At 74.4% G+C, this 57,671-nt stretch carries 37 protein-coding genes (2 of these 37 cut by a window edge); 18 read left to right on the plus strand and 19 right to left on the minus strand.

Going from position 1 to position 57,671, the window contains the following annotated elements:
* The 10 genes from AB0M93_RS03200 to AB0M93_RS03245 form a co-directional block, all read right to left on the minus strand.
* Nucleotides 1–1,723 carry the 5' portion of an AAA family ATPase gene (locus AB0M93_RS03200; protein WP_364267832.1) on the minus strand. Its footprint begins 1,214 nt before the window's first position, so only the first 1,723 of its 2,937 coding nucleotides appear in the window; the start codon lies at nucleotides 1,721–1,723; the stop codon falls past the left edge of the window.
* A 111-nt stretch (nucleotides 1,724–1,834) separates the two neighbouring features.
* On the minus strand, nucleotides 1,835–2,053 hold the full coding sequence (locus AB0M93_RS03205; protein WP_364267834.1) for a hypothetical protein: 219 nt from the start codon (nucleotides 2,051–2,053) through the stop codon (nucleotides 1,835–1,837).
* Nucleotides 2,054–2,085: 32 nt separating this feature from the next.
* Nucleotides 2,086–4,947 (minus strand): type 2 lanthipeptide synthetase LanM family protein, encoded by a 2,862-nt coding sequence (locus AB0M93_RS03210; RefSeq protein ID WP_364267836.1) that lies wholly within the window; start codon nucleotides 4,945–4,947, stop codon nucleotides 2,086–2,088.
* 273 nt (nucleotides 4,948–5,220) lie between these two features.
* Nucleotides 5,221–5,922, minus strand: a complete 702-nt coding sequence (locus AB0M93_RS03215; protein ID WP_364267838.1) for a 4'-phosphopantetheinyl transferase superfamily protein — start codon at nucleotides 5,920–5,922, stop codon at nucleotides 5,221–5,223.
* The gene (locus tag AB0M93_RS03220) at nucleotides 5,919–9,083 is read right to left on the minus strand and encodes a S41 family peptidase (protein ID WP_364267840.1); all 3,165 of its coding nucleotides are present in this window, start codon (nucleotides 9,081–9,083) and stop codon (nucleotides 5,919–5,921) included. Before AB0M93_RS03220 ends, AB0M93_RS03215 begins: the two co-directional genes overlap by 4 nt.
* On the minus strand, nucleotides 9,080–9,661 hold the full coding sequence (locus AB0M93_RS03225) for a GNAT family N-acetyltransferase (RefSeq protein WP_364267842.1): 582 nt from the start codon (nucleotides 9,659–9,661) through the stop codon (nucleotides 9,080–9,082). The genes AB0M93_RS03220 and AB0M93_RS03225 overlap by 4 nt, the downstream gene beginning before the upstream one ends.
* Nucleotides 9,649–10,086, minus strand: a complete 438-nt coding sequence (locus AB0M93_RS03230) for a hypothetical protein (protein WP_364267844.1) — start codon at nucleotides 10,084–10,086, stop codon at nucleotides 9,649–9,651. The genes AB0M93_RS03225 and AB0M93_RS03230 overlap by 13 nt, the downstream gene beginning before the upstream one ends.
* Nucleotides 10,079–10,534 carry a hypothetical protein gene (locus tag AB0M93_RS03235; protein ID WP_364267846.1) on the minus strand — a complete coding sequence of 152 codons (456 nt, stop codon included), beginning with the start codon at nucleotides 10,532–10,534 and terminating at the stop codon, nucleotides 10,079–10,081. The genes AB0M93_RS03230 and AB0M93_RS03235 overlap by 8 nt, the downstream gene beginning before the upstream one ends.
* On the minus strand, nucleotides 10,531–11,061 hold the full coding sequence (locus AB0M93_RS03240) for a hypothetical protein (RefSeq protein ID WP_364267848.1): 531 nt from the start codon (nucleotides 11,059–11,061) through the stop codon (nucleotides 10,531–10,533). The genes AB0M93_RS03235 and AB0M93_RS03240 overlap by 4 nt, the downstream gene beginning before the upstream one ends.
* A gap of 261 nt (nucleotides 11,062–11,322) precedes the next feature.
* Nucleotides 11,323–11,448, minus strand: coding sequence for a hypothetical protein (locus tag AB0M93_RS03245; protein WP_310969766.1), 126 nt, complete (start codon nucleotides 11,446–11,448; stop codon nucleotides 11,323–11,325).
* Between the two features lie 232 nt (nucleotides 11,449–11,680).
* On the opposite strand from AB0M93_RS03245, the gene AB0M93_RS03250 reads away from it, so the two are divergent.
* From AB0M93_RS03250 to acpS, 11 genes are all read left to right on the plus strand, one after another.
* The gene (locus AB0M93_RS03250; protein WP_364267850.1) at nucleotides 11,681–13,258 is read left to right on the plus strand and encodes a condensation domain-containing protein; all 1,578 of its coding nucleotides are present in this window, start codon (nucleotides 11,681–11,683) and stop codon (nucleotides 13,256–13,258) included.
* Between the two features lie 19 nt (nucleotides 13,259–13,277).
* Nucleotides 13,278–14,237, plus strand: a complete 960-nt coding sequence (locus tag AB0M93_RS03255; RefSeq protein WP_364267852.1) for a ketoacyl-ACP synthase III family protein — start codon at nucleotides 13,278–13,280, stop codon at nucleotides 14,235–14,237.
* Nucleotides 14,234–15,577, plus strand: a complete 1,344-nt coding sequence (locus AB0M93_RS03260) for an ATP-grasp domain-containing protein (protein WP_364267853.1) — start codon at nucleotides 14,234–14,236, stop codon at nucleotides 15,575–15,577. Before AB0M93_RS03255 ends, AB0M93_RS03260 begins: the two co-directional genes overlap by 4 nt.
* Nucleotides 15,574–16,872: a type III PLP-dependent enzyme gene (locus AB0M93_RS03265; RefSeq protein ID WP_364267855.1), complete on the plus strand. Its 1,299-nt coding sequence runs from the start codon at nucleotides 15,574–15,576 to the stop codon at nucleotides 16,870–16,872. Before AB0M93_RS03260 ends, AB0M93_RS03265 begins: the two co-directional genes overlap by 4 nt.
* On the plus strand, nucleotides 16,869–17,135 hold the full coding sequence (locus AB0M93_RS03270) for an acyl carrier protein (protein ID WP_003100549.1): 267 nt from the start codon (nucleotides 16,869–16,871) through the stop codon (nucleotides 17,133–17,135). The genes AB0M93_RS03265 and AB0M93_RS03270 overlap by 4 nt, the downstream gene beginning before the upstream one ends.
* A gap of 3 nt (nucleotides 17,136–17,138) precedes the next feature.
* Complete coding sequence (locus AB0M93_RS03275) at nucleotides 17,139–18,002, plus strand: hypothetical protein (RefSeq protein WP_364267857.1); 864 nt, start codon at nucleotides 17,139–17,141, stop codon at nucleotides 18,000–18,002.
* Nucleotides 18,003–18,108: 106 nt separating this feature from the next.
* Nucleotides 18,109–19,056 carry a 3-oxoacyl-[acyl-carrier-protein] synthase III C-terminal domain-containing protein gene (locus tag AB0M93_RS03280; RefSeq protein ID WP_364267859.1) on the plus strand — a complete coding sequence of 316 codons (948 nt, stop codon included), beginning with the start codon at nucleotides 18,109–18,111 and terminating at the stop codon, nucleotides 19,054–19,056.
* Nucleotides 19,053–19,661 carry an acyl-CoA dehydrogenase family protein gene (locus tag AB0M93_RS03285; protein ID WP_364267861.1) on the plus strand — a complete coding sequence of 203 codons (609 nt, stop codon included), beginning with the start codon at nucleotides 19,053–19,055 and terminating at the stop codon, nucleotides 19,659–19,661. The genes AB0M93_RS03280 and AB0M93_RS03285 overlap by 4 nt, the downstream gene beginning before the upstream one ends.
* Nucleotides 19,658–20,797 (plus strand): acyl-CoA dehydrogenase, encoded by a 1,140-nt coding sequence (locus AB0M93_RS03290; protein WP_364267863.1) that lies wholly within the window; start codon nucleotides 19,658–19,660, stop codon nucleotides 20,795–20,797. The genes AB0M93_RS03285 and AB0M93_RS03290 overlap by 4 nt, the downstream gene beginning before the upstream one ends.
* Entirely contained in the window at nucleotides 20,790–21,542 is a 753-nt protein-coding gene (locus tag AB0M93_RS03295) for a hypothetical protein (RefSeq protein WP_364267865.1), read from the plus strand. Before AB0M93_RS03290 ends, AB0M93_RS03295 begins: the two co-directional genes overlap by 8 nt.
* The gene (gene acpS / locus AB0M93_RS03300; protein ID WP_364267867.1) at nucleotides 21,539–22,198 is read left to right on the plus strand and encodes a holo-ACP synthase; all 660 of its coding nucleotides are present in this window, start codon (nucleotides 21,539–21,541) and stop codon (nucleotides 22,196–22,198) included. The genes AB0M93_RS03295 and acpS overlap by 4 nt, the downstream gene beginning before the upstream one ends.
* A 57-nt stretch (nucleotides 22,199–22,255) precedes the next feature.
* On the opposite strand, the gene AB0M93_RS03305 is transcribed toward acpS, so the two are convergent.
* On the minus strand, nucleotides 22,256–23,242 hold the full coding sequence (locus AB0M93_RS03305; protein ID WP_364267869.1) for a helix-turn-helix transcriptional regulator: 987 nt from the start codon (nucleotides 23,240–23,242) through the stop codon (nucleotides 22,256–22,258).
* Nucleotides 23,243–23,482: 240 nt separating this feature from the next.
* Between AB0M93_RS03305 and AB0M93_RS03310 the strand changes: the two genes are divergently transcribed.
* From AB0M93_RS03310 to AB0M93_RS03330, 5 genes are all read left to right on the plus strand, one after another.
* On the plus strand, nucleotides 23,483–23,749 hold the full coding sequence (locus tag AB0M93_RS03310) for a phosphopantetheine-binding protein (RefSeq protein WP_364267871.1): 267 nt from the start codon (nucleotides 23,483–23,485) through the stop codon (nucleotides 23,747–23,749).
* Nucleotides 23,742–25,289, plus strand: coding sequence for an acyl-CoA ligase (AMP-forming), exosortase A system-associated (locus AB0M93_RS03315; protein ID WP_364267873.1), 1,548 nt, complete (start codon nucleotides 23,742–23,744; stop codon nucleotides 25,287–25,289). The genes AB0M93_RS03310 and AB0M93_RS03315 overlap by 8 nt, the downstream gene beginning before the upstream one ends.
* 88 nt (nucleotides 25,290–25,377) lie before the next feature.
* Nucleotides 25,378–26,217 (plus strand): ABC transporter ATP-binding protein, encoded by an 840-nt coding sequence (locus tag AB0M93_RS03320; RefSeq protein ID WP_364267875.1) that lies wholly within the window; start codon nucleotides 25,378–25,380, stop codon nucleotides 26,215–26,217.
* The gene (locus AB0M93_RS03325; RefSeq protein ID WP_285991033.1) at nucleotides 26,201–26,962 is read left to right on the plus strand and encodes an ABC transporter permease; all 762 of its coding nucleotides are present in this window, start codon (nucleotides 26,201–26,203) and stop codon (nucleotides 26,960–26,962) included. The genes AB0M93_RS03320 and AB0M93_RS03325 overlap by 17 nt, the downstream gene beginning before the upstream one ends.
* A gap of 20 nt (nucleotides 26,963–26,982) precedes the next feature.
* On the plus strand, nucleotides 26,983–29,979 hold the full coding sequence (locus tag AB0M93_RS03330) for a beta-ketoacyl synthase N-terminal-like domain-containing protein (RefSeq protein WP_364267877.1): 2,997 nt from the start codon (nucleotides 26,983–26,985) through the stop codon (nucleotides 29,977–29,979).
* Between the two features lie 261 nt (nucleotides 29,980–30,240).
* Here the strand turns inward: AB0M93_RS03330 and AB0M93_RS03335 are convergent, their stop codons facing one another.
* From AB0M93_RS03335 to AB0M93_RS03370, 8 genes are read right to left on the minus strand one after another with little or no spacing between them, the layout of a single operon-like run.
* On the minus strand, nucleotides 30,241–30,987 hold the full coding sequence (locus tag AB0M93_RS03335) for an alpha/beta fold hydrolase (protein WP_364267879.1): 747 nt from the start codon (nucleotides 30,985–30,987) through the stop codon (nucleotides 30,241–30,243).
* Nucleotides 30,984–32,051 (minus strand): HAD-IIIC family phosphatase, encoded by a 1,068-nt coding sequence (locus AB0M93_RS03340; RefSeq protein WP_364267881.1) that lies wholly within the window; start codon nucleotides 32,049–32,051, stop codon nucleotides 30,984–30,986. The genes AB0M93_RS03335 and AB0M93_RS03340 overlap by 4 nt, the downstream gene beginning before the upstream one ends.
* Nucleotides 32,048–33,187 (minus strand): acyl-CoA dehydrogenase family protein, encoded by a 1,140-nt coding sequence (locus tag AB0M93_RS03345; protein WP_364267883.1) that lies wholly within the window; start codon nucleotides 33,185–33,187, stop codon nucleotides 32,048–32,050. Before AB0M93_RS03345 ends, AB0M93_RS03340 begins: the two co-directional genes overlap by 4 nt.
* 3 nt (nucleotides 33,188–33,190) lie before the next feature.
* Nucleotides 33,191–33,442, minus strand: a complete 252-nt coding sequence (locus tag AB0M93_RS03350) for an acyl carrier protein (protein WP_043787964.1) — start codon at nucleotides 33,440–33,442, stop codon at nucleotides 33,191–33,193.
* Between the two features lie 29 nt (nucleotides 33,443–33,471).
* Entirely contained in the window at nucleotides 33,472–34,314 is an 843-nt protein-coding gene (locus tag AB0M93_RS03355; protein ID WP_364267885.1) for a 3-hydroxyacyl-CoA dehydrogenase NAD-binding domain-containing protein, read from the minus strand.
* A 34-nt stretch (nucleotides 34,315–34,348) separates the two neighbouring features.
* Nucleotides 34,349–43,264 carry an SDR family NAD(P)-dependent oxidoreductase gene (locus AB0M93_RS03360; protein WP_364267887.1) on the minus strand — a complete coding sequence of 2,972 codons (8,916 nt, stop codon included), beginning with the start codon at nucleotides 43,262–43,264 and terminating at the stop codon, nucleotides 34,349–34,351.
* Nucleotides 43,265–43,272: 8 nt separating this feature from the next.
* On the minus strand, nucleotides 43,273–47,724 hold the full coding sequence (locus AB0M93_RS03365) for an SDR family NAD(P)-dependent oxidoreductase (protein ID WP_364267889.1): 4,452 nt from the start codon (nucleotides 47,722–47,724) through the stop codon (nucleotides 43,273–43,275).
* Between the two features lie 28 nt (nucleotides 47,725–47,752).
* Nucleotides 47,753–55,621, minus strand: coding sequence for a type I polyketide synthase (locus AB0M93_RS03370; protein ID WP_364267891.1), 7,869 nt, complete (start codon nucleotides 55,619–55,621; stop codon nucleotides 47,753–47,755).
* A 474-nt stretch (nucleotides 55,622–56,095) separates the two neighbouring features.
* Between AB0M93_RS03370 and AB0M93_RS03375 the strand changes: the two genes are divergently transcribed.
* Both AB0M93_RS03375 and AB0M93_RS03380 read left to right on the plus strand, forming a co-directional pair.
* Complete coding sequence (locus AB0M93_RS03375; RefSeq protein WP_364267893.1) at nucleotides 56,096–57,325, plus strand: pyridoxal-dependent decarboxylase, exosortase A system-associated; 1,230 nt, start codon at nucleotides 56,096–56,098, stop codon at nucleotides 57,323–57,325.
* Nucleotides 57,326–57,375: 50 nt separating this feature from the next.
* On the plus strand, nucleotides 57,376–57,671 hold the start of the coding sequence (locus AB0M93_RS03380) for a BTAD domain-containing putative transcriptional regulator (protein WP_364267895.1). 2,170 nt of this gene lie beyond the right edge of the window; the window shows 296 of its 2,466 coding nt (coding positions 1–296); the start codon lies at nucleotides 57,376–57,378; its stop codon lies off the right edge, out of view.

The following is a 57,671-nucleotide window of genomic DNA, read 5'->3' on the forward strand; positions in this document are numbered from 1 at the left end:
GGCAGGCCGTCGACGGCGAGCCGATCCGCTCGGCCCCGGCGACCGCGCGGCGGGCCAGTTCTTCGCTGCGGCGCACCCGGTCGGGAGCCGGGCCCGACATCGACAGGTACGCGTCCACCGCGTCGACCGCGACGGTCTCTTCGTCCAGTTCCCCTTCGGGGAGCAGGGCCCGGGCCGCGGCGACCTGCTCGAAACCCTCCGCCCACCGGCCGGCGACCTGCGCCGCCCACGCCAGCCGCACGTGGACGCGGATCTGGCGGGCCCGGTCCCGGCCGTCGGCCGGCCGCAGCGAGCCGGCCACCTTCACCGCGCGGTCGAACTGCCCCGCCTCGGCCAGCGCGAACAGCAGCAGCTCCAGCAGGTCCCGGTACCGCCCGGACTGTTCGCCGCCGCGGGCCGCGTCGTCGCCGAGCAGGTTCACCGCGTGTTCCAGCACGGCGATCGCCGATCCCGGTGCGCCCTCGGCCAGCGCGCGGCGGGCGGCCTCGCGGTAGAGGTCGGCGGCGGCCCAGCGATCACCGGCACCCAGCCGCAGCGACGCGGCGAGGCTGCACAGCTCGCCCGGCAGGTCGGGGTGCAGCTCCACCACGGCGTCGGCCGCCTTCGCCGACAGCGCCACGCGTTCGGCCGGGTTGAGCAGGGTCAGCAGGGCTTCGGCGGTGAGCGGGTGGCGGAAGGCGTACCAGTCTTCGCCGCGCTCGTCGGCGATCAGCAGCTGCGCGGCCACGGCGGACTGCAGATGCCCGAAAAGGCTGTGGTCGTCCAGTTCGCTCACCCGCTGCACCACCGAGAGCGGGAACCGGCGGCCGAGCACCGCGGCGATGGCGAGCAGCTGCTTGCCGCGTTCGCCGAGGCGGTCGGCGCGGCGGGTGATGATCGTGACGAGCGTCGAAGGCACCGCGCCGCGGCTGTGGCCGGTGAACCGCCAGCCCGCCGCGCCGTTCACCAGCTCGCCCGCGGCCACCATGCTGTGCAGCAGTTCCTCGACGACCAGCGGGTTGCCCGCGCTGTCGGCGAAGAGCCGTTCGGCCACTTCGGCCGACACCTGGCCGGGCTCGGCGCCGAGCGACGACGCCACCACTTCCCGCACCTCGGCCGGGCCGAGGCTGTCCAGCGGCAGGAGGAAACCCTCACCGCGCCGGGCGGCGGCGTGGGCCGCCTCCAGCGCGGGCGAGGGGTCGGCGCGCAACGTGGCCAGCAGGACCACGGGCTGCGTGCGGATGTTGGCGCCGAGGTACTCCACCACGGCGAGGGTTTCCACGTCGGCGTCCTGGAGGTCGTCGACGACGAAGAGGCAGCCGCGGCCCGCCCCGGCCAGCCCGGTGAGCCGCAGCGTCGCCTCGGCGAGCACGACCAGGGAGGAGTCGCCCGCGGTGTCCGCGCCGGCGGCCCAGTCCGGGATCAGCCTGCCCAGCACCGACCGGTACGGCCCGAGTTGTTCGACCAGCTCGTGGCCGCCGGTGCGGGCGAGGGACAGCAGGGCCTCGGTGAGGGCCCGGAACGGCACGGCGGGCCCGGTGGTGCTGCCGCGTCCCCGCAGCACCACCAGCCCCGCGTCGAGGGCGCGACCCACCGCCTCGGCGGCGAGCCGGGTTTTGCCGATGCCGGGTTCCCCGGTGACGAACACGGCCGATCCGGAGGAGCGGCGAGCGTCGTGCAACACCCGCTCGATCTCGTCGATCTCCGTTCCGCGGCCGACGAGAGCGGGGGCACGGGTGCGCATGCGCCAACCTTAGAGACCGGTGTCACGAAATCGGTGGTCTTCCGGTGGAGATTCCACTGTTCGGACCTCAAGATTTCGCATCTTGTCACGCTTCGTGCCGTGGCGAGCACGTCACGCGTGCGTGTGGTTGCTCACCACGGTGCTGATGTCCATCGTGACCACCGCGGCACTGGCGACACCGAGGGTCAAGCCGGCGAGAATCCCCGCCCGGACACCGACCTTCGTTCTGGGGGCGGATTCCGCGCCCGGCGTGGTGTCGCCGAGCGGGCTGTCCACCTCGGAGCCGGCGGTGGTCGGGTCGAATTCGCCGGCGTTGGTGTCGTTGCGCATCTTCACTCCCAGGATGAGGTGTTTCGAGGCAATTACTGGTGACGTCCCGACGGCTCCAGCAGCAGAACCGACGGAACCTGTTCGGCGAAACCGACCCGCAACAACCCGAAACCGATACCCCCGGTTCCGGTCAGCAGGCCGGGGCTCGCTACTCCGTGCGGAGTACCGCATTGGAGCCCGTGACCTTCCACCGCGCCCACGAGGCGCGAAGTCGCCCTCCGCAACGCGGAGACCGACGGTTCGTGTCCCTGCCCGGCCAGTACCACGAGGGTTTCCAGGGTGCCGAGCTCGCCGTGGCAGAGGGACTGGTCGGCGGACGGCGGCCGGGCGGCCACCGCGGCCGAGAAACTGTCCGCCGCCTGCGTGGCGGGGCCGGGCGGCGGCCCGGCCTGCCCGCGTGCGGCGGCCGCGGCGAGGACCCGGCCGGCCACGCCCGAGCACCAGCCCAGGTCGCCGGACACCGCGTCCACCGCGGTCCGGCCGCCCCGGCCGAGTGCCCAGTCGACACCCGCCGCGCCCCACAGGAAACCGGGGGCGGCGGGGCGCGGGGCACCGGCGAGGCGCCGGGAGAGCGTGGCGGCCAGCTCGGCCGCTTCGGGCAGCCCGCTTTCCGCGTGCACGGCGTGCATCGCGGCGAGCGCGCCCGCGGTGCCTTCGCCGACGCCGGCGGGCGCGGCCGCGTCGGCGGCGGCGGTCGCGGCGATCGCGGCGGGCAGGCAGGCGGCGAGGGCGCTGTCCCCGAGCAGCGACGCCAGGCGGGCGAGCGCGTAACAGATGCCGCCCAGGCCGAAGAAGCCGCCGGACCCGACTTCGCGCGCCAGCTCGGGGTGTTCGGCGAGGACCTCGACGAGCATCGGCAGCGTCCGCACGGCCTTGGCGGCCAGCTCCGAGTACCGGGCGGTGCCGGTCAGCCGGCCCAGCTGGGCCAGGAACAGCGCTGTGCCGCAGTAGCCCTCGGCGAGCCCGGCGCCCATCGGCAGCACCAGCCAGTGCCGGCCGTCCAGCAGTTCCAGGCCGACCCAGTTGGCCCGGCCGTCGTCGTGGGCGGCACGGGCGACGAGGTCGTCGCCGATCGCCGACGCCAGCGCCAGCAGGTGCTGGCTGTCGGGCACCACGGCGGCGACCGCGCCGGGCAGCGGCGCGCCCGCGCGGTGGCGGACCTCCGGGCGGCGGGTGGCGAGCGTGGCCTCCACGAACCACTCCTGCTCGCGCAGGTCCTCCGCGCACAGCTGCGCGATCTTCGCGCGGGCCTGGTCGAGGCCGCTGGCGGCGAGCAGGCCGGGCAGCACCTCGCCGGTGCCGGTGGTGACGTCGACCGACCCCGCGGCGGTGGTGAACACCGGCACGTCGCCGGCGCACAGCTCGGTGATCTCGTGGGACACGAGCGTGGGCAGGTGGGCCTTCCCGTGGTCCTCGGCGAGCGAGGCGAACGCCGCGGGGCGGGCGGCGCCCGCGGTCAGGTGTGCCGGGTGCGTCGCGGCGGTCAGCAGCGTCACGTACACCTGCGTCGGGCGCATGACCAGGCGGATCTCCTCGCCGGCGAACGCGTCCAGCACGCCGCCGAGCAGCTCGGCGCGGCGGTCCACCAGGGACTCGTAGGCGGCGCGGAACCCACTAAGCAGGCTCTGCCGGTACATCCCGGCGTCGACCTCGGCCCCGGCGAGCACCGGGCGGTTCGCGCCGCCGGCGTAGGGTAGCGGCCCGTGGGCCAGGCGCATGTCGTCGGTCCCGGCGCCGGCCCAGTGCGGCACCTCCACCGGGCTCGGCTCCCCGTTGCCGCCGCCGAACGCCGAGACGTCGAGAGCGCCGTGCTCGCCGAGCATCAGCGTGGGCAGCAGGGCGGTGCGGGCGACCGAGCGCCGCAGGGCGGCGGCCGCCGGGTCGGGCCCGTTGCGGGTCAGCGCCGTGAACGCGGGGTGGAACAGCGTCTCGACGTCCACCAGCATCGGCTGGTCGCCGGCGGCGATGAGGTTCTCGCAGTGCATGTCGGTGGCGTCGAGCGCGTAGAGCAGGGCCAGCAGCGCGCCCTGGCGGCGGTAGAACAGCTCGACACCGGCCTGGTCGGCGCACGGCCGTGCGGGCACGTACTCGGCCCAGCCGTAGCCGTCGCGGGCCAGCACGCCCAGCGGGCGCGGCGCCAGCCCCGGCCGCACCTGCGCGAACCAGCGCAGCAGGTCGCCCCAGCGGGCGAGCAGGCCGAGCGGCCGCGGCTTGTAGACGAGCCGCCGCCCGTCGGCGAAGCCGAGCACGGCCACCGCGCGGCCACCGGAGTGCACATCGCCCGCACCCAGCGTCAGCTCGCTCAGCTCGGCCGTGCTGCCCGCCAGCAGGCCGGCGCGCAGCTGCGCGTGGTCCGCGGCGAACCGCGTGAGCAGCTCGGCGACGGCGTCGGCGGTGCGCAGGCAGGTCTGGGCGAGCAGCCGGGCCAGCAGCGGGTGCCGGGTCAGCACGCCGGTGAGGTGATCGCGGCTGCCGAGCAGGCGCAGGAAGTCGACAAACCGATCCCGCCCGGTGGCGCCGCGCAGCAGGCCGGCCTTCTTCGCCGAGTGCAGCTCCAGCACGAAGGTCCGGGCGGCGAGGGCCGTGAGCTGCCCGCAGAGCCAGGTCTCGACACCCGGCCACACCGGCTCGGCGGCGGCCACCCGGCTCACCAGCAGGCTGCGGGTGGCGGCGAGGAACGGGAGCACGGCGTGGCGGAAGACGCGGTCCCCGTCGGCGCCGACGGGCGCGGGCCAGTCCCCTTCGGCGGGCAGGGCGGCCAGGACGTCGTCGGTGAGCAGCGCCCAGCCGGGCCGGTCGCCGCTCTCGCCCGCCTCACCGGGGAGGCGAGCGGCGGTCCACCAGGCCGATGCCTCGCGGGGGGCCTGCTCGGGACGTTCCACTGTCTGGCTCACGCCGATGAGACTCGCATCCTGGGAGATGCGCGTACATGGGTACTCGCTACCCAGATTGGGGGCCTCTGCTCCGAGTGGCGGACGAGAGTACCCACGCCGACCCGGGGTCAAACCCGTCGTGCGGACTTCCGCGGGCCGAAGTTCCAGCAGGTCACGGGACCGGACTCCGCGCCCGGTCACCGCGGGCCCGCAGCCGGCGGAATGGCCGGTGCCCGGGGGAATGCGGCCGATCGGGTACGCCCGGCCGGGTGAGGGGGCCCCGCAAGCCGCCGGTCATGGCCGGCCCGCCGGCACCGGCGCCTCGAGGTCGGCGAGGGTGCGCCACCGGACCGTGCGCACCGGCACAGTCGTGGCGAGCGCCGCGACGTGCCCGCCCGGCACGGCCAGCGAGCGCAGGTGCACCGGCTCGCGCGGCCAGCCCGGGACGTCCGATCGGGCCAGCGGCCCTCGCACGTCCACCCGCGCCGGGGCGGCGGCCAGGCCCAGGCCGGCCAGCTTCATCGCCGCCTCCTTCCGCGTCCACGCCGTCAGCAACCGGGCGGCGTGCTCCGCCGGGTCCGCCGCCGCGAACTCACGGTGCTCCTCGGCCGACAGGACCACCCCGGCCAGTCCGCCCGGGTCGGCCGCCGCAGCCGGGTCTTCGATGTCAGCGCCGATGACGCCCGTCTCTACCGCCGCGAGCAGCAGCCAGTGCCCGGTGTGGGACACCGAATACGCCGGGGCGCCCGCTGCCCGCGGCCGGCCGTGGGCGGGGTCGCCGCAGTGCCCGCACGACCGGTCGATCACCACCTCCGCCGGTGGGACACCGGCCGCACGAGCGGCCCAAAGCCGTTGCAGCGCACGGGAAGCCGTGAACACGTCCCTCGCCGCGGGCGCCAGCCGGGCGAGGCGGCCGCGTTCCTCCCCGGTCAGCAGCCCGAGCCACTCCGGCCGCGGGCGGACCGGCAGCAGCCAGCCGTCGACGCCGCCGGTCATGGTGCCTGCGGCAGCAGCAGGGCCGCCCGGGGCGCGGGTTCGCCGGTGTCCTCGCCCAGTTCGGCCAGCAGGTGCGCGACGGCCGCCGCGAGCTGGTCGTCCTCGCCCGGCAGCAGCCGGTCCGGGGCGGGCACCACCGCGAGGTCGGGCTCGACGCCGTGGTTCTCCAGCGAGCCGCCCGCGTCGCCGAACCGGTAGCGGAACTCGGGCTGCGTCGTGACCGTGCCGTCCACCAGCCGGTGCCGGGGCCAGGTCGCGATCACCCCGCCCCAGCTGCGCCGGCCGATCAGCGGGCCGAGCCCGAGCGCGCGGAAGACGTGGGCGAAGATCTCGCCGTCGGAGCCGGTGTGCTCGTTGAGCAGCGTCGCCATCGGGCCGCGCGGCGACTCCGTGGGATAGGGCGCCATCCCGCTCCACCGGCCGTGCTCGGTGCCGGTGCGGCGCCGGGCCAGCCTGTCGAGCAGCAGCGGCGAGACGTGGCCGCCGGTGTTGAACCGGACGTCCACGATCAGGCCGTCGCGATCGAGTTCGGTGAGGAACCCGCGGACGAAGTCGGCGTACCCGGCGCGCGTCATGTCGGGCACGTGCAGGTAGCCCAGCCGCTCGCCCGACACCGCCCGCACGTACGCGCGGTTGCCCTCGGCCCAGTCCAGGTACCGCGCCCGCGCCTCGCTCGCGCACGCCCGCACGACCACGCGGTGTTCGGCCGCGCCGCGCCGCACGGTCAGCTCCACCTCGCGGTCGGCCTGGCCGACCAGCAGCTCGCCGGGACCCGCCGGGCCGACCCGCCGTCCGTTGACCGCGATCACGGCGTCGCCCGCGCGGATGTCCGCACCCAGCCGCGCGCACGGCGAGCCGGCCTTCGGGTTCCACGGGTCCCCGTGCAGGATCCGCGCGATCCGCCAGTGCGAGCCGTCGGCCGGGGTGTCCCAGTCGACGCCGAGGAAACCCTGCGCCTCGTCCGGCCCGGCGCGGTACTCGCCGCCGCGCTCGAACGCGTGCGAGGTGCCGAGTTCGCCGTGCAGCTCCCAGATCAGGTCCGACAGCTCGGCGCGGCACGACACCAGCTCCGCGAGCGGCGCGTACCGGTCGTAGACGGCGTCCCAGTCGAGACCGGACATCCGCGCGTCCCAATAGCCTTCGCGCTGCAGCCGCCACGCCTCGCGGAACATCTGCCGCCACTCCGCGGACGGGTCGAACGGCACCTTGACGCGCCCGAGGTCGACCCAGCCGGTGGCCGGGCCCGGTTCCTCGCCGTCGGGCGGGTCGGCGGCGGCGTCGGCCCGCAGCACCCGCAACCGGCTGTCGGTGCGGTGCAGCACGACGTCGCCCCGCACGTCCAGTTCGTCGACCGCGCCGAGGCAGTCCGCGGTGACCCGGCCGGAGGCCAGGTCCACCAGGGACACCGTGCCCTCGGCGCCGGAACCCGGGTGCGCCGGATCGGGCGCGGCGAGCGGCACCGACAGCAGCAGTACCCGGCCGGGCAGCGCCGCGATGTCGCTGTAGCGGCCTTCGGGCACCGGGAACGCCGCCACCCGCCGGGAAATCCCGTCGAGGTCGATCTCCACCCGGCCGTCGCCGCGGGTGGCGGGCAGCGCCTGCCCGGGCACGGCGACCCGCGCCTCGAACGGCGACGGGTCGCCCGCCCGCAGCGTGACCAGGTACGGCCGCGAGCCGAAGGGGAACCCGACGTCGAACTGCACCTGGTCCAGCTCGGGCGTGAGATCGCGCTGGCCGAGGAAGTACAGGTACCGGCCGGACGGGTCGAACGCCGGGCGCGCGTCCCGCACCACCGGCTCGGTGATCCGGTGGGTCCGCCCGGACGCGGTGTCGGCGACCTTGATCGACGACGTCCGCGGCGACTCCGGGAACGTGTAGGCCAGCCAGCGGCCGTCCGGCGACCACGCGAGGTCCTCGATGCGCTCGTGCCGGCTCGCGTCGAGCAGCCGCGGCCGGGGAAGGACGTCGGCGGTGTCCACCACCCACACGCGCTGGCGGCTGGTCGCGAAGGCGACGAGCCCGGACGCGGGGGAGGCGGTCAGCTCCGTGATGTGGCCGACGCCGCCGGCGACGAGCACCGGGGCGTCCTCGCCGCCCTCGGCGTCCATCAGCACGATCCGCTCGTCCGGGCTCTCGTCGGCGGCCACGGCGACGAGCTGCCGGCCGCCGGCCAGCCAGCGCAGCAGCCGGTAGCGCACGCCGTCGGCGCTGCCGTGCCCGCGGACCGGGCCGGACCAGTGCGCGAAGGTGAACGCCTTGCCGCGGGCGGTCACCGCGAGCCGGGTGCCGTCGGGGGACAGGCGCGCGCCGTCGAGGTACTCGCCCGCGGGGGCGAACCGGCGGCCGCGCTGCGGGGCCGCACCGCCCAGGTCGACCTCCACCGGCCGCGCGCCGAGCTCGTCGAGCAGGTGCAGCCGCGCGCCCGCGGTGTAGACCAGCCGGGTGCCGTCGGTGGTGAGCCCGCGCGCGTAGTGGTCGTGGTGGTCGGTGTGGCGGCGCAGGTCGGTGCCGTCGGGCCGGCACGAGTAGACGTTGCCGATGCCCTCGTGGTCGCTGATGAAGTGCACCCGGCCACCGGCCCAGCAGGGGTCGGCGACGTTGCCGGGCAGCGCGACGAGCCGCGTGAACGGCCCGCCCTCGTTCTCGCCGAACCACAGCTCGCCGGTACCGCCGCCCCGGTAGCGCTTCCACCGCGCGGGATCCGCGGTGTTGCGGCCGACGACCACCCCGCCGTCCCCGAAGGCGATCGTGTCGGCCGGGCCGAGCCGCAGCGGCCGCGCGGGACCGCCGGCCGGTGGCACCGAGAACAGGCGCGCGCCGAAACCGGACGGCTGTTCGGCGTCGGTCGCGTACAGCACCTCGCCGGTGTGCGGGTGCCAGCCGACGGTGAGGCAGCGGCCCGCCTGGTGCGTCAGCCGGCGGGGACGGCCGCCCTCGGCCGGCATGACGTACACCTCGGCCGGGCCGTCGTCGGTGCCGACGAACGCGATTTCCGTGCCGTCCGGGGAAATCCGCGGCCGCCGGGCCTCGCCGGCGCCCGCGGTCAGGCGGTGGGCCCGCCCGCCCTCGGCGGGCACCGACCACAGGTCGTCCTCGCAGGCGAAGTAGATGGTGGCGCCGGAGATCGCGGGCGTCCGCAGGTACCCGGCCCGCCCGGTCACGACCGGGCCTCGATGCGCTCGCGGATCCGCTCGGCCAGCTCGCGGCGGCGGTCCTCGGCGGAGGCCTGGTGCGCCCGGATGTCCTCGTCGGACAGTGTCCAGTAGCACGCCGTCCGCCATTCGCCGACGGTGTAGGAGTCCCGTTCGCACCGGACCTGGTGCTGGGCTTCGAGGGCCTCGGCGGAGAGGAACATGGTGTTGTGCGTGTAGACCTGGTTGACGATCACGCGCATGTTGAGCTCGTCACGCAGGTACTTGTGCACGGCGTAGACGGCGAACGCGCCGAGCCCGCGGTCGCGCGGCAGCACGCCGAAGGACAGCTCGCAGCACTGCGCGCGCCAGTCGATCGAGGTGATCCACGCGAACCCCACCACGCGGTCGTGCGGGCCGCACACGGTGAAGATCCGCTTGGTGCGGTGCTCCTCGGTGATGGTGCGGAGCTGGCGCGCCTGCAGGCCGTCGTCGTCCGAGCCGACGGCGAAGTCGGTGAGGTTCGCGGCGAACCGCGCCTCGCGCAGCAGTTCCGTGCGCAGCGGGACGTCCTCCTCGGTGAAGTGCCGGACGGTCACGATCGGCATGGCTCCTCCTTCACCAGGACCAGCACGTCGTGGAAGGCGTGGCCGGCGTAGCGGTGGGCGGGCAGCACGCCGGTGCGGGCGAACCCGGCCCCGAGGAAGGCGGCGGCGCCTTCTCCGGGGACCAGCGCGACGAACGACGTCCGCCGCTGGTAGGTGGTGAGGTGCCCGAGCAGCGCGCGCACCGGCTCGGGGCCGGCCGACGTGCTCGACACGTACGCCTGCCGCGGCTGCGCCCGGTTCGGCACGCAGCCGACGAGCGCACCGCCCGCGGCGTACACCTGGGCTTCGCGGCGGACGAGCTCGCGCACCAGCAGGGCGTCGTTCTGGGTCACCGGGTCGGTGCCGAGGAACCCGCGCGCGGCCTCGCCCGCGCGGCGCAGTCCCCGCGCGGCCTCGGCGGGCGAAAGCGGTCTCAGCTCAGTCATGGCGGATCGTCCCCCAGATCTCCCGTGCGGCGGGTGCGCCGTCGAACCAGGTGGCGGCCGGGACGACCGCTTCGCGCCGGAACCCGGCCGCGGTCAGCGCGCCGGTGCCGGGCCGGGTGGCCGGGGTGACCCAGCCGTGCAGGCGGCGCAGGTTCAGGGCGGTGAAGCCGTGCTCGACCGCCTCCGCGACGATCGTGTCCACATCGGACAGTCGACTGTGGACGCCGATTTCGAGGCGGGCGCGCCGGTGCACCCAGTCGATTTCGGTGTAGCGGACGAAGGCGCCGTCGGTGACGCACAGCTCTTCGTCGTGGCCGGCGGGCGGGGGCACCTCGGCCGGGTCGGCGAGGGCGGGCCAGTCCGTCATCGGCAGGCCCAGCAGCTCGCCGGCGAGCCAGGGCCCGGTGAGCAGGTCGCGGTCGGTGCCGCGGTATCCGCGCAGGTTCATGACTCCGCCCAGACCTGGGAGAAGAAGACCGTGCCGCGGCGACGGCCTTCGTGGGTGGTCACGCCGGCGAGCGTGCCCTCTTCGGTGAGGCCGGCGGACCGCGCGAAGGCGAGGCCGGCCGGGTCGAACTCGGGGAACCGGACCGACAGCCGCACGACCTCGTGCCGCCACCGCAGGGCCCGCACGATCTCGCGGTAGGCGTCCCGCCACCAGTGCGGCGGGGCCCCGGACCGCAGGCGCAGGTGCAGGACGTAGTGGCAGCCGTGCTCGCTGCCCTCGTGTTCGACGGCGTACAGGCCGGCGGGCTCGCCGTCGGCGAGGAGAACGCGCGTGTCGTCGCCGAGGAGCGCGAGGACCTCCCACTCCGGCCGCGTGTCCGGCCGGTCGGTGCGGAAGAAGAAGCCGGGGTCGGCGAACAGGGCGAGCACGGCGAACCGGTCGGAGTCCGCATAGGCGCGCGCCGACCACCGCGGCAGCGCGAGCGCCACCGGTGCGGCGGTCGGTGCGGCGGGCGCGATCGAGGTCATGGCCCCTCCCGGGCTGGTGGGCGTGCGGTATCGGTCACTTTCACGTGAAAGTGCCGCCCCGCCGGCGCTGCGGAGGGCACTTTCACGTGAAAGTGCCCTCTCGTGGTGGGCGGCGTGCCGCGGGAACGGCACCGGCCGGCGTGTGCCGGCGGCGGTGCCGCGCCCGCGGTGGCCGCGAGGCCGGCACTTTCACGTGAAAGTGCCGGGTCCGGCGGGACGGCGGCGCGATCCGGTGCGGTGCGCCGCCATCCCGCCGCGCCGTCACGCCTCCTTGGAAGCGACCTTCGAGGCTTCCTTGGACGCCTCCTTGGAGGCCTCCTTGCTGGCGACCTTCGAGGCGACCTTCGACGCGACCTTGCTGGCGACCTTCGAAGCTTCCTTCGACATGGGTGCTCCTCATTTTCGTTTGTTGGGATTTCCCCCGCAGATCCGGTCCGCATTTCGCACGTTCCGGCGGGGCCACACCAGATTCACCGACGAGTGCGTTGCGGGTCAAGGGAAACTGCGCGCCGTCCGGTGTCATGTTCGTGCCACGGAGAACGTGCCACCGCCAGGGGCTAACCATTTCCGCCGCGGCCGCCCACCATCGGCGTACCACGATTCACCGTTGGAGGACCCCGTGGCGAAAAGCGCGAACCTCTGCTGGGGACAGCACCACCACCTGCTGCGGTACCTGCGGGTGCCGGCGCGGTCGCGGCACGAGGCACACATCGGCACCAGCTACCCGCTGCCTGCCGGCTGCACGGTCGCGGCCGTCCGCACCGCCCTCACCCACCTGGTGCGCCGCCACGAAGTCCTGCGGACGGTCTACGACCTGACCGGCACCGCGGCCGACGGCCGTGCCTGGCCGCGCCAGCTCGTGCAGCCGCCGGCACCGCAGCCGGTCACCGAGGCGACCACCGAGGACGCCGTGGACGTCATCGCGCGCCTCACCCGTACCCCGTTCGACCTGGCCCGCGAGTGGCCGCTACGAGCCTGCGTGGTCACCACCGGCGGCCGCCTGGTCCGGCTGCACCTGGTCTTCAATCACCTCGCCTTCGACGACGTCGCCCTCGACCGCCTGGCCGCCGAGCTCGACGAGCTGCTCGCCGCGCGCACCGAGGGCCGCCCTGCGGTGCTGGATCCGGTGGAACACCAGCCGGTGGACCTCGCCCGCTTCGAGGAGAGCCGCACCGAGGCTGACCTCGAACCCGCGCTGGGGTACTGGCGCGACATCGTGAAGAAGCTCCCCGCGGACGTCTTTTCCGCGCGCCGCAAGGCCTCCGAGGCCGCGCACAGCGCCTCCTTCACCGTCCCGTCGCTGCTGCCGGCCGCCCGGGCGATCGCGGCCCGCGAGCACGTGTGGCCCTCGGCCGTGCACCTGGCCGCCTATGCCGTCACGCTCGCCGCCTACACCGGGGAAACCCGGCTCGCGCACCGGATGTACACCAGCCAGCGCGACGCCAGCGGCTTCGGCGGCGCCGTCACGTGCCTGTCCTACCCGACCCCGGTGCTCGCCGACCTCGACGGCGATCCGCTGTTTTCGGCCGTGGTCAAGGCGTCCGCCACCCGCGTGAGCCAGGCGATGGCGAATGCGCACGTGCCCTACGACCGCGTGTACGAGCTGATGGCCGAAAAGGGTGTGCGCGTGGTCGCGGAGCTGAACTTCCTCGACAACGCGCCGCGGTCGTGCCGGGCGAAGCGGGACCGGTACGCGGTCAACGCGGCCCCCGCCGACTGGGCGCTCGCGGGCTCCGACAGCTACCTGCGCGTCTACGAATGGGCCGACGGCATCACCCTGGCCCTGCAGGCGCTGGACGCGGTGATGGACGCCGCCGCCGTCGAACGGTTCCTGCGCGGCTACGCCCGGCTCGTCGAGGCGCACCGCGACCCCGGCACCGACCTGCGCGTCAGCGAGGCCGCCGCACTCATCGGCTTCGCCCCGGCGCCGCCGCGGACCGGCTCCGGCGCCGTGGACCAGGCCCGGACGGGAACCGCGCCCGCCGAGCACGTGCTCACCGACGTCGTCGCGGAGGTCAACGGCCTCGGCGAGGTCGACCCGGCCGCCAGCTACACCGGCGCGGGCGGGCGCGTGTTGCGCCTGCCCCGCGTGGTGGAAGCCCTGCACGAACGCGGCTGGTCGGCCGGGCTCGTCCCGTTCACCACCGCCCGCCCCCTGTCCGCCCTCGCGCACGAGCTCGTGCCGGCCGGCGGCTGAGCCGGAGATGGAGGAAACCATGTCCCTGCTCGAAGCACCCCGCCTGGAACGGGTGGCGTCGTTCGTGCCGGAGACGAGCCTGCCGGTCGCCGACCTGGCCGGCCCGCTCGGCCTCGACGCGACGCAGCTTCGCTTCTTCACCCGCTTCCTCGGCCTCGACCGCGTCGCCGTCGCCGACGGTCTCGACCTCGCCGACATGCTGGCGGGCGCGGGGGAGCGCGCGCTGGCCGGGATCGACCGCGACTCGGTCCGGTTCCTGGTCCACGCGCACACCATGCAGCACGTCGCCGTCGCCACGCCCGGGCTCCTCGAGGACGTGCGGACGCGGCTGCGGCTGGACCGCGCGACCGCGTTCAGCCTGTCGCACCTCAACTGCGTGGTCGGCATCCAGGCCCTGCACATCGCGCGGTCGCTGCTGGCGACCGCGGGCCCCGGCGACCGCGTGCTCGTGGTGACCGGCGACAAGGTGCTGATGCACGAGTCCCGGCTGATCCGCGACACCACGATCCAGGGCGACGGCGCCGCCGCGGTGCTGCTCGGCCCGGACCCGCGCGGCGACCGCGTCCTCGGGCGGGCGCTGACCGTGCTCGGCGAGTTCTACCGCGGCATCGACTGCGACGAGGCGCTGCAGCTGGCCTACAAGCACCTCTACCCGGACGCGCTCGCCCAGGTCATGCAGGACGCCCTCGACGACGCCCGGGTCGCCGCCGCGGACATCGCCGCCATCCTGCCGCACAACGTCAACAAGCTGTCCTGGAAACGCATCGCGGGCGCGCTCGGCGTGCCGCGGGACCGCGTGTTCCTGGACAACGTCGGGAAGTACGCCCACTGCTACAGCTCCGACCCGTTCATCAACCTGGCGGCGGTGCGCGCGGACGGGCGGGTCGATCCGGGGGACCTCGTGCTGCTGGCTTCGGCCGGCCTCGGGGCGACCTTCGCGGCGGCCGTCGTCGAGATCGGAGAAGGGAACCAGGGATGAATTTCGTGGCACGGCTGAAGAAGGACCTGACCGGCGACGCCGGGGCTCGGTTCGTCTTCGTCAACAACTTCGAGGTGGAGCGCAGCTGGGCGGTGGGCGAGCCGAAACTGCCCGGCGCCGGCATCTCGTTCGCGGGGGCCACGGTCAACCGCATGGAGGAGATGGGCGCGCTGCTGGCCGGCGAGGGCGACCTGGTGGTGCTGAAGGCACCCATGGACGCCGCGTTCGCCGGCTACCTCGCCCGGATCGGCGCGGCCGACGGCTCGACGCTGATCGCCGAGCACAACGACCCGGACGCGATGGTGACCGAGGACGCGCTGAACTCGCCGGAGCTGCTGAGCAAGCTCCGGGAGCTGGCCGACGGCAACACCTACTTGATGCCGCTGGGCATCTCGGCGTCGGAAGAGGCGCTGGCCAAGGAGTCCGGGCTGCCGCTGGCCGGCTCGACCGCGCAGATCTGCAAGGCGGTCAACGGCAAGGTGTTCAGCCGCGGCCTGGTCGACTCCCTCGGCCTGCGCCAGGTGCCCGGCCGGGTGGTGCACACCGTCGGCGAGCTCCGGGACGCCCTCACCGCGCAACTCGCGCTGGGTGGCCGGGTCGTGGTCAAGGAGTCGCTCGGCGTCTCCGGGCGCGGCATGGTCGTCGTCGAGGACGAGCGCGGCGCGAACCGCCTGCTGCGCCTGATCGAGCGCCGAGGCGCCGAGGCGCCCGCGAACCTGGTCGTCGAGTCCTGGATCGAGCACGCCCAGGATCTGAACTACCAGTTCGTCGTCTCCCGCACCGGCGGTGTCCGCTTCGAGACGGTCAAGGCCGCCGTGCTGAAGAACGGCGTGCACCAGGGCCACCGCTTCCCGGTGGAGCTGCCGGAGATCGCGGCGCGCGAGCTGGCCGAAGCCGTCGAGAAGATCGGCCGCGCCCTGCACGACGAGGGCTTCTTCGGGATGGTCGGCGTCGACGCGATGCTCGCCGCCGACGGCACGCTCTACCCGTGCCTGGAGATCAACGCCCGGTTCAACATGTCGACCTACCAGAGCCGGATCGCCGAGAAGTTCATCCCCGAGGGCCGGCACGCCATCGCGGCGACCTTTTCGCTGAAGCTGCAGCGCGAGCACACCTTCGCCGAGGTCGAGACCGCGCTCGGCGACCTGTTCTTCACCGGCGCCGGCGACACCGGCGTGCTGGTCAACAACTTCGCGACGCTCAACGCCGCGAACACCGGCGAGGGCTCCTTCCACGGCCGTCTCTACGCGATCTGCGTCGGGGACTCGCCGGAGGAGGCCCTCGCCGTCCGGACCGAGGCCGAGCGCCGGCTCGGCGCCATCGCAGGGGAAACCGCATGACCGACATCGACTACCAGGACCTGGCCGCGCGCTTCGGCACGCCGCTCTACGTCTACGACGGCGACGTCCTGCACGCCACCATCACCGGCCTGCGCGCGGTGCTGCACCCCGCGCTGGAGGTGTTCTACTCGCTCAAGGCGAACCCGAACATCAGCGTCTTCGCCGCCCTGCACGGCGGCGGCGCGCGGGCCGAGGTTTCGTCCATTGTGGAGCTTCAGACCGTGCTCAAGGCCGGTGCGCGGCCGGAGGACATCATCTTCCTCGGCCCGGGCAAGAGCCAGGAAGAACTGCGGGCGTGCCTCGATGCCGGCGTCTACGCGATCGTCTGCGAGTCCTTCGACGAACTCGACGACATCGAACGGCTCGGCGCCGAGCTCGGCAAGCGGCAGCGGGTGCTGCTGCGGATCAACCCGACCTGCGCGATCAGCGGGTCCCGGCTGACCATGGGCGGCAAGCCCCGCCAGTTCGGCATCGACGAGGCGCAGGTCCTCGCGGCCGGCCCGCGGCTGGCGGAGTACCGCCACGCCGACGTCGCCGGCATCCAGGTCTACATGGGCACCCGCATCCTCGACGCCGACGTCATCGGCAAGAACACGCGCTACGCCCTCGACCTGGCCGAGCGGGTGGCCGCCGAGACCGGCATCCGGCTGGAAGCGGTCGACATCGGCGGCGGCCTCGGCGTCGCCTACTTCGAGGGCGAGGACGACCTCGAAGCCGCCGACGTGGCCGCCGAGATCAACCCGATGCTGGAGGCGTTCCACCGGGCCCACCCGGGCACGCGGCTGATCATGGAGTCCGGCCGGTTCCTGGCCGGCCGCGCCGGGGTCTACGTGCTCGGCGTCCGGTACGTCAAGGAGTCCATGGGGGAGCGGTTCGCGGTCGCGGACGGCGGCACCCACCACCACATGGCCGCCGTCGGCATCGGCTCGTTCGTCAAGCGCAACTTCCCGGCCGTGCTGCTCACGCCGCGCGCCGCCGGCGAGGACACCGACGACACCGTCGAGCCGCGCCCGTGGACCGTCACCGGGCCGCTGTGCACGCCCAACGACACCTTGCTCAAGCAGGTGAAACTGCCCGACCTGCGCGCCGGCGACCTGGTCGGCGTCCTGAACTCCGGCGCCTACGGGCCGTCGGCTTCGCCCGGGCTGTTCCTCAGCCACGGGTTCCCCGCCGAGGTGCTCGTGCGCGGAGGTGCGGCCTTCCTGGTCCGCGACCGCGACGAGCCCGCGGACCTGCTGCGCAAGCAGCACCTTTTCCAGCCCTCCACCACCAGCACGGGAAGTGAGCCGAGATGAACCGCACCGAGATCGTCGCCCACCTGGAGATCGCCCTGTCCGCCGTGCTCAACAAGGAGATCGGCGGCGTCACCCCGGAGCTGCGCCTGTTCGAGGACCTGGCGCTCGACTCCACCAGCGTCATCGAGCTGCTGATGAGCCTCGAGGACACCATCGGCCTCGAGATCGACCCGGACGAGCTGGGCCCAGAGGTCTTCCGCACGGTCGGCAGCCTGACCGACTACATCGAGTCGGCCTTCGCCAGGGCCGCCGCGGCGGTCTGAGCCATGTCCCTCCAAACCCTCGCGCCCCCCGGGCGGGCCGCAGGCCCTCCGCGCCCGGCCGGGGTGCACCTGACCGGCGTCACGCACCGGGTGTTCACCGAACGCGCCAAGCCGGTGTTCGGGATGCGCCCGGAGCTGGCCCGGCTCATGGTCGACACCTTCGGCGCCGCGGCCGACCGGGAGGACTTCCTGGCCCGCACCGGCAACGGGTTCATCGAGATGACCGAGGCCCTGCTGGCGGACGCGGGCACCCCGCTGCCGCCGCTGGACGCGGTGGTGCTCGCCTACCACTCGCCCGACCTGTACCACTCCGAAGTCGCCGGCTGCTACCTCGCCGGCCGCCTGCCCGGCAACCCGGCGCCGTGCTCGGTCGCCGGGCCGGGGCCGGGCGCGGCGTTCACCGCGCTGCGCCTGCTGGACGGCATGTGCCGCCTCGGCGAGGCGGGCACGGCGGCGCTGCTGGTGTACGACCAGAACGCGGTGCTGTGGGACAGCGGCCACCCGGCCACGCACCGCCCCGACGCGGCGGTGCTGCTGCAGGCCGGCGCGACCGGCGACGTGGCGGTGACGGAGCTGGAGGAGGTGCGGCTCGGCGGAACCGGGCCGCACACGGCCACCCTGGCCCTGGCCGACGTGCTGTACCGGCACCCGGGCGTCCGGGTGCTGGCCGGCGCGGGCCTCGCCAAGCGGCTCGCGGGCACCCCGTACGCCGGCCGTGTCGAAGCGGTCCCGGACCTGTGGTGCACGGGGGTGTGGGCGGGCCTCGCGCGCCTGTGGCCGCTGGACGAACCGGTGCTGCTGGCCGACTTCGAACCCGCGGGCGGCACGTTCTGCAGCTGCCTGCTCGTGCCGGGGAGGGAGCACTGATGGGCGCGCCGGCTTCCGCCCGTGAGCGAAGGGCCGACACACGTGATCGGGGAGCCGACACGCGTGATCAGGAGGTCGACACGCGTGGGCCGAGGAGGGAGCACTGATGGACACGGGGCTGTCCCGGGTCGCCGTGCGGCTGCCCGGCCGCGTCGAGGCCGTCGACGACGTGCTCGTGCGGTCGGGCGCCAAGCCGCTGGAGCGGCGGATGTTCGGCCGCATCTACGGCCTGCGCGACAGCCCGGTGCTCGCGCCGGGCGAGCGGATGACGGACCACCTGGCCGAGGCCGGGCGGGCCGCGCTCGGCGGCGGGCCGGCGAGCCTCGTGCTCTACGGCCACACCCTGCTCATCGCCGAGCTCGACCTGTGCGGGGAGTTCCCGGACCGGCTGCGCGACGCGCTCGGCCTGCCGGGCGTCCCGTTCTTCGGGGTGTCGCACGTGAACTGCACGTCGGTGCTGCGCTCGGTCGAGCTGGCCCGGCGCTACCTGGCCCGGCCGGGCGCGGCGCCGGACGACCGGGTGCTCGTGCTCGGCGGCGACCAGGGCAGCGCGAGCGACCGCGGCCGCTACATCCCGGGCACGACCGTCGCGGGCGACACCGCCGCGGCGCTCGTCGTCTCCCGCGGTCCCGCGCGCTACCGCTACCTCGGCGGCGCGAGCGCCCGCGACACCCGGTTCCACCGCAGCCTGCGGATGACCAAGGAGGAGTTCACGCTCTTCGGCAAGGTCTGCTGCGAGCAGGCGGTGGCGGTCGTGGGGGCGGCGGCCCGGAACGCCGGCCTCACCCTGTCCGATGTGGACTGGGTGCTGCCGGACCTGTCGAACCGGATGTTCTGGCGCACCTTCAGCGGGCTGTCCGGGTTCCCGTTCGACCGGATCCCCCTGGAGCTGGTCGCCGAGCGCGGGCACAACTTCGGGGTCGATTCGCTGCTCGCCCTGCAGCACGCCGACGCGGCCGGCCGGCTGCGTCCCGGACAGCGCTGCGCCCTGGTCTCCGTGGGCCAGGGTGCCTACTTCCAGTCGGTGATCGTCGAGGTCGTGGAGGAGAAGTGACCACCAGCCTGCTCGAATGCGAGCGGACCGCGCGCAGCGGCGGCCTCGCCGCCGGTCTCGCGCGGGCCCTGCCCGCCACCCCGGCCGACCGGCTGGCCCCCGGCCGGTACGCGGCCGTGCCCGCCGGCGCCGTGCCCGAAGGCGCCGAAGTGCGCACGCACAGCCTGGCCGATCGCGAGGACATCGTCTTCCTCGCCTGTCCCGGGCGGCCACGCGAAGAGCGTGACGCCCACGAGCTGGCCGACTTCGGCCGGCACCTGGCGGCCGTGCGCCTCGGGGTGCTGCGCTCGGTGCTCGACCACGTCGTCGAGCACCTGTCGAACCGCACCTCCGGCGACGAACCGCTGATCCGCAAGCAGCTGATCGCCGGGGCGATCGGCGACGTGATGGCCGCGGTGGAACGGCTGCGCGCCCAGGTGCGCTCGCAGCGTCACCCGGTCGCCGTCGCCGACGTCCACCGCGAACTCGACGAACTGGGCTGGCGGGTGGCCCAGCACCTCGGCGCTTCCGGCTTCCTGGCCACCTCACCCGCGCGGTCGCTCTACGTCTCGGCCCTGGTGGCCGGCACCTGGGTGGACCGGGAACCGGAAGGAGAACCGGCATGATCGAGCTGAGCGAGCGGGTCCGCGCGGTGCGCGACCTGAGCCGCGAGGCGGCCGTGGACCTGCGGTCGCGGGCCCTGGCCATCGACGTCGACCCGGACGCGATGGAGGAGCACTACAACTCGCCCGTGTTCGAGATGGTCCGGCAGGCCGACACGCCGCCGCAGTACCGCGAGTCGCTCCCGTCGACGCCGTTGCTGCGGGCGATGGAACGCGGCTCGTGCCTGGAGAACGTGGCCGGGCTGATCGAACTGGCCCGCGGCGACGTCGGCGCGATCCTGGCCTGCCCGTCACCCGGCCTGGCCGGGGTGTTCGTGGAGCTGCTCGGCACGCCCGAGCAGCAGGAGTGGTTCTTCACCCGGATGCACGGCGGCCGCCGCTGGTCGTTCTTCGCGATGACCGAAGAGAGCCGCGGCAACGACGCCACCGCGATGGAGACCCGCTTCGACCGCGACGGCGAGGGCTGGCGGCTCAACGGCGGCAAGTGCTACGTCGGCAACGCCGCCCGCGGCAGCGTCGGCGTGGTGTTCGGCCGCACCGGCCGGGGCGCGCTGTCGATCCGCGCGGCGCTGGTCGAGGTGCCCGCACCGGGCTGGCACGGCGAAAAGCTCGACATGATCGGCCTGCGCGGCGCCTACATCAGCCGGCTGTCCTTTGCGGACGTCGAGGTGCCCGCCGGCCGGATGCTGGGCGACCACCTGCCGGTGACGCGCCGGGGGATCTTCGCCGCCATCACGACGTTCAACCACATGCGGGTCCGGATCGCCGCGTCCGCCGTGGGCACCGCGCTGGCGATGGTCGAGTACGTGCTGGACCACCGCAAGAACGCGCCGGGCGGCCAGCTGGCCCTCGCGCGCGCCGAAGCCGGGCGGGAGCTGGTGTACGAGGCGGCGGCGCGGATCGACCGCGACCCCGAGCGCGGCTACCTCTCCAGCGCCGCGAAGCTCGGCGCGATCGGGCTGGCGGTGGGCACGGCGCACTGGGCGTCGGCCGCGCTCGGCCCGGCCGGCCTCATCGAGCACCCGCTGCTGGAGAAGTGGACGCGCGACGTGCACGCGTTCGAGTTCATGGAGGGCACCAGCAACATCCACCGCCTCCACGTGGCGCGCGGGTACCAGGCGGGAGACGCCGATGCCTGACCTGGGAATCGACACGATCGCGTTCGCCGCCGCGCGGCGCGAGGAGTACGTGCCGCTGTCGACGCTGCCCGGCGCCGCCGACCTGGTGCCGCCGGAGCGGCTGGCCGCCGCCGGGATTCCGCTGTCCCGCTTGATGGTCCGGATCCCGGAGGACGACGACGTCGACGTCACCGCGCAGGTGCTCGCCGCCCTCGGGCCGCCCGCGGTGCCGCAGCCGCTGTTCTTCGTGCGGTCCGGCCCGCTGCGCGACCCGAACGTGGCCGCGCTGGCCGGCCTGGTGCACCGCAGCGGCTGGGCGGGCGAGGACGTCGGCCTGTCGCACCTCGACGAGCTCGGCGGCACCGCCGTCTTCGGGCTGCTGGAGTGGGCGGTCGAGAGCGAGGCGACGGCGGTCATCTGCGACGAGCCGCTGTTCGCCGACGCGGCCTGGGGCCACCCGCGGTTCGCGGCGGTGGGCGTACGGCTGCGCCGCGGTGGGGTTTCCCCGCTGGCCGTTTCCGGCTGCGGGGAAGGAAAACCGGCGCTGACGGGCGACCACCGGTTCGCCGGCCGCGGCCCGTGCGACGCCTGGCTGGCGTTCTGCGCGGCGCTGGCCGAAGGCGTGGTCGCCGACGGCGACCACGTCCTGCTGCACACGCGCGGGCCGCTGCGCGAGGGCTGGCTTTCGCTGCTGGCTCTGGACGTGGCCGCGTTGCGGCTGGTGCCGGCCGCCACGGCGAGTCTGCTCGGGGGGCGGAGTGGATGAGAATCGGCGTGGACCTGATGTCGATCCCGCGGTTCGCGGAGGTCGCGGCGCACCACCGGTACCGGACGCTGGTCTTCACCCCGGTGGAGCTGGAGCAGGCGGCCCGGATGGGTGCCGAACGGTCCCTGGAACGGCTGGCCGGGCGGTTTTCCGTCAAGGAGGCCACCTGCAAGATGCTGGGCCGTGGCTTCGGCCAGGGCCTGCGCTGGCGTGACATCGAGGTCACCAACGACGACTGGGGAGCGCCGTTGGTGACCCTGGGCGGGGGCGCGGCGGAGATCGCGGAGGAAGCGGGCCTGGAGGAGATCGTGGTGACGCTGAGCCACCAGGCCGACCTGGTGGTCGCGGTCGCGGCGGCGGGCTGTGCCCGGCCGCCGCGCCCGTTCCGCCGCGCGGCCCCGCCGGCGGTGTCGGTCGTCCCGGCCCGCTTCGACGAACTGGCGGCCCTGGCCGCCGACCTGTTCTCGGTTCCCACGACCGAAGTGGCCGCCGCGGCATCGTTCGCGGGCGATCTGGGGGTCACGTCGGTGGTGGTGATCGAGCTGCTCGCCCGGATCGAGCACCGGTACGGCGTCCGGATCCCGGAGGCCGGCCTCTACCGGATGACCGATCTGCAGCGCACCTACGGCGTCGTGGCCGAGGCCGCCGGTTGGTAGGCGGGCAGAGAGAAGGGGCCTTCCGCGTGCGGAAGGCCCCTTTTCGTGTGGCGGTGATCAGGCGAGCGTGAAGCGCGAAGCCGCCTGAACCCCGGCCTGGAACCGCGACACCGCATCCAGGTTCTGCAGCATCGCGGCGATGTGCCGGCGGCACGTCCGCACCGACATCCCGAGCCGGCGGGCCACGACCTCGTCCGTCAGCCCCTGGGCCATCAGCCGGGCGATCGCCTGCTGCAGGTCGTGGGCGATTTCGCCGCTGTAGCCCTGGTCCTCGGCCGAGAACGGTGTCGCGCCGTCCCACAGCTGGTCGAACAGGCCCAGCAGGAACCGCACCATGCCCTGGTCGCGCACCCGGCGGGCCGACAGGTCGGCGACGTCCAGCGTCACCGCCAGCGACCGGTCGAAGACCACCGCCGCCTGGGGCACGCGGCTGAGCGTGCGGATGCGGGCTCCGCGGCCCGCGAGCTGCGTCAGCCGGGCGCGCGACGCGTAGTCGGCGCGGCTGCGGTGGGGGCACACCACCCGGACGCCGACGCCGTCGCCCAGGACCGAATAGCACGCGTCCAGGAGCTCGTCGACCAGCTCGTCGGCCGCCTCGCCCGGGTGGAGGACCACCAGCTCGTCGCGGCAGACCTCGGCCGCCAGCTTGATCAGGCCGCGGATCTCCGCGACGCCCTCCACGCGGTCGAGTGCGCCCGCGGCGCCCGCCGGGGCCCGGGTGATGCCGTCGATGCGCTCGCGCAGCCGGTCGGCCATTTCGCGGCGCTCGTACATCGCGCGCTCCAGCGGCGTGACGACCAGCTCCGCCGCCGCCGACGGCTCGCGGGGGACCAGGCCGCCGTCGGCGGCCGCGCGCAGCAGGTGCAGCTCGACCAGCCGGGCCGCGGCCGCCTGGACCGTGTCGGCCGGCAGGCCGAGGTGCGCCGCCGCCGTGTCCACCGACGAGATGCGGCCGCAGCGCGCCGCATAGCGGTACAGCTCGGCTTCGGGGTCGGGCTCGGGCACGGAAAACGCCCCGGGGGGCGGGAGAGTGGCCGTCGACATCGTGCCTCCAAGGATCCGGCTCACGGCGGGGTTCGGGGGTTCGGGTGGCGGAGCCCCCGGCCCGTGGCGAAGCCGCGGTTGTCACTGCGTCCACCGTCGCAGCCGGTCTTCTCGGGGCGCTCTCACGCCGCTCTCACCCGGCAGTGGCGGGATGAGAGCGGCGTGAGAGCCCGGTGAGTCCGGCCGGTGGTGTCCTCGGGAGGACAACGGTTGACCGCCGAAGCGAAACTGGGTGACGAAATGCCTGAATTCCCCATCCCGCCGGGATTCCTCGAGATCCTGATCGCGCACCTGCCCTACGCGCTCGGGGACCGGATCGCCGAGGACGACGACCTCGCCGCGCTCGGGCTCGACTCGATGGGCGTCGTGCAGCTCGTCACCGACCTCGAGGAGACCTTCGGCTTCGAACTGCCCGACGAACTGCTCACCGAGGACACCTTCGCCACCGCGGGCAGCCTGTGGGCCGCCGTCGCGGAGTTCGTCGTGCCGGAGCCCGCCGATGTCTGAGGCGGCCGCCCCGGTGCGGCTCGACGAGCTCCTCGCCCGCGGCTCGGCCGGCGATCCGGCGCTGACCTACAAGGACCGGACACTGACCTACGCCGAGCTCGCCGACCAGGTCGCACGCGTCGCCCACGGCCTGCACCGGCTCGGCGTCCGCCGCGGCGACCGGGTGGCGGTGTACGCGGAGAAACGGCTCGAGACCGTCGTCGCGCTGTTCGCGGCGTCCGCCGCCGGCGCGGTGCTGGTGCCGCTGAACCCGCTGTTCAAGGCCCGGCACATCGCCCACGTCGCCACCGACTGCACCCCGAAGGTGGTGCTCACGACCACCGAGCGCTCGGCGACGGTCCGCGAGGCAGTGCCCGAAGCGATCCCGGTCGTGGTGTTCGGTTCGCCCGAGTGGGACGTGCTGACCACGGCCGCGCCGGAAGCGGTGCCCAGCGCCGTGATCGACCAGGACCCGGCCGCGATCATGTACACCTCCGGCAGCACCGGCGGCCCCAAGGGCGTCGTGCTGTCGCACCGCAACCTCCTGGCCGGCGCCGCGAGCGTCGCGGAATACCTCGGCCACACGCGTGACGACGTCGTGCTCGCCGCCCTGCCGCTGAGTTTCGACGCCGGGTTCAGCCAGCTCACCACCGCGTTCGCCGCCGGCGCGCACGTCGTGCTGGTGAACTACCTGCTGCCCAAGGAAATCGTGCGGCTCTGCGCGCGCCACGGCGTCACCGCGCTCACCTGCGTGCCGCCGTTGTGGCTGCAGCTGGTGACGCAGGAGTGGCCCGCCGAGGCGACCGCGCGGCTGCGGTACTTCGCCAACACCGGCGGCCGGATGCCCCGTGCCACGCTGACGCGGCTGCGCGAGCTTTTCCCGGCGGCGCAGCCGTTCCTGATGTACGGGCTCACCGAGGCGTTCCGCTCCACCTACCTCGATCCGGCCGAGGCGGACCGCCGTCCCGGCTCGATCGGCAAGGCCATCCCCAACGCCGAGGTCCTCGTGCTGCGCCCCGACGGCTCGCCGTGCCTGCCCGGCGAGCACGGCGAGCTGGTGCACCGCGGCGCGCTCGTGGCGCTCGGCTACTGGAACGACCCCGGGCGCACGGCGGAGCGCTTCCGCCCGGTGCCGGGGCAGGACGGGCTGGTGCGGCCGGAGATCGCCGTGTGGTCGGGCGACACCGTCTACCGCGACGAGGACGGGTTCCTCTATTTCGTCGGCCGGACCGACGAGATGATCAAGACGTCCGGTTACCGCGTCAGCCCCGCCGAGGTCGAGGAGGCCGCCTACGCGACGGGCCTGGTGGGGGAGGCGGCCGCGTTCGGCGTGCCGGATCCCGTGCTGGGGCACCGGATCGTGCTGGCGGTCGCGCCGGAGGCCGACGCCGACGCGGTGTCCCGGGCGCTGGCGAAGGAACTGCCCGCGTACATGCTGCCGCGGCGGATCGAGCCGCTGCCGAAGCTGCCCCGGTCGGTCAACGGCAAGTTCGACCGCGTCGCGCTGCGTCAGTCGGTGATCGGCGAGACGTTGACCGCCGTGCCCGCCGGCACCGAATGACGGCAGTTTCCTGCCACCGCGGGAGCCCGCCGCTCCCGTCGTCCCCGTGCGACAGTCCGTTTGTCGCGAATCGCAAGGAGCGATCCCTATGTTGCAAGCAATCGACCTCCGGAAACGCTACGACGAAGTCCAGGCCCTCGACGGCTTCAGCCTCGAGGTCGCCGCCGGGGAGATCGTCGGCCTGGTCGGCCACAACGGCGCCGGCAAGACCACGTTCGTCGAGATGGTGTCCGGGCTGCTGCGCCCGGACAGCGGAACCGTGCTCGTCGACGGCGAGTCGCCGACGCGCGCCCGTGACCGCATCGGTATCTCCCCGCAGCACATCGCCCTCTACCGCCCGCTGACCGTGCGCGAGCACCTGGAGCTGTACGGCCGCCTGGCCGGCCTGCGCCGGGCCGCGCTGCGCTCGGCCATCGACGACCTCACGGCCGCGCTGCGGCTGGAGAGCTTCCTGAACCGCACCTGCGGCCTGCTTTCGGGCGGCCAGCAGCGGCGGGCGCAGGCCGCCACGGCGCTGGTGCACCGGCCGGCGCTGCTGCTGCTCGACGAGCCGACCGCCGGTGCCGACCCCGAGACCCGTCAGGCGCTGCTCGACGTGGTCAAGCAACGAGCAGGCGAGGGAGCCGCAGTGGTCTACACCACCCACTACCTGACCGAACTGACCGACCTGCAGGCCACGATCGCGGTGGCCGCCGAGGGTCGCGTGATCGCGCGCGGCAGCGCGGACGAGCTGCTCTCGGGCCTGCCCGGTGAGGTCCGCGTCCGCACCGCCGACGACCAGCTGACCGTCTCGACCACCGACCCGACCGGCACGCTGCTGGAGCTGCTGCCCACGGTGACGCGGCCGGTCGAGTCCGTCGAGCTGCGCAACCCCAGCCTGGACGACCTCTACCACTCCCTGGCGGTGAACGATGTCGACGCGCACTGACTCCCTCTACCGGGCGGGTGCCCTCGTCCGCTACAACGCGACCCTGCGCCTGCGCGACCCGTCGCAGCTGATCAGCTACCTGATCACGCCGATGATCTTCATGGTGCTGTTCCAGCCGCTGTACGTGAAGGCGCTGGGCACCGGCGCGGTCGAGGCCGTCACCGGCCAGCTGGTGATGTTCTCGGTGTTCGCCATGGCGATCGTCGGCAACGCGATCTTCGTCGAACGCGAGTGGCGCACCTGGGACCGGCTGCGCGCCAGCCGGGCCGCCCGCGCGGAACTGCTGATCGGCAAGGCCGTCCCGGTGTTCGTCGTGCTCCTGATCCAGCAGGGCGTGCTGATCATCTACGGCTGGCTCGTCGTCGGGATGCCGTTCCCGGTGTCGCCCGGCCTGGTGTTCGGCGCGATGTGCCTGTGGGGCTTCATGCTGCTGGCCATGGGCGCCGCACTGTCCACTGTGGTCCGCAGCCGCGGTGACCTGATCGTCGCCGTCGACCTCGGCGCGATCACCATCAGCTCACTCGGCGGCTCGCTGCTGCCGGTGTCGCTGATGCCGTCGTGGGCGCAGGCGATCGCGCCGTTCTCCCCGGGCTACTGGGGGCTGTCGCTGATCCGCTCGGCCATGGCGGGCAACGCCGAGGCGATGCTGCGCCCGGCGTTGATCGTGCTCGGCATCGGGCTCGCCACCGGCGCGTTCGCCACCTACCGGCTGGCCCACGGCTGGGGCCGCAGCCACCTGCTCTGACACTCGCGAAAGGACCGGCCATGACGGAACCGGTACACGAATCGGCCGTGGCGCTCGTCGGGATGGCGGGCCGGTTCCCCGGCGCCGCCGACGTCGAGCAGCTGCGCCGCAACCTCGCGGCCGGGCGCCCCGGCCTGCGCGAACTGACCGATGCGGAGCTTGCCGCCGCGGGCGTGGACCCGGCCACCCCGGGCCACGTCCGCGTCGGCGGGCCCGTCGCCGGCGGCGTCGAGACGTTCGACGCCGCCGCCTTCGGGCTTTCCGCGCGCGAGGCGGAAACCCTGGAACCGCACCACCGGCTCCTGCTGGAGTGCTCGTGGGAAGCGCTGGAACGGGCCGGTTACCGGCCGGCGGATCCGGGCGTGCCCGTCGGGCTGTTCGCCGGCTGCGCGTTCCCCGACTACCTGACCCGCAACCTTCCCGGTCTCGCCGGGGAACCGGGTGGCAAGCCCCTGCTTTCCGCGGGCGTCGAGCGCGACTCGCTGACGTCGCTCGTGTCGTACAAGCTGGGCCTGCGGGGCCCGGCGATCACCGTGCAGACGTACTGCTCGACGTCGCTGGTCGCGGTGCACCTGGCGTGCCAGAGCCTGCTCACCTACGAGTGCGACCTGGCCCTGGCCGGGGGCGCGGCGCTGCCGCTGCCGCAGACCGGCGGCCACTTCTCGGAAGAGGGCAGCATCCTGTCGCCCGACGGCCGGGTGCGGGCCCTCGACGCGGCCGCGAACGGCACCGTGATGGGGTCCGGTGCCGCCGTCGTCGCGCTGAAACGCCTGGAGGACGCCCTCACCGACGGCGACGTCGTGCACGCGGTGATCCTCGGCTCCGCGGTCAACAACGACGGCCGCGACCGGGCCGGGTACCCCGCTCCCGGCGTCGCCGGGCAGGCCGCGGTGGTCGACACCGCGCTCGCCGTGGCCGGGGTGAAGCCGGAGACGGTCGGGTACGTCGAGTGCCACGCCGTCGGGACGCCGCTGGGCGACTCGATCGAGCTGGCCGCGCTGAACCGCGTCTTCGGGCCGGGGCGTGCCGCGCCGTGCGTGCTGAGCTCGGTCAAGCCGAGCATCGGGCACCTCGACCGGGCGTCCGGCGTCACGTCACTCATCCGGGCGGCGTTGAACCTGCGTGACGGCGTCCTGCCGGGCACCGCCGGGTTCCGCACGCCCAATCCCGCCATGGACGAGCGGTTCACCGTGCTGCCCGCCGACGTCCCCTGGCCCGCGGACGGTACGCCGCGCCGGGCGGGTGTCAGCTCGTTCGGGGTCGGCGGGACGAACGCGCACGTCGTACTCGAACAGCCTCCTTCTCGGGCGCCTCGGCGTTCGAGTGGTCCTCACCTGCTGACGTTTTCCGCCGGTGACGCTGTCGCGCTCGACGAGGTGACCTCGCGGCTGCGGGTTCACCTGGCTGCGCACCCGGACGTGGACCTCGGCGATGTCGCCTTCACCTTGCAGGTCTCGCGCGGTCACTTCGCGCTTCGCCGGGCTGTGGTGGTCCGGGACCATTCGGATGCGCTGGCCGCGTTGGCCGATCCCGGCCGGTGGATCGACGGCGAAACCCGTCGCCGGGATCCTCGCTTCCGCCTGGTTGCCGGCGGGGGCTCGGAGTGGGCGTCGACGGCCTCGGCCGCTCACCGGCTGCTTGCCGGGGACGACGTCCCCGCACCCGCTCCCACCTGCGCGGGTGCGCTGTCGGCGTTGACCGCCGGGCTGACCCGGCTGGGCATCCGGCTGGACGAGAGCGCCGGCGACATTCTCGTCGTCGAGGGCGGGTCGGGCGAGGAGTGGGTCCTCGAGACGCTGGCCCGGCTGTGGATCGCGGGCTGCACGCCGGACTGGCCGGCCCTGCACCGCGGCGCGGCCCGGCGGGTCGAGCTGCCGCCGTACCCGTTCCAGCGCAAGCGGTTCTGGGTCGATGCGGCCGACGTGCCGCGCCCGGCGGCGCTCGCGCCGTCGTGGCGGCTCGAGCCGCAGTCCGAGACCGGCCTGGAGGGCCGGGTGCGGGCGGCGGGGCCGTGGCTGGTGTTCGCCGGCGACTCCGCCGGCGAGGCGCTGGCCGAACGCATCACCCTGGCCGGGTCGGAAGTGACCACCGTGCGGCCCGGTGCTCGGTTCGCTGCGCTGGACACCGGTGACTTCGAGGTCGGCCCGGGTGATCTGCCCGAGCTGCTGCGCTCGCTGGTGGTCGTCCCGCGTACGGTCGTCCACGGGTTCGCCCTGGGCGGCGCACCCGGGGACGTCGAAGCGGCGGCCGAGCTGTGGCCGGGCATGGTCACGCTGACGTCCGGCGCGGTCGGCGTCCTGGGACCCGACTTGACCACCCCGGACCATGCGGCGCTGACGGCCTTGACCGCGCGGCACGTCGACGTGGGCGTGGGCGCTGCTGTGAACCAGGTGCTGGCGGCGATCCTGCACGAGGAGTCGCCGCTGGCGGTGCGCGGCGACCAGTCGTGGCGGCTGCACCACGAGCCGTGCGAGCTGACCGGGCACGCCGAAGCCGAGGTCCACCGCGACGTGCCGGACCTGGACGGACGGCGGGGGATCCTGCTGGTCCGGCCGGATCCCGCCGGCCGTGCGCTCGCCGCCCAGGCGCGTGCGGCCCGTCTCGCCGGCCGGGGACGGTGGACCACGGTCGTGTCCACCGCGGACCCGGCCCGGGAAACCCTCGCCGCGGTGGCCGCGGCCGACCACCTGACCGAAGTGGTGCTCTCCGGCGTGCCGCCGGTCCGTCCCGTCTCGGCCGCCGGCCCCGTTCAGCTGCCGGCGTCGGCCCGGCCGCGCCCGGCGCTGGGAACGCCGTTCGTGGAGCCGGAGCCGGGCCTGGAGCAGGAAGTGGCGGCCCGCTGGGCGACGGCGCTGGGCTACGACGAGATCGGCGCGGACGACAACTTCTTCGAGCTGGGCGGCCGGTCCGCGGGCGCGGTCCGCATCGCGGCCCACTGGAACCTCCCCGCGACGGCGGTCGTGGAGCTCCCCACGGTCCGGTTGCTCGCCGCCCGGATCGCCGAGCTCCGTCCCTGACCGGACACACCGAAAGGGCCCCTTCCCGAAGCTTCGGGAAGGGGCCCTTTACGTGGGTGATGGGCCCGCCGCCAGGGGTATTGGCGGCGGACCCACCACGTTCCGGGGGCGAGATACCCCGCTCCGCGGGGTCTCACACGTGATCAGGCAGGCATCTCGCGTGATTGAGCGGCCATCTCGCGTGGTTGAGCGGCCATCTCGCGTGATTGGAGGGGCGACACACGCGATGCCTCTCCAATCACGCGTGATGCCCCTTGCGGGTCAGGACCAGGGGCGGAGGGCGGTGGCCAGGTGGGCCAGTGTCACGTCCTCCCGCTCCAAGACCGCGAAGTGGCCGCCGTCCAGGACGTGGCCGCGGAAGGGGCGGACCGTCTGCTCCCGCCACGCCAGCACCGACTCCACGCTCGCGCGGACGTCCGACGTGCTCGCCAGGGCCGTCACCGGGAGCTCCAGCGGCGGCCCGGGGACGTAGGCGTAGGTGTTCTTCACCGTCAGGTCCGCCCGGATCGGCGGCAGGATGAGCCGCAGGACGCGGGGGTCGTTGAGGAAGACCTCCGGGGTTCCGCCGAGGGTGCGCAGCAGCGCCACGATCTCCGCGTCGCCCATGCCGGCCACGATCGGGTCGTCCGGCGTCAGCCACTGCGGGGCCGGGCAGCCCGACACCACCAGGTGCGCCGGCAGGGGAGCGCCGCGGCGGGCGATCTCCCGCACCAGCTCGAAGCCGACCAGCGCACCCAGGCTGTGCCCGTAGACCGCATAAGGTGAGTCGTCCGACAGCACGAAGTCCGCCAGGTCGGCGACGTACGAAGACATCGACGTGTGCGGGGTGTCCCGCTGGCGCGTCTCGCGGCCGGGCGGCTGGACCGGGCACACCGTCACCCCGGGCAGCCGCCCGATCCACGAGCGGAAGGCCGACGCCGAGCCGCCCGCGTGCGGCAGGCAGTACAGCCGCACGTTCCCCGCGGTCACGGGGAACGGCAGCCAGCGGCTCGCGACCGCCGTCGTCACGACTCCACCTCGAGCGTCACGTACGCCGGCGGCTCCTGGATCTCCGACAGGTCCGCCGCGAGCACCACTTTCGCGCCCTCCCGGGACACCTCGCGGAACCCGCTGAACGCGTACGTGATCTGCATCATCCGGTTCCGGCCGGTCTCGACGAAGTCCGCGCGCAGCCCCGCGCCCGCCGCCCGGGCCAGGCCCATGACGTGCCCCAGGAGCACCGTGCCGACTCCGCGGGACATCACCCGGCACGACATCAGCATCATGTTGAGCCGCCAGTCCGGCGACCCCTTCTCCAGCAGCGCCAGGCCGATCTTGCCGTACGAGCCGAACTTGTCGGTCAGCGACGCGACGAGCAGCACGTGGTCGTCCGAGGAACGCAGCGCGTCCAGCTCGTCGTAGGAATACGTCCGCCCGGTCGAGTTGAGCTGGTTGGTCCGAACCGTCAGCTCCTCCGCCCGCTGCAGGTCCTCCCGACGGGCCGGCGCGATGGTGAACCGCAGGTCCAGGCTCGCCAGGAAGTCCTCGCCGGTGCCGGCGAAGTCCGCCTCGACGTCGTCGCGCGCCAGCTGGCTGAAGTACATCCCGCGCCGCTGCGCCGACTCGTCGGTGACGAACCGGGGCGCGAATTCCGGACGCCGCAGCACCTCGTCGGCCTCCAGGATGTCCACAGTGGTCACCTGCGGCAGCGCGAACGCCACCTCGGCCCGCTCGAACTCCTGGTCATCGACGAACGCGAACGCGTCCAGCCCCAGGTTGAGCTTCTGCGCGATCTGCCCGATCGACACCGACTTCGCGTTCCACGAGATGCGCGGGAACAGGAAGTACTCGTCGAGGCCGAACTCGCGCAGCTTCGCCATCGCGGCTTCGTGGTCGTTCTTGCTGGCGACCGAGTGCAGCACGCCCATCGCGTCGAGCCGCTTGACGTGCTCGACCACCCACGGCCGCAGCCGGACGTCGCCGTCCTCGAGCAAAACCCCGTCCCAGACGGTGTTGTCGAGGTCCCACACCACGCACTTGATCTTGCCCTGCACCGGCTTCGCCACGGGTGCCGGGGAAACGAGACTGGTCACGGTACCTGCTTCCGGTAGGCCTCGGCGGCGATGGTCATCCGCTGGATCTCGGTGCTGCCCTCGATGATCTCCATGACCTTCGAGTCCCGGTAGAACCGGGCGACGGGGTAGTCCCCGCTGCAGCCGTTGGCGCCGTGCACCTGCACGGCCTCCGACGCGTGCTTCGCGGCCGCGACCGAGGCGAAGTACTTCGCCACCCAGGTGGCCATGATCGTGGCCGAGTCGCCGCGGTCCTTGAGCCGGCCGGCCTCGGCCAGCAGCAGCCGGGCCGCGCGGACGTCGGTGACCATGTCCGACAGCTTCGCCTGGATCAGCGGCAGGTCCTTGAGCGGCTGGCCGCCGACCGTGCGACGGCTCGTGTAGTCGGCGCACGCGTCCGCGCACGCCTGGATGATGCCGACCGACCCGGCCGCCACGCTGTAGCGGCCGAGGTCGAGCGTGCCGGTGAGGACCATGCCGGACGCGAACCCGCTCGGCCCGAGCAGCGCGTCGGCGCCCAGCCGGACGCCGTCGAAGCCGATGGACGCCAGCATCGACGAGCGCGTGCCGAGGATGTCGTCGATCGGGGTGACCGTGACACCCGGCGCGTCGCGCGGCACGAGCAGCGCGATCGTGCTGGCCGGGCCTTTCGCGAAGACGAGGAACAGGTCGGCGCGCTGCCCGTTGGTGGTCCACTTCTTGAGGCCGTCGAGCCGCCAGCCGTCGCCGTCCGGGGTGGCGGTGGTGGTGATCGCGGCCGTGTCGCTGCCCGCGCCCGGCTCAGACAGGCAGAACGCGCCCAGGACGCGTCCGCTCGCCAGTTCCGGCCCCCACCGGTGCTGCTGCGCCTCGGTGCCGAAGCGCAGCAACGCCCAGGAGAGCATGGTGTGCACGGTCAGCAGGCTGCGGACCGACGAGCAGCCGCGGCCGACCTCCTCGTGGATCTCGCCGAGGGTGACCATGTCGGTGCCGGCGCCGCCGAGCGCGGGCGGCAGGAACGGCGCCCACAACCCGGCCTCGGCGATCTTGTCCAGCAGGTCCTCGGGAATGCGCCCGGCCTTGTCCCACGCGTCGGCGAAGGGCACGACGTGCTCGTCCACGAAGGCCCGCGCGGCCTCGCGGCCGGGCGCGCGGACCGCGGTGAGTACCTCCGGCACGGCTCAGCCCACCGTCGCGGCCGGGCGCAGGCGCCCGACCAGCTCGGTCATCGCCGCCGCGGTGCGGAAGTTGTCGATCCGCAGCTCGTCGTTGGGGATGGTGACGCCGAACGTCTTCTCCAGGTGCATCACCAGCTCCATGGCGAACAGGGAGTTGATGTAGCCGAGCGAGAAGATGTCCTCGGTCTCGGTGATCGCGGCCTGCGGGAAGCGGCCGGTGATGAAGGCGAGGATGTCGCCGGTGGTCTCGGACATGGCAGGTTCTCCTTCGGTGTGTTCGGGGGTCAGCTGTAGGTGTAGAAGCCGCGGCCGCTCTTGCGGCCGTGCAGGCCGGCGTCGGTCATCTGCTTGAGCAGCGGGCAGGGGCGGTACTTCGAGTCGGCGTAGTGCTCGTAGAGCACCTCGACGCTGTAGAGGATCGTGTCGACGCCGATCAGGTCGGCCGTCTCCAGCGGGCCCATCGGGTGGCCGAAGCAGCCGCGGAACACCTCGTCGACCGACTCGGCCGTGGCGACGCCCTCGTGCACCAGGTAGGCGGCCTCGTTGACGGTCAGCATCAGCACGCGGTTGGACACGAAGCCCGACGCGTCCTTCACATCGACCCAGCGCTTGCCGATGCTGGTGAGCAGCTCGCGGGTGCGCAGGATCGTCTCCGGCGTGGTGTGGAAGCCCGGGATCAGCTCGACGACGGGCTTCTGCGGCACCGGGTTCATGAAGTGCACGCCGATGACGCGGCCCGGGTTCTTGCCGACCGACGCGATGCGCGTGATCGGGACGGCCGAGGTGTTGGCGATGATCACCGTGTCCGGGCCGCAGACCTCGTCGAGCTCGGCGTGCACGGCGGCTTTGATGTCCCAGTCCTCGGTGACGTTCTCGACGAGGATCTCGGTCTTGTCCAGCGCGGCCAGGCCGACCGCGGTGGTGATCCGGGCGAGGATCTCGTCCGCGTCGAGCGCGGGGCCGCCCATCAGCCGGCTGAGCCGGCAGTTGCGCGTGATCGCGGCGCGGGCCTCGTCGAGGATGCGCTCGTCCTTGTCGACCAGCACGACCTCGTGGCCGGCGGCGGCGAAGTCCTGGGCGACGCCGATGCCCATGACGCCGGCGCCCACCACTCCCGTGACTGCCATGTTCGTTCCCTTTCTGGTGTACGGACTTCTGGTTTCAGGCCCGGCGCCGTCGGGCGGCCGCGGCCTTGATGCCGGAGCGGCGCAGCTGTCCCTGCGCCTGGGTGTCGGGTGCGGGTTCGGGGGTCCCGGCGTCGCCGGCGGCGATCTTCGCGAGCGCGGCGACGGTCGGGGCCTCGTGGATGATGTGCGGCGGCAGCTCCGCGTCCGGGAACACCGTGCGCAGCGTCGCCAGCAGCGAGATGCCGAGCAGGGACGTGCCGCCCAGTTCGAAGAAGTTGTCCGACGCCCCGACGCGGTCCAGCCGCAGCAGTTCGCACCACGTCTCGGCCACCGCGCGTTCGGCGTCGCCCTCGGGCTCCTGGAACGGCGTGACGAGCTCCGGACGCGGGTGCCGGTCGGCTGTCGAACCGCCGTGCGCGGCGGAGGTGACCGCGTCGACGCTGAACCGGGCCGCCACGGCGGTCACCGCGTCCAGGTCCTGAGTGGACACCACGACGTGCGGCTCACCCGAGGCCAGTGCCCGCAGCAGCGTGCGCCAGCCCTGGTCGAAGTCGATGCCGAACTTGGCGCGGTGCTCGCGGAAGTAGGTCTGGATGTCCTCCTCGTACCCGGAAAGCCCTTCGTCCCAGGCGTTCCAGGTCCACTCGCCCCACGAGATCGACACCGTGCGGCCGCCGTGGCAGGCGGCGTAGGCGTCGAGCCACGCGTTGCCGGCGCAGTAGTCGACCTGGCCCGGCCCGCCGCCGGTGACCGAGGTGATCGACGAGAACAGCGCGACGAAGTCCAGGTCCAGCCCGTCGGTGGCCGCGCTGAGCGCCCGGGAGCCGGGCAGCTTCGGCGCGAGCACCTGGTCGGCGTCGCCGGGCTCCTTGAACTGCATCAGCCCGGTGCCCGGCACGCCCGCGGTGTGCAGGATGCCGTGCAGCGCCCCGAACTGCTCGAGGGCCACGGCGACCGCGCGCCGGACGTCGGCCTCCTCGGCGACGTCACCCTCGACGACCACCACTTCGCCGCCGAGCGCCTCGATTTCCCGGACGTGGTCGACGCGGTCGCGGATCGTGCCGGGCACCTCGTCGGTGCCGCCGGCGATCCCGGCCCAGCGCTCACGCGGCGGGAGGCCGCGCCGGCCGAACAGCACCAGTTTCGCGTGGTTGTCGCGGGCCAGCCGCTCGGCCATCGCCAGCCCGATCCCGCCGAGACCGCCGGTGATCAGGTAGACACCGTTCTCGCGCAGCACGTCCGTGGTCTGGTCGATCGGTTGCGGCGTCAGGACCTCGTAGCCGGGCAGCCAGCGCCGCGACCCGCGCAGCGCGACCGTGCGGCCGGGGGCCGGGCGGTGCAGCTCGGCGACCACCGCGGCGGCACCGGCGGCCGCGTCGACATCGATGAGTCGCGTCTGGACACCCGGGTACTCCATCGGGATCACCAGGTTCGGGCCGGTGAGCGTGGCCGCGTCGGGCCGCAGCTCGCCGTCGTGCAGGACGCGCTGGGTGCCGGTGGCGGCCAGGTCGAGCGTCCAGCCGCCGAGGCCCAGCTCGCCGGCGGCGCGGGCCAGCGCGACGAGCGTGTGCAGGCCGAGGGTGAGCTGGTCGCCGTCGTCGAGGTTCCACAGGTGCACGACCCGGTCGAGCCGGGTGCCGCCGCGCTTGAGGTCGCGCAGCAGCTGCAGCAGGTCGCCGACGTCGCCGGGGCGGACGGTGGCGTCCGGGCCCGGCCGGTACCCCGCCCCCGGCCGGACCACGGTCACCGGGTCGCCGGTGCGGCGGATCCCGTCGAGGACGTCCTCGGCGCGGCCGGGACGGGCGAACACCAGCCAGGACGCGGGCCGCGGCGCGGCGGGCGCGGCCGAGGTCTGGCGCCAGGTGGGCAGGTTGATCCACTGCTCCTCCGGCAGCAGCGGAATCCGGTCGAACTCCTCCAGCGGACCCTCCGCGGGCGTGTCGACCCGGGTGCCGCCGGCGGCGGCAGGCTGCGCCTCGATCCAGTAGCGCTGCCGCTGGAAGGGGTAGGTCGGCAGCGGCACGCGGCCCGGGGCGGACCCGCGGTACACCGGCGTCGCCGTGCCACGGCCGTGGTAGGCGGACCAGTCGAGGTCCGCGCCGAGCAGCCACAGCCGGGCCAAGCCGTCGGTGAGGACTTCGTCGGCCGGCCGCGGGTCGTCGGCGGCGGGCAGCGTGGCGGTGATGAGCGGCCAGCGCGTCGCCGGGCTCAGGCCGCGCAGCAGCGCGCCCAGGGACGGGCCGGGGCCGATCTCGACGACGGCCAGGTGCTCGTCGGCGAGCAGTGCGGTGGCCGCGTCGGCGAACCGGACGGTCTCGCACATGTGCCGCGCCCAGTAGGCGGCGTCGGTGACCAGCTCGGCGGTCGCCTGCTCGCCGGTCACGTTGGACAGGTACGGCAGCTCGGGCGCGGTGAGCGTGACGTTCGCGGCGATCCACGCGGTCAGCCCGGTCGCGGCCGGCGCCAGCATCCGCGAGTGGAACGCGTGGCTGGTGCGCAGCGGACGGCACGGGACGTCCGCGGCCCGCAGGTCCTGCGCGAGCCGGTCGACCGCCGCGGTCTCCCCGGCCACCACGACCAGGTCCGGGCCATTGACCGCGGCGATGTCGATACCCGCGAGGTCGAAGCGCGCCTCCAGGTTCGTGGCGGACAGCGGCACCGCGGCCATCGAACCGCCCGGCAGCGCGGCGATCAGCTCCGCGCGCTTGGCGACCAGCGCCAGGGCGTCCTCGAGCGAGAGGACCCCGGCCAGGCAGGCGGCGACGTACTCACCGAGGCTGTAACCGAGCATCGCGGCGGGCCGCAGCCCCCAGTCCATCAGCGTCCGGGCGAGGGCGTAGTCGACGGCGAACATCAGCGGCTGCGCGAGTTCCGTCCGCTGCAGCCGGTCGGCGCGCGGGTCCTCGTCGCCGCCGCGGCCGAGCAGCGCGGCCAGGCTCGGCCCGCCACCCCGGACGCCGGTGACGAGGTCGCCGTCGGCGTCCAGGTGGGCGAGGCACTCGTCGAGGTGGGCGCGGAACACCGGCTCGCGCCGGTACAGCTCGCCCGCCAGGCCGGGGTACTGCTCGCCGACGCCGGCGAAGAGGAACGCCACCGGCCGGCCCTGCACCGGCTCGACCCGGGCGGCGGGCGCGCCGGTCAGCGTCGCGACCGCACCGTCCACATCGGACGCCACGGCGACCCGCCGGTGCTCGAACGTCTTGCGCCCCTCCTGCAAAGTGAACGCGACGTCCGCGAGACGCGCGTCCGGGGTCCCGGCGAGGTGCTCGCCGAGGCGCCGGGCCGCGGCGTCGGCGGCGTCCGCGGTGCGGGCCGACACCGGCAGCACCTGGTAACGGCGTTCGGTGTCCGGGTCGCCCGGTGGCGGCGCGGGCCGGTCGGGCGGCTGTTCGACGACGACGTGCACGTTGGTCCCTCCCATGCCCAGCGAGTTGAGCCCGGCGATCCGGGGCCGGCCGCCGTCGGTGTTCCACGGCGCGAGCTCGGCTGCCACCCGGAACGGGCTGTGCGCGAAGTCGATCTCCGGGTTCGGCGCGGTGTAGTGCAGCGTCGGCGGGATCAGGCCCTCGCGGACCACCAGCGACGCCTTGATCAGCCCGGCCGTGCCCGCGGCGCGGTCGAGGTGCCCGACGTTCGGCTTCACCGAACCGAGGGCGCAGTACTGCTTCTCGGCCGTGTCCCCGAACGCGCGGGTCAGCGCGGCGACCTCGATCGGGTCGCCCAGCTCGGTCGCGGTGCCGTGGGCCTCGACGTACCCGACGTCCTCGGCCGCGACTCGTGCGTCCGCCATGGCGTCGGCGATCACCCGCGACTGCCCGCCCACGCTCGGGGCGGTGTAGCCGACCTTGAGGGCGCCGTCGTTGTTCATCGCCGAGCCGCGGATCACCGACCAGATGTGGTCGCCGTCGCGCAGGGCCGCGCCGAGCTTCTTCAGCACGACGACGGTGGCGCCGTCGCCGAACATGCTGCCGTGCGCCTGGGCGTCGAAGGTGCGCACGTGCCCGTCCGGCGACTCCTGGCCGCCGGGGGAGTGCAGGTGCCCGATCCGGTCGGGGACGCGGACCGAGACGCCGCCGGCCAGCGCCATCTCGCAGTCGCCGGCCCGCAGGCTGCGCATCGCGGTGTGCACCGCGACCAGCGACGTCGAGCAGAACGTCTGCACGGCCATGCTCGGGCCGCGCAGGTCGAACAGGTAGGACACGGTGGTGGTGAGCGCGTCCTTGTCGTTGCCCATCACCAGCTCGTAGATGCTGGCGTCGGCATCGGAGGTGAACTGGTTGGCGATGCCGAGCAGGTACGTCGAGAGGTTGCAGCCGCCGAACACGCCGACCCGGCCGCGCTCGTCGCCGGGCCGGGCGTACCCGGACTGCTCCAGCGCTTCCCAGCAGACCTCGAGGAACAGCCGTTGCTGCGGGTCGGTCAGCGCGGCCATCCGCGGGCTGAGGCCGAAGAACGCGGCGTCGAAGCCGGTGACGTCGTCGAGCACCGGCCGCGCCGGCACGTAGGCCGGGTCGCGGACCTGAGCCGGGTCGACACCGGCGGCGATGAGCTCGTCGGGGCTGAAGAAGGTGATCGACTCGACGCCGTCGCAGAGGTTGCGCCAGAACTCGTCGACCGTGCCGGCGCCGGGGAACCGGCCGGCCATGCCGACGATGGCGATGTGCCGGTCCAGCTCGTCGTCGTCCGGGTCCGCGACGGTGATCGGCGCGGCCGGGGTCACCACCGGTGCTTGTTCGTCGAGGGTGGCGGCCAGCGCCTGCACGGTCGGCAGCTCGAACAGCGTCACGGTCGGGATGGCGACGCCGAAGCGCTCCTTCACCAGCGCCAGCATCTGCAGGGCGAGCAGCGAGTTGCCGTTGAGGTCGAAGAAGTTGTCCCGCGTGCCGACCGGCTCCACACCCAGCACGGACGACCAGACTTCGGCGAGGCCGCGTTCGGTGGCGGTCATCGGCGGGGTGTACGGCTGCGGGAGATCGGGGCGGGGGAACCGGTCCGCGGTCGTCGTCGCGACCGGGGCCACCGCGGCGCCCGGAAGACGTTCGGCCAGCCCGCCCGCGGCGACGACCACCGCGGCGCCCGGGTGGGCGGTGAGGCGGTCGAACGCGGTCAGGGCCTGCGTCCGCGTCATGGCGTGCTTGGCCATGGTGGCGCCGAGCCGGCCGTCCAGCCGGTCCAGGGTGCCCGGCCAGGTGTCCCAGGCGGCGGCGAGCCAGCCGGGCCGGCCGTGGGCCTCGGCCAGCAGCGCCGCGTTGGCGGCGGCGTAGCTGCCGAAGGTGACCCCGCCGAGCAGTGCCGACGTCGACGAGAACAGCAGTGTCCATTCGGGACGGTCCGCGGCGGGCAGCTCGGCCAGCGCCGCGCCCAGCACCCGTGCGCCGCCGACCTTCGCCGCGAAGTGCCGGGCGATCGCCGGTTCGTCCAGTTCGGACAGCGGGCGGAAGCCCGCCGGGTCGGAGTCCGCGGCGGCGTGGACGATGCCGTCGAAGCGGTGGTCCGCGAGCAGGGCCCGCACCGCGACCGGGTCGCCGACGTCCACGCGAGGGATGTGCACGTCGGCGCCCAGCGCGCGCAGCCGGGCCACGGCCGCGTCGGTGCCCCCGCTGCGGCTGGCCAGCACCAGCCGGCGCGCGCCCCGGGTGACCAGGTGCTCGGCCACGGTGAGCCCGACGCCGCCGAGGCCGCCGGTGATCAGGTAGCTGCCGCCCGGCCGGATCGCCGGCGCGCCGGCCGGTTGGCCCGGGCGGTAGTCCGGGACGAGCCGCTCGTCACCGCGGTAGGCCACCAGCGGCGTGCCGGGGGAGCGCAGCTCCGCGGCCAGCACGGCCGCGGCTTCGGCGGGGCTGTGGGCCGCGTCGAGGTCGACGGTGCCCGCGTCGAGGTTCAGGTACTCCTGGTTCGCGACGACCGGCAGCACGCCCACCGCCGCCTGCGCCGGGCGCACCGGGCCGGGCCCGGCCGCCTGACCGGCGCGGGTGGCGACGAGCACCCGGACCGCGCGGGACCCGTCACCCGCCGCGGCGGCGAGGGTCCGGGACACCGCGTGCACCGCGGCGACGTCCTCGTCCAGGTCGAGCACCGACAGGTCGACGACGGTGTCGGCTTCGGCCACGTCGACCACGTCACCGAGCAGCGAGGTCAGGGCCGCGGCGACGCCGCCGGTGTCCGGCAGGATCGCGACCCGGCCGGTGCTCCCGGCGGCGGGCGCGGGCTGGGACCGCCACGACGGCGTCAGCAGCTGCACGTGCTCGTCGGGTTCGGCGGTGAGCCGGGGGACCTCCGGGGCGACGGTGCCGGGCGCGTCGATCCAGTAGCGCTCGCGCTGGAACGGGTAGCCGGGCAGGCCGACCCGCCGGGCTTCGCGGCCGCCGCGGACGCCGGTCCAGCCGAGGTCGACGCCGGCCAGCCACAGCCGCCCGGCTGCCTCGGTCAGCGCCGTGGTGGCCGGCACCGGGTCGTCGGCGCCGGGCAGCGTCGGCACGACCGAGGCCCAGCGCTTCGGCGGGCACGCCCGGTGCCCGCGGACCATCGCGCCCAGCGAGCGGCCCGGGCCGAGCTCCAGCAGCACGGTGTCTTCGTCGGCCAGCAGGGTGGCCAGCGCGTCGTCGAACCGGACCGGGGCGCACATGTGCTCGGCCCAGTAGGCCGGCTCGGGTGCCTCGGTGACCAGCTCGCCGGTGACGTTGGAGACGTAGGGAATGGCCGGCGCGTTCAGCGTGATGTTCGCGGCGACCCACGCGGTCAGCTCGTCGCGCAGCGGGGCGAGCTGCCGGGAGTGGAAGGCGTGCGTGGTGGCCAGCGGCCGGCACGGCACCTCGTCGGCGGCCAGCGACGCGCTCAGCCCGGCGATCGCCTCGGCGGTGCCGGACACGACGGTCAGCTGCGGGCCGTTGAGCGCGGCGATGTCCAGGCCGGTGCCCGCGATCCGGGCGCGCACGTCGCCGGCGGCCAGCGGCACGGCCGCCATCGCGCCGCCGGGCAGCGCGGCGATCAGCTTCGCCCGGTGCGCCACGAGCTTCAGCGCGTCCTCGAGGGACAACACCCCGGCCAGGCACGCGGCCACATACTCGCCGAGGCTGTAGCCGGCCAGGACGCTCGGCTCGACGCCCCACGAGCGCACGAGCTGGGCCAGCGCGTACTCGACGGCGAACAGCGCGGGGTGCAGCACGTCGGTGCGGTCGCCCGGGCGGTCCGTTCCGGTGGTGCGGCCCAGCAGCGCGGCAAGGCCGCCCGAAGTCTCCCGCTCGCCGAGCATCTCGGCCAGGAAGTCCGTGTCCAGCAACGCGCGGCAGCGGTCCAGCTCGGCGCGGAACACCGGCGCCGTCTCGTACAGCTCGGCGGCCAGGCCCGGGTACTGCTCGCCGGTGCCCGCGATGAGGAACCCGACGCGACGGCCGGTGTCGGCGTCGCTCGACGCCGACACGGCTCCTTCGCGCAGGGCTTGCGCCGCCTCGGCCGCCGAGGCCGCGACCAGCATCCGGCGGTGCCCGAACGTCGTCCGCCCACTTTGGAGCGTATGGGCGACGTCGGCGAGCGCGTCGCCGGAGGTGGCCAGGTGGGCGGCGAGGTTCGCGGTGGCCGCGTCGGCTGCGGCGGCCGAACGCGCCGACCACACGAGCAGCTCGGGGCCGGTCGCCGCGGTGGGCACCTGCAGCGGCGCCTCCTCCAGCACGACGTGGGCGTTGGTGCCGCCGATGCCGAACGCGCTGACGCCGGCGCGGCGCGGGGTGTCCGTACGCGGCCACGGCGTGCGCTCGGTGACCACGGTCAGCTCGGCCGTCCCCGCGGTGAGCTGCGGGTTCGGCGTGCCGAGGTTGCGCGTCGGCGGGATCTCCTCGTGGTGCAGCGCGAGGGCCGCCTTGATCAGGTTCGTCACGCCGGCGGCGCGGTCGAGGTGCCCGACGTTGGTCTTCACCGAGCCGATCCGGACCGACTCGCCCGCGAAGACCTGCTGCAGCGCGGCGATCTCGGCGGCGTCGCCGAGCGCGGTGCCGGTGCCGTGCGCCTCGACGTACCCGATGTCCGCCGGCTCCAGCCCGGCCGCGGCGAGCGCCTCGGCGATCACCGTGGCCTGCCCCTCGACACCGGGTGCGGTGAAGCCGACCTTGCGGCCGGCGTCGTTGTTGACCGCCCAGCCGCGCAGCACCGCGTACACCCGGTCGCCGTCGGCGAGCGCGTCCTCCAGCCGCCGCAGCGCGACCACGCCGACGCCGCCGCCGAGCGGGGCGCCGAGCCCCGCGGCGTCGAACGCGCGGCACTCGCCGTCCGGCGGCGCGATGCCGCCCTGCTGGTACAGGTAGCCGACGCGGTGCGGCACGCCGATCGACACGCCACCGGCCAGTGCGACGTCGCATTCGAAGTTCGCCAGGCTGCTCGCCGCGACGCAGACCGCGACCAGCGACGTCGAGCAGGCGCTCTGGATGCTGAAGGCCGGTCCGGACAGGCCGAGGGTGTGCGAGACCCGGGTGGCCAGGGTGTCCTTGTCGTTGCCGAGGGCGATGGCGATCTCGCCCATCTCGCGGGCCGCGTCCGCCGGGGTCAGGTTGTGGGTCAGGTAGGTGCTCCACGCGCAGCCGGCGAACACGCCGATCGCGCCGTCGAACCGCGCCGGGTCGCAGGCCGCGTCCTCCAGCGCGTGCTGGCTGTGCTCCAGGAACAGCCGGTGCTGCGGGTCGAGGATCTGGGCCTCCTTCGGGTTGATCCCGAAGAAGCCCGCGTCGAAGTTCTCGACGCCGGTGACGACGGCACCCGCCTTGACGTAGGCGGGGTCGCCGAGCCGGTCGGCGGGCACGCCCGCGGCCAGGAGCTCCTCGTCGGTGAAGCGGGTGATGCCGGAGCGGCCGGCGCGGACGGTCTCCCAGAGCGTGCCGACGTCGTCGGCGCCCGGGAAGCGGCCGGCCATGCCGACCACGGCGATGTCCGTGGGGGAGAGTTCGCTGCTGGTGTCGGTCACGGTGTCCCTCATTTCCGGGTGCCGGCCAGGCGGCGGCGCCGGCCCCGCGCGGATCCGGTGGTCGCCGCCCGCGGGGCGGGCGAGTCGGTGTCGGTCAGGGCGGCGGCGAAGGCGGCCACGGTGGGGTGGCCGAAGAGGACGGCGGGCGCGATCGGCAGGCCGAGGCGCTTCTCCAGCGCCGCCACCATGGCCATGCCGACCAGCGAGTTGCCGCCGAGGTCGAAGAACGGGTCGTGCACGCCGACGGCGTCGATGCCGAGGAACTCGCCCCAGACGCCGGCGATGTCGGTCTCGAGCTCGCCGCGCGGGGCGGCGTACTCGGTGCGCAACGGCGGCCGCGGGTAGCGCGACTTCGGCGTCGGCGCCGCTTCGAGGAGCCCGCCGAGGTCGTTGAGCGCGGCCAGCTCGCGACGGGCCGCCGGCAGGTCCTGGCGCAGCGCCACGACCGTGCCGCGGAAGCCGTTCCCGGCGAGTTTGTCCAGGACGGCGCAGCCGGCTTCGGCCGTGAAGCCGTAGCGGCGGCGGTAGGCGAGCCGGGCTTCGCCGGTGGCCGCGTCGGCCCAGGCGTCGTGCTGCCAGTGTCCCCAGGCGACGGTCACGACTTGCGTGTCCGATGTGGACAGTGCGGCGCCGTGGGCGTCGAGGACGCTGTTGGCCGCGCAGTAGTCGGCTTCGCCGATGCCGCCGACGACCGTGACGATCGAGGAGAACAGCACCAGACGCCGCGGCTGTGCGTCCAGGAGCGGGCGGATCGCCCGGACCTTCGGGGCGAGCGTCCGGTGCATGTCCTTGGCGGTGCGGCGTTGCGTCAGGCCGCCGCCCGGCAGGCCCGCGGCGTGCACGATGGAGTCGAACTCGCCGACCTGCTTCCTGGCTTCCGCCAGGGCTCCGGCCAGCTGCTCCGGGACGCCGGTGTCGGCTTTGAGCACCAGCACGTCGGCCGTCAGCTCCGCGAGGTCGCGCTGGTCCGCCTCGCCGGTGCGGCTGATCAGGACGAGCTTGCGGGCGCCGTGGCCGTCGAGGTGCTTGGCCACGATCATGCCGAGGCCGCGGGTGCCGCCGGTGATCACGTGCGTGCCGCCCCAGTCCGGGGTGGCGTCGCCGAGCGTGATCTCGGTGTACTCCTGGAGACGGCGGCGGCCGCCGCGCCAGCCCGCGAGTATCGGTTCTTTTGCCGCGTCGTCGGTCCAGGGCCGGGCGAGCTCGTCGAGCAGGTGTTCGGCCGGCGTGCCGGGTTCGACGTCGACGCCGCGCCACCGCAGGCCGGGGTACTCGGCGCGGACACCGCGGCCGAGGCCGTGCACGCCGGCGGCGTCGGGGTCGGTGAGGTCGCCGCCGGTGATCTCGGCCGCGCCGGTGGTGACGGTCAGGAGCCGGACGTCGTGGCCTTCGAGGGCCTGGACGGTCCGCAGGAGGTCGTCGAACCCGCCGTCGTGGACGACGTGCACCGGCTGGGGCAGCTTGGCCGGGTCCGTGCCGACGGTCATCCCCGCCTGCGCGGCCAGCGTGGCGAGTTCGCCGTTCGTGGTGATCAGCGAGCCGTGCGGCGTGGCGGTGGGGCGGGTGGGGTCCAGGCGCCACACCGGCGCGTAGAGCCGGCCGGTCTCGTCGACCGGTTCGGCTTGCGTGCGGGTCGCCTGGGGCCAGAACTTGGTGCGCTGGAACGGGTAGCCGGGCAGGGACACGGTCCGGCCGCCGTTCCGGAGGGCCGTGAAGTCCGTTGGCACGCCGAGTTCCCACAGCCGGGCGAGGGTTTCCAGCAGCGCGGTGCGTTCGGCCGGGCGGTTCTCGGCGGGCCAGGGCGCGGGGAGGGTGCCGAGCACGGCGGGCCGGGCGCCGGCGAGGTTCTGGCGGACGAGCCCGCCGAGGGTCTGGCCCGGGCCGAGCTCGACGTAGGCGTCGACTTCCTGGCCGGCGCAGTGCCGGACGCCGTCGGCGAACCGCACCGGGCGGCAGAGGTGACCGGCCCAGTACTGCGGGTCGACGGCTTCAGCGTCGGTGAGGACGGTGCCGGTCGCGTTCGAGACGATGGGGATCCGCGGCGCTTGCCGGGGGACGGAGGCGACCAGCGCGGCCAGCTCGTCCCGGGCGGTTTCCAGCAGCGTCGAGTGGAACGGGTGGGCCGAGCGCAGGGCCCGCGCGGCGAGGCCGGCGTTTTTCAGTTGCGCGGCCGCGGCTTCGACGTCCGCCGGCGATCCACTGAGGACGGTCATCTGCGGGCCGTTGAGGGCGGCGACGTCCACGTTCGTTCCGCTGATCGCCGCGGCGACCTGATCGGCGGACCCGGCGACGGCGAGCATCCGCCCGGCCGGGGCGCGCCCGATCAGCCGGGCCCGTCCGGTGACGACGTGCAGGGCGTCGGCGAGGGTGAAGACCCCGGCGAGACAGGCGGCGACGTACTCGCCGAGGCTGTAGCCGACGAGCAGGTCGGGCTGGACACCCCGGGCCGCGAGCAACTGGGCGAGGGCGTACTCGACGGTGAACAGGAGCGGGTGGGCGACCTCGGCGCGGTCGAGGAGTTCGTCTTCCTGAGCCGTCCCGAAGAACGACGCTTCGATCGTTCGGGGTTCCGCGAAGAAGGCGGCCTCGAGGTCGACGCCGCACCGGTCGGCGGCGATGGTGCAGCATTCGTCGACGGCTTGGGCGAAGACGGGTTCGTCGCGGTAGAGCTGCGTGGCCAGGCCGCGGTACTGGTCCCCGACGCCGGGGAGCAGGAAGGCGACCCGGGGTTTGCCGGGCTTGCGGTGCACGCCGGGGGACGCCGGGGCGGCGGTGAGCTGCCGGGCCGCGTCGGCGAGATCGGTGGCCACCACGGCCCGGCGGTGGTCGAGGTGGGCGCGGCCGGCGCGGAGGGTGTGCGCGAGGTCGGCGAGGGTCAGGTTCGTGATCGAAGCGGCATCTCGCGTGATTGCGGGGACATCTTGCGTGATTGAAGGGACATCACCGGCCGCTCGGGCGAGGCGGGTGAGCTGCGCACTCAGCGCAGCCGCCGACGCGGCCGAGACCGGGATCAGCTCGGCGACCGGCGGCACCACACCCGGTCGTGAGTGGTAAGGAGGGTTAGAACCCGCTTTTTCACTCACGACCGGCTGCGGCAGGTCGGAAGCCGGTGCGGCCTCCAGGACCAGGTGGGCGTTCGTGCCCGACCAGCCGAACGAACTGACCCCCGCCACCGCCGGGCGGCCGTGGTCCGGCAGGGCGGCCAGGCCCGTGGCGGGCCGCACGGCCGGGTTCGCCAGCACCTGCTCCGCCGGGTCGCTCATGTGCAGGTTCGGCGGGACTTCCCCGTTCTCCAGCACCAGTACCGTCTTGATCAGCCCGGCGATCCCGGCCGCGGTGTGCGTGTGCCCGATGTTCGTCTTCACCGCCCCGACCGTGAGCGGCCGATCCGCGGGACGGCTGCCGAACACATCGCCCAGCGCGCCCAGCTCGATCTCGTCGCCCAGCGGCGTGCCCGAGCCGTGCGCCTCCAGGAAGTCGACGTCGGCCGGGGCGGCACCCGCGTCGGCCAGTGCCCGGCGGAGCACGTCGACCTGGGCGCCGCGGTTGGGTGCGGTCAGGCCGTTGCTGCGGCCGTCCTGGTTCACCGCCGAGCCGCGGATCACCGCGCGGATGCGGTGGCCGTCGCGCAGGGCGTCGGACAGCCGGGCCAGCACCACCATCCCGCCGCCCTCGCCCATCATGTAGCCGTCGGCGCTCGTGTCGAACGTGTGGCAGCGGTCGGTCGGCGACAGCAGCGCGTTGCGGCTGCTGTAGACGTACAGGAACGGGTGCAGCGCCAGGAACCCGCCGCCGGCGAGGGCGTAGTCGCACTCGCCCGTCCGCAGCGCGCGGGCCGCGAGGTGCACGGCGACCAGCGTCGACGAGCACGCGGTGTCCAGCGAGAACGCCGGCCCGCGCAGGTCGAAGTGGTACGCCAGCCGCCCAGCGACGACGCTGGCGAGGCTGCCCTGGCCCATGTACGGGTCGGCGTACACGCCGGTGCCTTCGCGCTCCGCCTCCACCTGGCCGTACTGGAAGGCGTCGGAGAAGCCGAGGAGCACGCCGGTGCGGGTGCCCTTGAGCTGCGGCGCGGGGGTGCCGGCGTCGTCCATCGCCTCCCACGCCAGCTCCATCAGCAGCCGCTGCTGCGGGTCCATCCGCAGCGCCTCCTGCGGGGCGTAGCCGAAGAAGCCGGCGTCCCAGCCGTCCACTTCGGACAGGAACGCGCCGCGGCGGCGGGTGCCGGGCCGGTGGTCGAACCGGCCGTCGGGCACGTCGCCGACTTCCGCGGCCCGGCCCTCGCGAAGCAGCTTCCAGTACGAGCCGACGTCCGGGGCGCCGGGGAACCGGCAGGACATGCCGATCACGGCGATGGGCTCGCTCTCGCGGGCCTCGTACTCGGCGAGCCGCTTGCGCGCGCCCGCGAGCTCGACCGTCGCCCGCTTCAGGTAGTCGCGAAGCTTGTCTTCGCCGGTCATAACCGAACCCCTATCCGTTCGCAAAAGGTCAGAGCTTGTCGATGAAGGCGAAGAGCTCGTCGTCCGAGGCGAGGTCGAGCGCGGGCTCGGCGCCGAGCCCGTCCAGCGCCTCCCGCAGCACGTCCGCCAGCCGGACGCGCTCCTCGGCGTCCGCGCCGGGCAGCACTTCGCCGAGCGCCTCGCGCAGCCGCTGCGCGGGGTCCGGCGGCGGCGGGAGCAGCTCGCCGAGCAGATGCGCGGCCAGCAGCTCGACCGTCGGGTGGTTGAACAGCAGCGACGCGGGCAGCCGCAGCCCGGTGCCGGCCCCGATGCGGTTGCGCAGCTCCACCGACGTCAGCGAGTCGATCCCCAGCTCGCTGAACGGCTTGGCCACCTCGACCGACGCCGGTGACCGGTGCCCCAGCGCCGTGGCGACCTCGGTCCGGACGAAGCCGGTCACCGTCGCGGCCGCGGTTTCCCGGTCCAGCCCGGCGAGCTGCCCGGCCAAGCCCGTGGCAACCGGGGCGGCCGAGACGGCGCGGCGGACCGGCACGAAACTCCGCAGCACAGCGGGGATTTCGTCGGCGACCCGCAGCGCCGCGATGTCCCAAGTGGACGCCACGACCGTACCGGACAGCCCGAGCGCGGCGTCGAACGCGGCCAGGCCCTGCGCCTCGGTGATCGGCCGGACGCCGGTCAGCCGCGAACGGTCCGTCGCGCTCATCGCGGCCGTCATGCCGGTGGCCGTGTCCCACAGGCCCCACGCGATCGACACGCCCGGCAGCCCGCGGGCCGCCCGGTGCTCCGCCAGCGCGTCGAGGGACGCGTTGGCGGCGGCGTAGTTCGCCTGGCCGCGGTTGCCGAGCACCCCGGCGATCGAGGAGAACAGCACGAACGCGGCGAGCGGCTGGTCCGCGGTGAGCTCGTGCAGCAGCCAGGCGGCATCGCGCTTGGGCCGCAGCACGGTGTCCAGCTGCGCTCGCGTCAGCCCGGTGATGGTCGAGTCGTCCAGGACGCCGGCGGCGTGGACCACGCCGGTGAGCGTCTCGCCGGCCAGCACCGCGCCCAGCGCGGCCCGGTCGGCGACGTCGGCCGCCACCACCCGGACGCGGGCGTCGAGCCCGGCCAGCCGGGCCGGGACGTCACCGCCGCGGCGCGAGACCAGCAGCAGGTCACGCACGCCGTGCGCGGTCACCAGCCGCTCGGCGACCAGGGTGCCGAGCCCGCCCGTGCCGCCGGTCACCAGCACCGTGCCGGTGCCGAAGTCCACAGTGGACGGCTCGGCCACGCACCGCGCCAGCCGGGGCACGAGCACCGCGCCGTCACGCACGGCGAACTGCGGCTCCCCCGCGTCGAGCGCCGCCGCGAGGGGAGCGCCGGGCCGGGCACCCGCCAGGGCGAAGCGGCCGGGGTGCTCGGCGATCGCCGACCGCACCAGGCCCCACACCGGCGCGCCTTCGGGCGATCCCGGGTCCTGCAGGAACACCAGCTTCGAGCCGTCGCACCGCTCGTCGAGCAGCCAGCGCTGCACGAGGTCCAGCACGGCGGGCAGCTCGTGCGCGGTGGTCAGCACGACGGGCGGGACGACCTCGGGCAGCTCCGTGCCGATCACGGTCCACTGGCGGTCGTCGCCGGCCGGCAGCGACGCCGGCGTCCATTCCACGCGGTAGAGCTCCGCGGCCGCGCCCGGCAGCGCGCCGGGCCGCAGCAGCAGTGACTCCACGCCGCCGAGCGGGGTGCCGGCCGTGTCGTAGAGGGTGACTTCGACGCCGGTGGCCGCCGAACCGGACAGCCGGGCCCGCACCGAACCCGGCAGGGGCGAGGTGATCCGCAGGCCGCCGAAGGAGAACGGGAGCAGCAGCTCGGGGCCGTCGAGCACGAGGGCGTGCAGCACCGCGTCGAGCACCGCGGGGTGCGCGGTGAACTCGCCCTCGGCGGCCAGCGCCACCTCGACGTACTGGTCGTCGCCGTCGCGCCACAGCGCGGTGAGGCCCTGGAACGCCGGCCCGTATTCGTAGCCGCGTTCGGCGAGCCGCGTGTAGACGCCGTCGAGGTCGACCGGCTCCGCCCCGAGGGGCGGCCAGACCGGCAGGGGAGTGACGGGTGCATGCTCGGGGCTCACCGTGCCGGTCGCGTGCCGGGTCCACGGGCCGTCGCCGAGTCGCGAGTGGATGGTCAGCGGACGGCGGCCGCGGTCGTCCGCGCCGCCGAGACCGGCCTGGACTTCCACGACGCCCGAGGCGGGCAGCACCAGCGGCGCTTCCAGCGTCAGGTCCTCGACGCCCCCGAAGCCGTTCGCCGCTTCCAGGGCCAGTTCGGCGAACCCGGTGCCGGGGAACAGGACCGTGCCGCGGACCGCGTGCCCGGCCAGCCACGGCAGCGAGGTGAGCGAGAGCCGGCCGGTGGCGACCAGGCCGTCGCCGTCGGCGACCGGCGTGGGGGTGCCGAGCAGCCCGCCGGAGCGGTCCGTGAGCCAGTAGCGCTGCCGGTCGAACGCCGAGGTCGGGACGTCCGGGTGGCGGGTGACCGGGCCGAGCAGCCGCGGCCAGTCCACTCCTGCGCCCCGCACGTGGGCCGCGGCGAGGGAGAGCAGGAACCGCTGCGGCCCGCCTTCGCCGCGGCGCAGCGTGCCGACGGCGGTGCCGTCGATGGCCGCGTCGGCCAGGATCTCCTGCACCGCGCCGGCGAGGATGGGGTGTGGGCTGACCTCGACGAACAGCGGCCGCCGGTAGCCGGCGAAGGCGCGGACGGCGGCGTCGAACCGGACCGGCTCGGCCAGGTTGCGGTACCAGTAGCCCGCGGTCAGCTCCGAGCCCGGCAGGAAGCCGCCGGTGCAGGAGGAGCAGATCGTGGTCGCGGTGTCGGCGGGCGTCAGGTCGCCGATCGCGGCGAGCAGGGCGTCGCGGACGGCTTCGACGTGCGGGGTGTGCGCCGCGTACGCCACCGGCGTGCGCCGGACCTGGACGTCCGTGCAGACGGCCGCGAACTCCTCGATCGCGGCCAGGTCGCCGCCGACCACGGTGCCCACCGGGCCGTTGTCGACGGCCGGCCACAGCCGCCCGGCCCACGGTTCGAGCCGCTCCCGCACCTGCGCGACCGGCAGGCCGACGGCGAGGATTCCGCCGGTGCCGTCGAGTTCGGCGGTGAGGAGGCGGCTGCGCACGGCGATGATCCGGGCGGCGTCGGCGAGCGGCAGCGCCCCGGCGACGACGGCCGCGGCGAGCTCGCCTTGGGAGTGGCCGACCACCGCGGCCGGGTCGACCCCGGCGGCCTGCCACAGTCCGGCGAGGGCGACCATGACGGCGAACAGCACCGGCTGCACGACGTCGGTCCCCTCCAGGCCCGGCGCGCCGTCCGCGCCGGTGAGCACGTCGAGCACCGACCAGCCGGTGTGCGGCCGCAGGGCCTCGGCGGCGTCGGTGAGCAGCTGTGCGAAGCCCGCGTCCGCGGCGAGCAGTTCGGCGGCCATGCCCGGCCACTGCGCGCCCTGGCCGGGGAAGACGAACACCGGCTTCGCGTCGCCCGTGGCGGTACCGGTCACGAGCGCCGGGTGCGGGGCACCGTCGGCGAGGGCGGCGAGCGCGGCCACCAGTTCGGAACGGCCGGCGGCGACGACGACCGCACGGCAGGTGCCGGGACGGCGGCGGGCGAGAATCGCGGCGGTGGCAGCGATGTCGTCGTCGGCGGCGGTTTCGGCGTAGGTCCGCAGCCGGGCGGCCTGAGCCCGCAGCGCGACGTCCGAGTGGGCGTACAGGGTCCACACCAGCGGCGCGGCGGACACCGGCGGCAGCTCTTCGGCAGGCGCCGCTTCCAGCACGACGTGGGCGTTGGTCCCGCTGATCCCGAAGCTCGACACCGCCGCCCGGCGCGGGCGGCCGTGCTCGGGCCACGGCTGAGCGGCCGAGAGCACCTCGACCCGGCCGCTCGCCCAGTCGACGTGCGAGCTCGGGACGTCGGCGTGCAGCGTGCGCGGGATCGTGTCGTGCCGCAGCGCTTCGACCATCTTGATCACGCCCGCGACACCGGCCGCGGCCTGCGTGTGGCCGATGTTGGACTTGAGGGAACCCAGCCACAGCGGGGTTTCGCGGTCCTGGCCGTAGGTCGCCAGCAGCGCGTGCGCCTCGATCGGGTCGCCCAGCGCCGTCCCGGTGCCGTGCGCCTCGACCACGTCGACGTCCGATGTGGACAGTCCCGCCGTCCGCAGCGCACGGCGGATGACCTGCTGCTGCGCCTGGCCGTTCGGGGCGGTGAGGCCGTTGCTGGCACCGTCGGAGCCGGTCGCGCCGCCGCGCAGCAGCGCCAGCACCGGGTGGCCGTGGCGGCGGGCGTCGGACAGCCGCTCCAGGACCAGCATCCCCGCGCCCTCGGCGAACGCGGTGCCGTCGGCGTCCGCCGAGAACGCCTTCGCGCGGCCGTCGGCGGACAGGCCGTTCTGGCGGGTGAAGTCGACGAGGTTGCCGGGGGCGGCCATCACGGTGACGCCGCCGGCGAGGGCGAGCGAGCAGTCGCCGCGGTGCAGGGCGTCGGCGGCCAGCTGGATCGCGACCAGCGACGACGAGCACGCCGTGTCGATCGTGAGCGCGGGCCCGCGCAGCCCGTAGGTGTAGGCGATCCGGCCCGACGCGACGCTCGGGGACGTGCCGGTGAGGCGGTGGCCGTCGACCAGGCCGGTCGGCTCGTGCAGCCGGGGTCCGTAGTCCATGGCCATCGCGCCGACGAACACGCCCGTTTCGGTCCCGGCGAGGGCGGCCGGCTCGAGGCCGGCGCGCTCGATCGCCTCGTGGCTGATTTCCAGGAGCACCCGCTGCTGCGGGTCCATGGCCAGGGCTTCGCGGGGGCTCAGGCCGAAGAACGCGGGGTCGAACCGGTCGGCGTCGTGCAGGAACCCGCCGAAGCGGGTGGCGCACGAGCCGGGGCCGGTGTCGCCGAGGAGCGTGTCGAGGTCCCAGCCGCGGTTCACGGGCAGCTCGGTGACGGCCTCGCCGCCCGCGGCGACCAGGTCCCACAGCTCGGCGGGGGAGGTGATGCCGCCGGGGAACCGGCAGCCCATGGCGACGATCGCGATCGGGTCTTCTTTCTGCGGCGCAACGGCTTCCGGAGCGGGGCCGGCCGGGCGAGCCCGCAGGTGCGTGATGAGGTGAGCGGGCGTCGGGAAGTCGAACAGCAAGGTCGTCGGCAGCTTCAGCCCGGTGGCGGCCTGCAGCCGGGTGCGCAGCTCGACCACGCTCACCGAGTCGAAGCCGAGGTCCTTGAACGTGCACGCGGGGTCGATGGCGGTCACGTCGGCGTGGCCGAGGACGGCCGCGGCGGTGGCGAGCACCAGGTCCGAGACCTGCGCCGGATCCACGGCGACCGGCGCGGCGGCCGCTTCTTCGCCGAGCCAGTGCCGGGTCCGCTGGAAGGCGTACGTCGGCAGGTCCACCAGCCGCGAGCCGGGCACGACCCACCGCACACCCGCCCCGGCGACGAACGCCTCGGCGAGGCTCCGGCGCAGGCGGTCCTGGCCACCGTCGTCACGCCGGAGCGTGCCGACGACGGCCACCGCACGGTCGTGCGCTTCGGCCGTCTCCTCGATGCTGCCCAGCAGCACCGGGTGTGGGCTGCACTCGACGAACCGCGCGCCGCCGGCGGCCAACGCCCCGGCGGTCGCCTCGGCGAACCGGACCGGACGCCGCAGGCTTTCGAACCAGTACCCGGCGTCGAGGCCCGCGGTGTCGAAGGGTTCGCCGGTGAGGGCCGAAACGAACGTGACCGAAGTGGACACCGGGCGCACCGGCTCCAGGAGCCGCAGGATTTCCTCGCGCAGGGGGTCGACCGCCGCCGAGTGCGACGCGTAGTCGACCGGCAGGATCTTCGCGCGGTACCCCTCCGCGGTGAGCGTGGCGTGCAACGCCGCGAGCGCATCGGCGGGCCCGGACAGCACCACGGACCGGGTGCCGTTCACCGCGGCCACCGACACTCCGGCAGGCAGCAGCGGCACGACCGTGTCCTCGGGGGCGCCGACCGACATCATCCCGCCGCCGCGCGGCATCCCGGCGATCGCCCGGCTGCGCAAGGCGACCACCCGGGCGCCGTCGGCGAGGGACAACGCACCGATCGCGGTGGCGGCGGCGATCTCGCCCTGGGAATGCCCGACGACGACCGACGGGGTGAGTCCCGCGTCGCGCCAGACCGCCGCCAGCGACACCATCACCGCCCACAACGCGGGCTGGACGACGTCGACGCGCTCGAGGTCGGCGGTGCCGGCGCGCAGGTCGGCCAGGAGGTCGTAGTCCACGAACTCCGCGAGCGCGGCCGAACACTCCGCCAGCCGGCGGGCGAACACGGGCGAGTCGCGCAGCAGCGCACGGGCCATCGCCGGCCACTGCGAACCCTGCCCGGGGAACACGAGGACGTCGGCGCCGTCGACGGTCCGTCCGGTCACGACACTCTCCGAGGGAGTTCCGCCGGCGAGCGACGCGAGGTCGTCGAACACGACCGCACGGTGCTCGAAGAGGTCCCGGGTGCGCAGCAGCGACCGGGCGACGTCGCGGTGGGCGAGGCCGGGGTACTCGGCGAGGTGGCCGGCGAGCGCGCGGGCCTGGGCGGGCAGGGCGGCGGCCGTCCGGGCCGACAGGACCAGCGGGACGCCGTCGGCAGCGACGTCCTCGGGCTGGGGAACCACCGGGGCCTCGGCCAGGACGAGGTGACAGTTGGTGCCGCCGACGCCGAACGAGCTCACGCCGGCGACGAGCCGGTCCTGCGGCCGCGGCCAGTCCCGGTCCTCCTGCACCACTTCGACGTTCAGTTCCGCGAACGGGATGGCCGGGTTCGGCGTGGCGAAGTTCAGGCTCGGCGTCAGCCGGCGTTCCTTGAGGCACACCAGCACTTTCAGCAGCCCGGCGACGCCGGCGGCCCCTTCGAGGTGGCCGACCACGGTCTTGACCGACCCGACCGCCAGCGGTTCCGGGCGGTCCCCGGCGAACGCGGCCCCGAGGGCCTCGGCCTCGATCGGGTCGCCGACCGGCGTGCCGGTGCCGTGCAGTTCGACGTACTGGACGTCGGCCGGTGCGACTCCGGCGTCGGCGCACGCCAGCCGGATCACCTCGGTCTGCGCCTCGGCCCGCGGCACGGTGAGGCCCGCGCCGCCGCCGTCGTTGTTCACGGCCCCGCCCAGCAGCACCGCGTGGACGCGGTCGCCGTCCGCGAGCGCGGCGCTCAGCCGCTTGAGGACCACCAGGCCGCCGCCCTCGCCGCGGACGTACCCGTCGGCGCGGCTGTCGAAGGTGTGGCAGCGCCCCTGCGGGGACAGCGCGCCGAAGCGGTCCACGGTCTCCGTGACCGCTTTCAGGAGGTTGAGGTTCACTCCACCGGCGAGCGCGACGGCCGCGGTGCCGCGGCGCAGCTGCTCGGCCGCCAGGTGCACCGCCACCAGTGACGACGACTGTCCGGAGTCGACGGTCAGGCTCGGGCCGCGCAGCCCCAGCACGTAGGAGACGCGGTTCGCGATGAGGCTGCGGTGCGTGCCGGTGAGGGTGTGCGGTCCGGCGCCGAGGCGGTCGTGCAGCAGCGCGTAGTCGCCGTTGATCGCGCCGACCACGACCGCCGTGCCGCTGTCGCGCAGCGATCCGGGCGCGATCCGGGCGTCCTCGCACGCCTCCCACGCCAGCTCCAGCACCAGCCGCTGCTGGGGGTCCATCGCCGCGGCCTCGCGGGGGGAGACGCCGAAGAAGGGCGCATCGAAACCGTCCACATCGGACACGAACCCACCGCGCCCGGCACCGTCGCCGTCCGTCCACCGGCCCGGCGGGACCGCGCCGACGGCCTCGCGGCCCTCGGCCAGCAGCCGGCGCAGCCGCGCCGGGGAAGGGGCGCCGGGCAGCCGGCAGGACATGCCGACCACCGCGATCGGCTCACCGGGAGCAGGCAGGGAAGACATAGTTCACCCATCGTCGGAAGGGATCCGGAAATCGGGGAATGCGCTTGGTGCGGACGGTTCCGGGGAATTCCCCGGGTGCCGGTGGATTCCGATCGTGCGGGCTGCGCACCCCGTTCGTCAAGGGGTGTTTCCCGGGCCGCCGGTGGCAGGCAGGCGACGGCAGGAAGCTGCCACCGGAGCGGGCCACCCGCCTGGACCAACGGGGGTGGGTGACTGCGCCGAACGGTGTGGTCAATCGCCCTGACCTGCGAAAATGTCCCGGCGATCCGATGTGGGTGGTGTCACGGGGGTGACCACTCGGACACAGCAGGTACACCTGGGGGCCCGACTCCCCACCCGGCCGCCGAATCTGGGTGAGGACTACCCATGCCCGGGTGGGTGGGTAGTTGCTTCAGTGGTCCCCGTACCGCCCCGGAACCGGCGGTGGTGCTTTTTCCGGTCGCTATTCACCCGTGCTCGAAGAAAAGGAAAGCGATGGCGAACACGACGGAAGCCGCGGCGGCACCGCATCGCCGCGCCGGCGGTGTGCTCACCGTGGGCGGCGTGCCCGTGGACCGGCTCGCGGCGCGGGTCGGCACCACCCCCTTCTTCGCCTACGACCGCTCACTCGTCACCGCCCGCGTCGAGCGGGTCCGGGCCGCGCTGCCCGGCGACGTCGAACTGAGCTACGCGGTCAAGGCCAACCCCATGCCCGCGCTGCTGCACCACCTCAGCGGCCTCGTCGACGGCCTCGACGTCGCCTCCGCCGGGGAACTGCGGCAGGCGCTCGACACGACCGTCCCGCCGGAACGGATCAGCTTCGCCGGACCCGGCAAGACCGCGGCCGAGCTGGGCCGCGCGGTCGCCGCCGGCGTCACGGTGGAACTGGAGTCCACCACCGAGCTGGCCCGCGTGCGGGAGGCCGGCGACCGCCTCGGCCTCACCCCGCGCGTGGCGCTGCGGGTGAACCCGGACTTCGCCGTGCGCGGGTCCGGCATGCGCCTGGGCGGCGGCCCGCAGCAGTTCGGCATCGACGCCGAGCGCGTGCCCGCCGTGCTCGCCGAAGTCGGCGCCGCGGGCCTGGACTTCCAGGGCTTCCACGTCTTCGCCGGCTCCCAGAACCTGCGCGCCGAAAGCCTCTGCGAAGCCCAGCGCGCCACCGTCGACCTGGTCCTGCAGCTCGCCGAAGCGGCGCCCGGGCCGGTGCGGTCGGTGAACCTGGGCGGCGGCTTCGGCATTCCCTACACCGCCCGCGACACGGCGTTGGACCTCGACGAGGTCGGCGAAAACCTGGCGAAGCTCTTGGACGTCTCGCTGCGGCCGGCGCTGCCCGAAGCGCGCGTGGTGATCGAGCTCGGCCGTTACCTCGTCGGCGAGGCCGGGGTGTACCTCACCCGCGTGGTCGACCGGAAGGTCTCGCGCGGCACGACGTTCCTCGTCGTCGACGGCGGCCTGCACCACCAGCTGGCCGCGTCCGGCAACTTCGGCCAGGCCATCCGGCGCAACTACCCGCTCGCCCTCGCCTCCGCCCCCGGCGGTCCCGAAGAGACGGTGACCGTGGTCGGCTGCCTGTGCACCCCGCTCGACCTGCTCGGCGACCGGGTGTCCCTGCCCGGTGCGGCGATCGGCGACCTGATCGCGATCTTCCAGGCCGGCGCGTACGGCCTGACCGCCAGTCCCACCGCCTTCCTCGGGCACCCGGCGCCGCCCGAAGTCCTCGTCTGACCCCCGGAGGGAACACCGTGCAGACCACCGTGCCGACACCCGGAGCCCCCGTGCTCCGCGCCGTCCCCGACGCCGTCCCCGGTCCTGGTTTCCGCGTGCTCGGCCTGCTGCAGGTGCACGGCCGCGAGCCGGTCGTCGTCACCGCCCGCCGCCAGCAGGTGGTGCTCGCGCTGCTGCTGCTCAACGGCAACCGCGTGGTGCCGCTGGAGGTGCTGCTCGACGCGCTGTGGGGCGCCGCGCCACCCGCGACGGCCCGGGCCCAGGTCCAGACCTGTGTGTCGGCGCTGCGCCGGGCGCTGGCGAAGGCCGGGCTGGGGGAACGGATCTCCGCGCGCGGCAGCGGGTA

It is taken from the genome of Amycolatopsis sp. NPDC051102, assembly GCF_040682815.1.
GTDB lineage: Bacteria > Actinomycetota > Actinomycetes > Mycobacteriales > Pseudonocardiaceae > Amycolatopsis.

Excerpts from the sequence above, each read along its gene's own strand:
- AB0M93_RS03205 (WP_364267834.1), bottom strand. The coding sequence starts at position 2,053 with ATGCGCAACGACACCAACGCCGGCGAATTCGACCCGACCACCGCCGGC.
- AB0M93_RS03215 (WP_364267838.1), bottom strand. The coding sequence starts at position 5,922 with ATGACCGGCGGCGTCGACGGCTGGCTGCTGCCGGTCCGCCCGCGGCCG.
- AB0M93_RS03225 (WP_364267842.1), bottom strand. The coding sequence starts at position 9,661 with ATGCCGATCGTGACCGTCCGGCACTTCACCGAGGAGGACGTCCCGCTG.
- AB0M93_RS03230 (WP_364267844.1), bottom strand. The coding sequence starts at position 10,086 with ATGACTGAGCTGAGACCGCTTTCGCCCGCCGAGGCCGCGCGGGGACTG.
- AB0M93_RS03235 (WP_364267846.1), bottom strand. The coding sequence starts at position 10,534 with ATGAACCTGCGCGGATACCGCGGCACCGACCGCGACCTGCTCACCGGG.
- AB0M93_RS03240 (WP_364267848.1), bottom strand. The coding sequence starts at position 11,061 with ATGACCTCGATCGCGCCCGCCGCACCGACCGCCGCACCGGTGGCGCTC.
- AB0M93_RS03245 (WP_310969766.1), bottom strand. The coding sequence starts at position 11,448 with ATGTCGAAGGAAGCTTCGAAGGTCGCCAGCAAGGTCGCGTCGAAGGTC.
- AB0M93_RS03255 (WP_364267852.1), top strand. The coding sequence starts at position 13,278 with ATGTCCCTGCTCGAAGCACCCCGCCTGGAACGGGTGGCGTCGTTCGTG.
- AB0M93_RS03260 (WP_364267853.1), top strand. The coding sequence starts at position 14,234 with ATGAATTTCGTGGCACGGCTGAAGAAGGACCTGACCGGCGACGCCGGG.
- AB0M93_RS03265 (WP_364267855.1), top strand. The coding sequence starts at position 15,574 with ATGACCGACATCGACTACCAGGACCTGGCCGCGCGCTTCGGCACGCCG.
- AB0M93_RS03270 (WP_003100549.1), top strand. The coding sequence starts at position 16,869 with ATGAACCGCACCGAGATCGTCGCCCACCTGGAGATCGCCCTGTCCGCC.
- AB0M93_RS03275 (WP_364267857.1), top strand. The coding sequence starts at position 17,139 with ATGTCCCTCCAAACCCTCGCGCCCCCCGGGCGGGCCGCAGGCCCTCCG.
- AB0M93_RS03280 (WP_364267859.1), top strand. The coding sequence starts at position 18,109 with ATGGACACGGGGCTGTCCCGGGTCGCCGTGCGGCTGCCCGGCCGCGTC.
- AB0M93_RS03290 (WP_364267863.1), top strand. The coding sequence starts at position 19,658 with ATGATCGAGCTGAGCGAGCGGGTCCGCGCGGTGCGCGACCTGAGCCGC.
- AB0M93_RS03295 (WP_364267865.1), top strand. The coding sequence starts at position 20,790 with ATGCCTGACCTGGGAATCGACACGATCGCGTTCGCCGCCGCGCGGCGC.
- acpS (WP_364267867.1), top strand. The coding sequence starts at position 21,539 with ATGAGAATCGGCGTGGACCTGATGTCGATCCCGCGGTTCGCGGAGGTC.
- AB0M93_RS03305 (WP_364267869.1), bottom strand. The coding sequence starts at position 23,242 with ATGTCGACGGCCACTCTCCCGCCCCCCGGGGCGTTTTCCGTGCCCGAG.
- AB0M93_RS03310 (WP_364267871.1), top strand. The coding sequence starts at position 23,483 with ATGCCTGAATTCCCCATCCCGCCGGGATTCCTCGAGATCCTGATCGCG.
- AB0M93_RS03315 (WP_364267873.1), top strand. The coding sequence starts at position 23,742 with ATGTCTGAGGCGGCCGCCCCGGTGCGGCTCGACGAGCTCCTCGCCCGC.
- AB0M93_RS03320 (WP_364267875.1), top strand. The coding sequence starts at position 25,378 with ATGTTGCAAGCAATCGACCTCCGGAAACGCTACGACGAAGTCCAGGCC.
- AB0M93_RS03325 (WP_285991033.1), top strand. The coding sequence starts at position 26,201 with ATGTCGACGCGCACTGACTCCCTCTACCGGGCGGGTGCCCTCGTCCGC.
- AB0M93_RS03330 (WP_364267877.1), top strand. The coding sequence starts at position 26,983 with ATGACGGAACCGGTACACGAATCGGCCGTGGCGCTCGTCGGGATGGCG.
- AB0M93_RS03350 (WP_043787964.1), bottom strand. The coding sequence starts at position 33,442 with ATGTCCGAGACCACCGGCGACATCCTCGCCTTCATCACCGGCCGCTTC.
- AB0M93_RS03355 (WP_364267885.1), bottom strand. The coding sequence starts at position 34,314 with ATGGCAGTCACGGGAGTGGTGGGCGCCGGCGTCATGGGCATCGGCGTC.
- AB0M93_RS03365 (WP_364267889.1), bottom strand. The coding sequence starts at position 47,724 with ATGACCGGCGAAGACAAGCTTCGCGACTACCTGAAGCGGGCGACGGTC.
- AB0M93_RS03370 (WP_364267891.1), bottom strand. The coding sequence starts at position 55,621 with ATGTCTTCCCTGCCTGCTCCCGGTGAGCCGATCGCGGTGGTCGGCATG.
- AB0M93_RS03375 (WP_364267893.1), top strand. The coding sequence starts at position 56,096 with ATGGCGAACACGACGGAAGCCGCGGCGGCACCGCATCGCCGCGCCGGC.